We start from the raw sequence: 50,843 nt of genomic DNA, 5'->3' as shown, positions 1-50,843 counted from the left end.
ACTAGCATTGCGAACAGGCTTAATGCCCAATGACAAACCTCAGTCTTGTTCTTTACCCCTTTTCTTCTGCAATGATTCAATACCTAAATTATCTCTATTTACTTGCTATTGCAAACATAGGATGACACGCCTCTTTTTTGCTTGCTGTCATTGGATTATGGTTGTGGGGCAACCCGAATATGCCCTCGCTATGCCCCGCTTCTTTTTGCCTTTTGTGATATAGATAGAGTTTTCATTTTATAGTTAGTAATCGGGTTGGCGGGAGAGGCGGCCGATGGGGGTGATGGTGTAATCGGTGGAGATGGCGGAGCGTTCGCCGAGTAGCCAGATGGCGCCTTCTACGGCATCGGGGCCATCATCGTGGGCGTGGCTGCCGGCAGTTAGTGCGCGGAACTGCTCTTCGAGCCGGAGCATGTGGGGGTTATACCGTTCCTGCTCGGCAAGGTATAACCTGCCATTCCGGTTGAGTGGCTCGAGGAGTGTTTCGATGCGGGTAAATTTATCGGGTTTGGAGCGGGTGTCGCCCCGAACGTTGAGTGGTATCTTCCGGTTCATACATGCGTCGTTTAGTTCTTTACGGATAACATCCTGCAGAAAGACCTCTTCCATATAGAATGTGCAGCGGGAGGGCCTGGTAAGCTGGTGTATATTAAAATGCCAATCGATCATGGTGGCAGAGGTGCATTGCTCGAGGTAGCATTTTATGATATGGTATTCATTTTGCCACTTGCCTACCAATACAGTTGCCTTATAATCTGCTCCTGCTTTGTAGGAAGGATCGGTATAGCAAATGAGGTCGCTATACTGGGCAACAGGCAATGCGGGCTTGTAGGCCATTTCTTTGAAAACAGCTCCTTCGGTAACCGGGTTATTGAAATATTCTTTTTGCGTAGCCGCATAGCTTTTCTGGCTGAGTACCCTGTCGATATCAGTCTGGGTATTTTTGGCCGGCCATGATGATAGTCCCTCTTCATCGCGGATATTAATGAGACTTACCTCATCTGCAAAGCTGCGCGCCCGCTCTATGCAGCAGTCGACCGCTATACGATTGCCACAAAATAAAATAGTTGTGGGCTGCGATACTGACCGGGTGCCTATGGCCGCCTCCTCTATCCACCGCCATTTTTTAGCAACAATATCGGGGTTAAGGCAATCGGCATCTGTATCCACATCATCGAACAGGAGTATATCGGGCCGGACTTCCTCGTTGCGTGTGCCGCGCGGACTTTGCCCCACACCGAGTGCGCGGAAAGCGACACCTTGTGTGGTAACAAACTCTGATGCCTGCCACTTGCCCGGATTCTCCTGTATGCCATAGTCTTGTATAATGCGTTTGTTGAACTCGAAGTTGGCCTTGAAGGGCATGAGCAACCGTGTAGCATTATCGAGACTATTACTAATGAGGAGCACGTATCTTTTCTTCAGCCGATCTTTTATGTCTCCGTCATCGGGTGTGTGCCCGACCAGGGTGAGGTATAATACCTCCATCATGGTGCGGGTACTTTTGGCCAGCTCGCGGCTCCACATGCGGACTTCGTAATGTTCTTTGTTTTGGAGCATTCGTTGCGTGGCCTCGAGGTGAAAGGATGCCGGTGAGGCAGAATAATATTCGGGAAAGTAATACTGGAACCATTGCTCGGAATCGGCCTCAAGTTTTTTGATACGTTTTGCCCGGGTGAGTGCATGTTCTTTTTCGTCGATAGTGGTTGACGACATGATGGCTTTTTTGTGGGCTTCCCATGTGTCGAGTGATTGTTTGGCGGTCATGATAGAGTAGATAGTAGTTAGTAGATAGTTCGGGTGTGGTCGGGTTATAGACCCGTCAAACCTTTTGGTCTTGAGAGCGCCAGGTAACTCTCGTGACAGAGAGCAGCCAGTTGTGAACCTTTGTTTTCGGGAATCGGGAGATTCCCTACCGATAGGACGAAGTCGGGAGACTTCGCCCAGCGTAGGGCTTTGTGTTATGGTGGCTTCTGACGTAGGGCTAAAACGCCCTACGCTATTGAGGACGCTCTTTCAGAGCTAGTGCATTTGCTTCAGTCAATGGCATTGCCCTGACGGGGCAACGCCCACTTTTTGTTACGTTTTACTACAAACAGGTAGTCCCTACGGGCAATGTCATTAAGTTAAGAGAAATTCGCTTAATCAGACGTCCGATACCTTCGGCATCGTTTCAAAAATTACTATAAGATCTGCTATTGACATCTGATACCTTCGGCATCATTACATGCTATTATCACCTTAACTTAATGAGATTGCCCTACGGGACATATGACGAGCTGCTTTACTCTTTTCTAAAACTTATGGTCAGAGATCCGTTAAACTGGTCGTCACGAGTGTCCCGAAATAATTGGGACCAAGTCTTGCAACAGATGTTTTTTACGGGAATCAGAGATTCCCTGCCGACGGAACGAAGTCAGAGACTTTGCTCAGGAACCATTTATGTTATTCAATTCTATGAACTAAATGAGGGTGCGGAGCGCTCTTTGATGAATTTGTCGAAGTGCATGGTCATTGATTTTGCCAGCTCGCGGTTTTGGGGGTGTAGCCAGCCCGTAAAGGATTTTGCTACTTCTATTATTTGCTGGATACTGATCTCGGTATCGAGATTTTTGATGGCCGCCGTGAACTTTACAATGAGGTCGAGGTCTTTGGCATTTACCTCTTCTTCGCGCAGCAGTTTTTCGTTGGTCTTTTCTAAAAGCAGGTAGAGTTTTTCGATCTGGTATGCTTTGGAAGTGGGCATTGTTTTTTTGATATAGTCCCAGCTGCTTTCTGTAGCCCAGTGGCGTAGTTGCGACTCACTGATGTCCATATCTTCTGATAATTCGGCCAGGTTTTTTTCGCCCCGTGTGTAGAGATGTTTTGCCCATTCTCTTAATTGCTCGTTATGTAGTTCTTCTTTCATGACACAAAGGTGTAATAGTGCGGCCACATGGGAAGAAGAAAGATACATGGTGACACGCTTTTCGTACCATGATGGTACACTTTCCGTACCACCATAAAACTTTTTTATGTGGATAACTGATGTCAGATTTTTGAGTGTCAACCCTATTCGCATTAATTATTCGCAGTTATGAAAAAATGGATGCGTCCATGAGAAAATTTTATTTATGACGGCGGAATTATTGCTTTTGGTTAAAAACCATTAACGTGAATTGCCGTTGGTGAACAAAAACGACCGTTGGTGAAAAAAGTTAAATTAAGCAGACTGATGTAAGTACTTTTGTGGATAACTTGTTAAAACCGAAGACTATGAAGAAGATAATGATCTTTTGTGTGGCTATGCTTGCAATTTTTTCAGCTAAGCCACTAATGGCACAAGTGGGCACCGTTACTAAGGTAGCAGGCAGTCTTACAGCCGGATATAATGGAGAGGGAATACTAGATACCCTTGCAAAATTTAATTCAATAACTTGTTTTTGTAAAGACACCGCGGGCAATATATATATTGCGGACCGAGGCAATTACCGCATCAGGAAAATTGATGCGGCTACCCATCTTGTTACTACCATTGCCGGAAACGGATCGTATGGGTTTACGGGAGATGGCGGACCGGGGCCGCTAGCCAAAATATCGGGAGTAGTTTACGGAATTAGCGTTGACAATGCAGGGAACGTGATCTTTGGCGACGACAACAGAATAAGAAAAATAAACACCACAACAGGGGTCATCAGTACAATAGCAGGTGGCGGATCGAGCATCGCAGACGGTATACCCGCTCTTTCGGCACAGCTGTATATTGTAACGGCTTTATATAGAGATAGTGTTGATAATATTTATTTTGGCAACAGCAATTCGATAAGAAAAATTGATGCAGCTACAGGCAATATATATACTCTTGCGGGTACCGTAGGGACATCGGGTTTTACAGGTGATGGCGGGCCTGCAACAGCAGCATTGATATATAATGCATCGGGCATAACAATAGACAGAAACGGGAATCTTTATTTTGTAGACCAGTTCAATTATAGGATCCGTAAGATTGATGCAAGCGGAGTCATATCAACAATTGCCGGCAACGGAGCTATGGAATACGGCGGTAGTGGGGGATTGGCTATAAATTCCCAAATTAATGTTTATCCTTATTCAGGATTTCAGGCAAGTATTTGTACCGACCCGGCAGGCAATATCTATTTCCCAGACCGATTCATTTATTCCGGCGAGGTGCTTCGCGAAATAAACCGCAGTACGGGTATAATCAATAAAGTTGGAGAGGGTTCTGGTTTTTGGGCAATTGCAGGAGGATACTATCGCATTTTGCATTTTCTAAGGAACGCAGGCGGAGATATTTTGTTTACCGATGGCACCCAGTTGCTGAAATTAAGCAACACCTATACTGCAATCAAAAGAATGTCATTCACCGATACGATGCTGACACCACCATGTACCATGCGCGCTACCAAATCGGTAGGTGTGTGGGGTACTGTCAATATGGTTCCCGGACCAACAGACTCTGTAGTGCTGGAAACAGATTTCGGGGATGGGACAACCATCAATACACATCTGCCCTATTGGGCTACTACCGACACAAGCGGCACAGTGTATGGGTTTGGGTATAATAACAGCTGGATAACGCATACCTATGTGCTCCCCGGAAATTATCAGCCCCGAACCATTGTGCGTATAGGAGATTACAAAGACGCGGTATTTCATGCCCCTGTTCATGCTGCAAGCGTGTGTGACAGCGGAATAGAGATTGTGGGTGGCTCTGCTTTTGACAGTATAACAACCAGTCCATGTGTACTGCCGGCAAACGTAAGAACAATCATTTCCGGCTTGGCTACAGGGATCATAACGCCATTGGACTCAGCTTATCTGAAAATCTATAATGGCGATGGAACGATTGATATAGTAGTAGTTCCAATTGACTCATCGGGTGGGTTTACGTACGTGCAAAATCACCCATATGGCGTGCTGTATAATGATCCATGGCTGGGCTTTTTGGGTTCACCCTATAATCACACTTACTTTGACGCATTCTCAAATAACGGTCTAAGTAGTTGGTCTCTTAATGCAGATGGAATGAATCCCATTTTTGTAGACGATTGTACTTACAATTGGGGTGGTTTAGCGGTGCAAGTAATTCCTGTTGCAGGATCGTCATGTGCAGCAACTGTTCCCTATGCTACAGTGATGTCTTTTGTTGTCAACGAACTACATGGGAGTGCAGCGGGTCTGTCTTCGGTGCCTATCCGTATTGATTTTGGGGATGGTATGGATACTTCGCTTACCGTGTCAACTTCCACGAACGGTACGGGCGGATTTACGATGAATATACCTCCAATATACCATACATATACTATACCTGGTGTGTATACCGCTTCTGCACATTTTGACACAACGGTTGTGCAATATAACCAAGCAGAAATTTTCGGGATGGTAGATTTCGTAGATCTTCCGACCAGCTGTTCACCACTTACAGGTACATTTTACATTGATGCAAATAGTAACTGTACGCCAGACGCGGGCGAAACAAGACTGGCGCACTGGCCGTTTCTTGTGGTGAATAACACAACGGGTGACACAACTAATGCATGGGCTGACTATAATGGGAATTATCACATCAGCATGACCGATACCAATTCGTATACTATAATAGCGAACCATGCATCATATTATGACAGCGGCAGCACGGGTTATACACTTGCAGTGGCGTGCCCTATAACCGGGCTGTTTTCGGCCACAGCAAGCGCAGGGACCAGCTATACGCAGGACTTTGGATTTACCTGCACAGGAACAACCGGAACAGTAGATATGAGCGTATCGGGCTGGGGCTGGGGCTTTGTGCCGGGCGATACGGGTATTATCTCTATCTGGTCGAGCGATGCATGGGGTTATACCTGCAGCACATTGTCGTCGACCATAACATTAACGATAGACTCTAACCTGAGTTATATAGGCATGTGGAACGGACCTGCACCGACAACGGTGAGCGGGAATGTGCTGACATGGACGTTTGCAACGGCGTCTAATCTGTTTGACTTTAGCGCCAATGTAAAAGTATTATGCGATACCACGGCAATGATGGGAGATACCGCGAGGAATGTATTGTACGTGTCACCGACCTCACTGGCAGACACTAACCTTACGAATAATACCTATGCATGGAGCGAACCGATCAGATCGTCATGGGACCCAAATGAGAAAGAAGTGTCTCCAAAAGGTTTTGGTGCAGAGGGCTATATACCCAATGGAACGCCACTGAGCTATATAGTTCATTTCCAGAACTCGGGAACCGCATCTGCAACGACGATAAAAGTATTTGATACGATAAGCGCAAATCTGGATCTGTCGACACTGCAGATCATTAGTTCGAGCGCTCCGGTACTTACCTACCAAATGGGCTCTAATGCTGTTCAGTTCAGGTTCAACAATATAAACCTGCCTGATAGTACAAGTGATCCTGAAGGTAGTAAGGGTTATGTGGCATTTAATATCTTGCCTAAGGATAACCTTGCGGCGGGTACAGTAATAGAAAACAAGGCGGGAATATACTTTGACTATAACCCGGCAATATTTACCAATACAACGATCAATACCATAGAGGATAGTACAAGAATGATAACCGGTGCAGACCATGTGTGCGCGGGTAGTAGCATAACCCTTGCTAATGGACTGGCCGGTGGTGTGTGGGCTGCAACTAATGCTAATGCTACAGTCGCGAATGGCATGGTGACCGGCGTAATAGCGGGCATAGATACGATAGTATATACTGTGTACGGCGACAAGTCGACATATAAGATAGTCAACGTATTGCCAGGCTCTGCAAGTGGTACTTTAACCGGCTTAAGGGGTGTATGTGTTGCAGCAACTACGACATTGACTGCTGCAACACCCGCAGGCACATGGAGTAGCAGTTCTGTAAATGCTACAGTAACAGACGGTGTGGTGACAGGTGTATCTGCCGGTGGCGTAGTGATCTCTTATTCATTTACGGGAAGCTGCGGATCATCTGTAGACACATTTGAAATGATGGTCAATGCATTACCAGATGCAGGAAGTATTATTGCCGCTGCGACGGTGTGCGCAGGTGCGACTACAACTTTAAGCAATACAATAACTGGTGGTACATGGAGCAGTAGTTCTGCTGATGCTACTGTGAGTGGTGGTGTGGTGAGCGGAGTTGCCGCTGGATCTGCAACAATTTCTTATTCTGTAACTAATGGATGCGGAGTTGCAGTTGCCACTATGCCGATGACAGTTAATCCGTTGCCTGATGCAGGAAGTATTATTGGTGCTGCGACCGTGTGTGCAGGGGCGACTACAACTTTAAGCAATACGATTACAGGTGGTACATGGAGCAGTGGTAGTACCAGTGCTACAGTAACAGGTGGTGTGGTGAGTGGTGTTACTGCAGGATCTTCAATTATATCTTATTCAGTAACTAATGGTTGTGGTGTTGCTGTGGCTACGATGCCTGTAACGGTGAATCCGTTGCCTGATGCAGGAAGTATTATTGGTGCTGCGACCGTGTGTGCAGGGGCGACTACAACTTTAAGCAATATAGTGACCGGTGGTGTGTGGAGCAGTAGTTCTGCCGATGCTACTGTGAGTGGTGGTGTGGTGAGCGGAGTTGCCGCTGGATCTGCAACGATATCTTATTCAGTAATTAATGGATGTGGTGTTGCTGTGGCTACAATGCCGGTGACAATTAATCTGCTGCCTGATGCGGGAAGTATTACAGGTACTGCGACGGTGTGTGCAGGTGCGACTACAACTTTAAGCAATACGATTACAGGTGGTACATGGAGCAGTAGTAGTACCAGTGCTACAGTAACAGGTGGTTTGGTGAGCGGTTTAACAGCAGGTGCTGTAACGATTTCATATACTGTAACCAATAGTTGTGGTACTGCAACAGACACCATGATGGTGACGGTGAATCCGTTACCAAATGCGGGGACAATAACCGGAGCGGCACTGGTGTGCGCGGCCGGCACGACAACATTGAGCAGCACAGTAAGTGGTGGTGTATGGAGTACCGGTAGTTCGTCGGCAACAGTGAGCGGTGGTGTAGTGAGCGGTATATCCGCAGGGACAGCACTTATATCGTACGGTGTAACAAATGGTTGCGGCACAGCAACAGATACTATATTGGTGACTGTGGCTACAATACCTGATGCTGGCTCGATCGTTGGCGTTGGACCATTGTGCGTGTCCGGTAGTTTACCCCTGACATCAACGAGTCCGGGAGGTGTATGGAGTACGAGCGGCGGAATAATAAGTGTATCGGGTACAGGCGTAGTAACGCCGGTATCAGCAGGAACAGGAACCGTGATCTATACTTTAACGAACGCTTGTGGTGCGGATACTGTGATGAGTGCAATAACTGTCACAGGGCTTCCCACTGCTGGAACAATATCGGGCGATGACAGTGTTTGTGAAGGCGCATTAATAACATTGACAGGAAGTGTAAGTGGTGGCATGTGGAGCAGTACTAATAGTTCAGTTGCTTCGATATCATCATCGGGTAATATTACAGGATTGGTTGCGGGAACTGTTGTTATAAGTTATGCTGTTACCAATAGCTGCGGATCAGCTTCGGTAGGGCAAACAGTAACAGTACTATCAACAGCTGATTGTAATACGGGAGTAGTAACTACAGCACCCGGGCAATCGATGATCAGTATTTATCCTAATCCTACAAATGGATCATTTATAGTGGAAATACCACAACCGGGTAATGATGCAGTGATAACGATCACAGACATATCGGGTAAGGTGGTAGAGATAATTAAGTCGAACAATCATGAACTGCAGATACCGGTTTATCTTACTAACCTGGCCAGCGGCACTTACCTGATAAAGGTGGAAGCTGATGGTAAGGTGTACAGGGATAAGGTGGTGCTGTGGTAAGTTAATTAGTTAAAAAGGAAACTGGTCAATAAGGGGTTCTTTATTGACCAGTTGCTTTGGGTTAAGTGTTGTACATGTGCGTTGCCGTTGGTAAACAAAAGCGACCGTTGGTGGAAATTTTTAATTCAATAAGATCGTAATGAGTACTTTTATAAAACATTCTAAACTACATAGCTATGAAAAAAACGCTACTGTTTCTTGCCGTTTTTTCTTTTTTCTTTTCATTGGGTGCCCGTGCGCAATGTGATATGGGGATCATTGAAGGTGTGGAGCGGCACGTACACGATACCACTTTTAAGCGACTGACGATCGATACTACCTGGTATGGCAGCGCGGGGTATAGCTGCGTGTGGATGTTTCCTGACGGCAGTTCCCATCCGGGTCTGTCGATAGAGTATCCGTTTACTGTAGCGCAGGAGTCGATTGAGCTCACATTTGTTGTTACCGGCCCGGGTTGCACGTCTACACAAACGATCTACCCGAGCGTACCCGTTGTTTTTAACTGTGCCCAATTGTTTAACTCGAATTGGGGTGATTACTTTGGTACACCAAGGCAGGCAGGGCCAAATGCCAATGATGTGGCGGTATCTGTTTTAGCGCCATCATTTGGTGATAGTAGTTTCAAAATTAACCTGTCTTTAGATTGGGGTAATGGCCATACTATTTTTCTTACACAATCAACCGACCTCTTGTGGAGTATAGGCGGTGTTGACGACACGCTTAATGCCTCTCATTACCAATACGCCGGAGAATATACATTGCATGCTAGCTACCACTATTCTTACGATACACTTACCTGCCCGGTGAGAAGCATGGACACTGTAGCTATACATGCGGGCGGCCTGCCGGCTGTTCCGGAACTTTATGGTGGCACAACCTATTGCGCGGGGGATACAGTGAAGCTATATGCAAGAGATACCACAATACAGTTTCATAATATGCTTCATCATCCTGTAGTAGCGGGTTATATGGATTATTGGCCGGATTACTATGACCCATTTGCGCCCGGAGGATATGATTCGCACTCGTCTATATATTTTCAATGGTACGATAAAAACTATAATTTTTTATCACAGGATACCGTTCTGGTAGCACCTAATTTACGTGTACAAGATAGTGGTATGTATATACTGCGTGCTATTGATGGTATAACAGGGCGTGACACACAAGCAGTGATACATATTGTTGTAACGGGGAGCAGACTGACTCTTGATAGCTTTGCAGCCCCTGGCTGTACCGCAACGGGCACTCTATATCTTAACTGCCACAGAGCCAATGATTCTGTAGCTATTTCCTATATAAAAGACAGCATTCAGGTAACCTTTACCGGCCGCACAAACGCAAGCGGCCATATCCATGTGCCGGGATTAACAGAGGGTGATTATTCTAATATTCGAGCGCGCTTCTGGGGAGATGCCTGCAGTTCGAACAGTATCAGCGGGCCCTATTCTTTTCATTCTTTGCCTTCGCCTGTTACGGTAAGTTATTTGCGTATGTGCGCCAGCGGCTCGTTGACACTTACCGCCAGTTCTTCTGTAAGCGGTGCAAGCTATTTATGGCAGGGCCCGGGTGGCTTTACTTCAACACAGCAAAACCCGGTTATAACTACCGGTTCTACTGCTACGCTACAGCAGTATTCTGTATCTATAACGTCAGGTATCTGTGCCCCCTCTTATATTTCCGTTACCAATGTAGTTGTGAGTTCGGCACCGCCTAACGTAAGTGGCGCGCATTTTAATGACAGTGTGTGTGCCGGAACTAATTTTAATCTTAGCGGCATGGTATATGACTATAGTTATTTAAGCAATTCTATTACCAGCAGTGACACTACTGTAGTTAATGGCTTAAGGGCGGTAAGACAGGGCTCTTCGGCACTTACATATACTGTTTCAAACATGTGCGGCACATCTTCTTTTACACAGACCGTGTATGTAAGACCGACTCCTGTTTTGCCAAATATTACAGGGCCAACAACTGCATGCATTGGCAGTATGGTAACTTATAATATCGCAACTACCGGTGGAACATGGACTACCATAGGAGCAACAGCGCCTACCGATATAATAACAGATCATAGCTTCCGATTTAAAGTAGGCTCTTCTTCTGCAATAAACCCGCTTACTTACACCAAAGACTCGGGGAGTTGTCGCAGCGTTGCCAGGATTTCTTTAACTACACTTGATTCGGCACGTCTTATTTATTTGCCTCCTGTAGGTTTATATCCGGGAGATACCGTTACTCCGGTTGCGCGCACGTACGCATCGTATTACTGGGGGCACGGAGGATCAACTACATTATCATCGCCAATATGGACACCTGTGTCGGGGCCTATTGCTACCGTAAACAGCGCGGGCCTGATAAGTGCAGGGACGCAGCCTGGCTCTATATTGCTGAATGTGGGATATGCTAACACATGCGGCTCTGGATCAGACAGCTCAGAAGCCTATGTGAGCGATTGGATAGACAGCCGCGTAGCCCGCGGAATGGTGCAAGATATGGTGAGGGACACAGCGGGTAATCTCTACGTGCTGGGTGATAGAATAATACGTAAAATAGACAGAAACAGAAACGAGAGCATTATAGCCGGATTGGGGATTTCAGAAAATTGGGCCGGTGATAATAATAACGCGGGCTACTCTGGTGATGGCGGCAATGCACTGGAAGCAGACCTGGGTCTTGCCAAAAATATAGCCCGTGATAATACCGGTAATATATACCTCAGTTATCCGGGTGAAGGCGTTATCCGCAAAATTGATACAAGTGGTATCATCACCAGATTTGCAGGGATACTGGGAAATGCTGATTGGTGGCCATCACATGGTTACTCAGGCGATGGAGGACCAGCTACTGCTGCACATATTACCGCATCGTATATGGTAACAGATAATGCGGGCAACCTATATTTTTCTGAGAATAACAATCATAGGATAAGGAAGGTAGATGCCGGCGGGATCATTACCACCATAGCAGGAGATGGTACAGTAGGTATAACAGGAGACGGGGGAGCAGCAACGAGTGCCAAAGTTGGATGGCCGATGGGGCTTGCTATTGACACCTCGGGAAATATTATAGTGAGTACGATGGGGAGATTAAGAAAAATAGACCCTTCGGGTAACATAACGACCACAGCAGGAAGAGATAGCGGCTATGTAAGGGGTGGCCAGCAGGCTACAGCAACACAGCCGATATTTGGCGGCAGTGTTGTCTGTGATAAACTAGGTAATATTTTTTGTGTTTCCGTTTATTCCGATAATCATAGCGGGTATTATCCCTATTCTCCTTACTCCCCTTACTACTATTATTATTATGGCAATGGTTATAGTGGTTATACGGGTATCTATAATGTTTGGCGGAATAGCACTAAGCGAATAGACAAAGATGGTATTGTAAGCATAGTAGGTGCCAACCAGCAACCGTATCAGGAGCTAATAGATGCTGGGCCTTCTGTGCATACCAGCGCGTATAATGCAGTCTGTGTTGATGATTCTGGGGGTATTTACATAGCAGGTAATAGCCAAACGATAAGACACAGCGGTAAACCGACGCTGGAGATACTTGCATCGCAAGACACAATATGTCATGGACCAGCACCTGTAACATTTACCGCGCGAAGCCACTATACAGGTAGCTCGGCATCTTATCAATGGCAGAAAAATGGCATCAATGTAGGGACAGATAATATCGTTTATGCAGACCCTTCTTTTGCGGTAGGAGATAGCATTTCGTGTAAGGTATATATGACGTCGGGAGGACTGTATCTGGCATCGGCGAAGAGGAGTGTAGCCATTGCTGAAAATATGCCCGTGATAAGTCCGATAGCAGGCATGAATGTGGTGTGTGTAGCAGACAGTATAACACTTACAGACACAGCAAGTGGCGGTGTGTGGAGTAGCAGCAATAGTGGAGTTACTGTAGTGAATGGAAATGTTGTTGGCGTTACCGCAGGTACTTCTATAATTACCTATACGCTCACCAATGCGTGTGGTACCGCAACAGATACTATGTTGGTGACGGTTAATCCTCTACCAAATGCAGGTATGCTTACGGGCGTCCCCGTGGTATGTGAAGGGTCGTCTATCACGCTTTCAAATACTGCAATTGGTGGTGCATGGAGCAGTAGTACTGCAAGTGCTACCGTTGCAAGCGGTGTAGTAGCCGGGGTGAGTGCAGGTACTTCAATTATTTCTTACTCATCAACCAATACATGCGGCACCGCGATAGACACAATGGAAATAACTGTTAATCCGATGCCGGCAGCAATAAGTATAGCCGGACCAACAACAGCCTGTGTAGGTGCCAACATTACGCTTACAGGCGGTGCATTGGGTGCCAGCTGGATAAGTAGTAACGGAAGCGCCAGTGTGGCCGGAGGACTTGTATATGGCATTTATGCCGGAACAACGGTGATAGAATGCAGTATGTCTAATAGCTGTGGTACAGCATCTGACACGATGGTGATAACTGTTGTTGCTCAGCCGGGTGCAGGGCTTACCAGCGGCGTGAATGTGATGTGCGCCGGAGCAATAGCTACGCTGACAAATTCGGGTGGATTGCCTGGTGGAACATGGAGCAGTAGTAACGATGCTGTAGCAACTGTAACAAATGGCGTGGTATCAGGCATTGCAACCGGTACGTCCTTCATCTCTTATAGCTTTACCAACTACTGCGGAACAGCAACAGATACCCTGGAGATGACGGTGAATGGTCTGCCAGCACCCGGGACAATATCGGGGGCGGACAGTATTTGCGAGGGATCATCAGTAACGCTTACAGAGAGTGTGACAGGTGGTATATGGAGTAGTTCGACGTCGGCAGTAGGCACTGTAACGAGCGCGGGTATGTTTACAGCGGTTCATGAAGGTGATGTAGAAGTGACGTATTCTGTAACCGGCATTTGCGGCACATCTGTAGCCTTCAGAACACTTCATGTGATCGCTTCAGCAGCGTGTGATGGCGGCACAGGTGTACGAACATCCTTCAACATATATCCTGATCCGAACAATGGTTCGTTCACCGTAGAGATACCACAACCGGGTAACAATGCAGAGATCACGGTAATGGATGTAACGGGCAGAAAGATACAAACAATAGCCCCACAAGCAGGGCAAGTACTGGTGCCAGTAGAGCTGGCCAATATGCCAACCGGCACGTATATGGTGAAGCTGATAGCTGATGGCAAGGTGTATAGTGGTAAGGTGGTGATAAGGTAGTGTGAAGTAAGTCATTATTAAGTTGATCGGGCTATCTCAGGATCTGAGATAGCCCGATTTTTTGTATGAGGAGTACCAATTTGACTTTAAAATTACACCAGATGCAGTAACCACCTCCCCCTAAGTTTCGGCAGAAAAAGCTGAAACTTAGGGTACAGAGCTACGCTCGTGCCGTTACCGGCACCTTCAAAACCTGCCTGCCGGTAGGCAGGGGAGGAGAGTGGTTGACGTATTCAAAAAGTGTGACATTGATGTCCATTTGGTATAATAAACGACATTTTATGAAGGGTTTCCCATAAAGTAATGTCGTAATATGGGCCGTTTTTTTAGTGTTTTTTACTAGTGCCCGAGCATTTTTTCATAAATGCATTTTTGCTATGCATAGATGGCTTGCCGACAACAAAGTGATGTGAGTTATCCACAAAAATATTTTTTATGGTGGTACACTTTTCGTACCACCATGGTACGAAAAGCGTACCACCATAACTTTCCGATTTGCCAAAAATAGAAATCCGATACACCTTTGTGTCACAAAACAACGGTATCCCTATCATGACAGAAAAAGTAAAGAAAATAGAGCGGCAATATGTGCTCTCAGACAGTTCGGTAAACGTGTATGGTTTTCGTTTACTTACCTCTGGCTATCAGCTGGATGACTACAGAAAAAACCCAATTGGCTACTACATGCACCGCCGCGAAGATGGTATAGCACTGAAATGGGAAGACCTGCGTATAGAGGACGATAAAGTGATTGGTACGCCGGTGATAAACCTGAGTAATGCACGCGGCACACAGATGTGCGATGAGGCTGAAAACGGGTTTCTCAATGCGGCATCGGTAGGGCACATAGTAGTGCTGGAATATAGCACCGATCCTGAAATGATGCTGCCAGGCCAAACAGGACCAACGATTACCAAATGGTATAATAAGGAGTGTAGCCTGGTGGATATACCCGGCAACAACAATGAGCTGACCACGCTGTATGACGCACAGGAGAACGAGATCAATCTTGTGGATATAGGTGCCGGACTACAGGCAATTAAAACAGCAGATAATTTGTGGCTGGCCGACCTGAAAAGTGCGTTGGCGATGGATAGCAATGCGGGTGTTGATACATTAGTCAACAAGATAAAAGATCTTGTGCTGAAGGCGGAAACGCTTACGATAGAAAACACAACGCTACTGAACGACAAGCAAGTTCTTGTGCAGCAAATAGATGAGCTGAAGAAGAACAATGCAACTGCTGAGATCATAGCCGTTCTGGACCGCGCATTAGAAGACAGAAAGATAACTGTGAGCCTGAAAGACCGGCTGGCTGTAGATTACGCGGATAATGCTGAAGGGTTAAAGGCACTAATTGCTGCTATGTCGGCTTACAGAACAATAGCGGAAAGCCTGAGAGCAGGCAATGATACTACAGAAACGCAATGGGCCTGGGATGACTATGAGAAGAATGACCCCGCAGGTAAAAAATTAAAGGCGTTGAGGGCTAATGATCCTGCCCGTTACAAGGACCTTTTTGATAAGAAGTTTGCAGCGTAGGCTGTTCAATATTGATTTAGTTATCCTACCACAGTTGCAAGGCGGCAGCTACCTAATGGGCTATCTTGACCAGGGGAAAGTTGCTTACACAGACATCTGATACCTTCGGCATCATAACGGGTATAGTTGTCCCTGTCAATAGCAAGAAAGTGTTATAAATAATTTAAGGAGTCGGGCAAGAGGTTTTTGCTTGGTTGTTTCATGGGTTTTGCTTTAGTAAAAAACAGTGCTGTTTTTCCTCGCCCGCTATCCTTCTTCTTTTTTCGATTCTATAGTGCAATACAAAACGAATACGCCCCGATGGCTGTTGGCCAGAAGACACAACAGTGGCAGTTGCTTACACAGACGTCCGATACCTTCGGCATCGTCATCAAATGAAACACTATTGCTATAGACATCTGATACTTTCGGCATCATAACGGGTATAGTTGTCCCGGTCAATAGCAAGGAAGGTTTATAAATAATTTAAGGAGTCGGGCAAGAGGCTTTTGCTTGGTTGTTTCATGGGTTTGCTTTAGTAAAAAACAGTGATGTTTTTCCTCGCCCGCTATCCTTCTTCTTTTAATCTCGTCTGGCATCGATGTCATTGCGATCTATACAATCAGCATGCACAATTATGTCGTCCCCGCCTACGGGCAGTCAGGCTTACAGAGCCGTTACCCTCCCACACGTTTACAATTTTAAATCCAATACCATTATGGCAATTCAAAAAGAGATCTGGCAAGATCACATTGAAGGGAACCTGTTCAAGAACAATGAGTTCCTCCTGGCATCTACTGATGCAGGACAGTTTGTACTACAAGGAAAGGTAGTGCACATACCACAGGCCGGCGCACTACCGAATGTTGTAAAGAACAGATCTTCTTTACCCGGTACAATTGTGCAGCGTGCTGATAGTGATGTTACGTACTCACTTGACGAATACACTTCAGACCCTATACTGATACCGTATGCTGAAACGTTTGAACTTAGCTATGGCAAGAGAGAAAGTGTATTGTCTGAACACGAGTCTTCACTAAAACAAACGATAGCGGATAACATTCTTGTTTCCTGGTCGCCATCTGTTGCCGCTAGTTTGATACGTACGTCTGGTGGTGCTGCAGCCAGTCACATTGATACTACATCGGGTAATCGCAAGAAGCTAACAGTAAAGGATATTAAAGCAGCACAGCTTGCATTGAATAAGCAGAATGTGCCTATGGAGGGCCGCTATGCATTGCTAAGTGCAGACATGTTCCAACAGTTGACTGATGAGCTCTCAGTTACAGATTACCGCGACTTCAGTGCAGCATATAACATCAAGCATGGCGTATTGGGCCGTTTGTTCGGGTTCAACATTATGATGCGTAGCGCTGTTGTGACCTACACTAACGACACAGTACCTGTTGTAAACCCATATGGTAGTGCTGTACATGCCGACGATAATGATACAGTGCTCTGCTGGCAGACCGACGCCCTGGAAAGAGCAATAGGCGCGGTAAAGTTTTTTGAGCGTATTGACGACCCTACCTACTATGGCAATGTATATAGCATGAGTGTGCGCATGGGTGGCCGTAAGCGCCGTGCAGATGGAAAGGGTGTCGTAGCCATAGTGCAGGCAGCATCTGCGTAGTTGCTGAATTTAATTGCTCGATGGCTCAAATACTGAATGGCTCAATTTGGATAATGAGCACTATCTCTTTATCTCGAAACTATAAACACGACAGGAGGCTACTCTGCAAATTATCACGACACTCATTGAGCTATTGAGGCATTAAGCCATTGAGCCATTTTTTATAACTATGATCAACGAAATAAAGACCTGGATATTAATAGCGGTGGCCGGAGCAATGGCAACGATACTGGGGTATATAATAAAGGTAGTAACGGCACAGGTAATTCACCGTCTTGATGAGATCGTGACCGAGCTAAAACAATTGACACATACTACCACCATACAGAATGAGCAGATAAAAGGCCTGCAAGAGCAGGATGCCATCATCCGCCGCCGCTTATATAAACAGAGTATGCGCATACGTGCGCTGGAATTCCGGTCTGTAAATAATACGGACCATCAATAACCAATCATCACTTAAATCATAACACCATGTTTTGTACAAAAATGAAAAAACAGATACGCTTGTTGCTACAGCAATTTGATAGTTATCTGGAGAAGAATGTTGATACCGCATTGCAAATAACAACGGCTATCAAGCAGTTTCTGGAATCGCCGGTGGCAGATATACTTACGGCAATTATTCCAGGCAGTGTAGATGACATTATCAGAAGGCAGTTGATCTACGCATTAGACAAATCGGTAGAAGCACTGGCCATTGCTGAGCATTGCAAGCAATACACCGATATCGAAGAAAAGCTGAAGTGCTTTGTGAGCCAATTGCAGCAGAGAGGACCAGACATGCAAGATGCGCTGCTACAGAAGCTTGCCAGCCTGTTAGCAGGAACACTTGATGGCAACAGGCTGAAGCAGAGCGTTTATGACTTGTTTACACAGGTAAAATACACTACAGCGAAGGGGTAGAGAGCGCCCTGCCGGAATAGATAACTATTTCAACTCCCCAACTATGTATAATAAAAATAACGGGCCTGCTACAACTACGCTTTCCTCCCTTGCGCTATTGATGGCGCAGCAACAAATAGGCCAGCGGGAGCTGCCATTGGGAAGTAACAGCGGACCTATGGTAGATAAGTACCTGCTTTCTGTAGGGTTGAACCCGGGGTATGCGTGGTGCCAGGCATTTGTATACTGGTGTTTTTCAAATGCCGCGGGGCGGCTAAATTACCGCTGTCCTGTAATACGCACCGCAGGTGTACTTGACTGCTGGAATAAGACATCGACCAGCCAGAAAACAACCAAAGCGGCAGTTTTGAAAGATCCTTCATTAGTCTTACCCGGACATCAACTTATCTTATTGTATGGTGGTGGTAAGGGCCACACCGGTATAGTAGAAAAGGCGGAAGGACAGGTGATATACACCATTGAAGGGAATAGCAATGATACAGGCGGCCGAGAGGGTTATGAGGTAGTGAGACATAAGCGACTGATAACGGACAAGGCGCTGTGCGGATTCATTAAATACAATTAAACAAACAACAATAAACCGTATTGCTATGAAAAATGCAAAACACTACTTCAAAAAATACCCCAGGGTGGAGGTGCTATACTTTACCGCAGACGACCTGGCATTTACCGAATTGACCGCGGCAACAGATCATGCATCGGAACTTGATGACGACTTTGTAATACCTATAACAAGGAAAGAAGCAATGGCTGCCATTAAAGATATGATGGTTGATGGCTGGCGAACGATGAGTGCCGAAGGAGAACAATACTAACGATAAAAACTATAGAAATGGGAACAGTAAATTTAACCCTGGCCAATGGCCGGCTAGGATCGACCTTGCAAACAGATGACGGTGTAGCCGGTATGGTTTTAACCGGAACATCTGTTGGCAGTACGTATAGCATAGAAACACCAATACTTATAAAGAGTCTTGAAGACCTGACGGAGTATGGGATCACGATGGCCAATAATGCATTCGCATACAGGCAAGTAGCAGATTTTTATACAGAAGCCGGTGCCGGTGCATCGCTTTACCTTATGTTGACGAGAGCAGAAATGTCGAGCGTGGACATTGTGGAACCCCACAACACAGATGGTGTAAGAAAGTTGTTGGATTATGCGAGAGGACGCATAAAGCTGCTTGGTGTGATGACCAACGACACAGCCTATTCGCTTGCAACAACATTGACGATAGACACAACGAACACAATAAATGCCGACGAATATGCTGCCGCCCAGAAAATGGATGTACTGGCAAGAGAATATTTTGAGGGCCAACAGCCTTTCAGGGCAGTACTGGGCGGAACATCATATAACGGACATGCCGCCACTCTGGTAAACTTGACAGGTGAAACAACAAACAACAGAACAGCCATTCTTGTTGGGGATACAACATCGGGAGACTGTGCGTGTATAGGATTATTACTTGGGAGACTTTCGGTAATACCTGTGATGCGAAAAGTGAGCAGGGTAAGAACCGGTGCGCTCAGTAACAGGGCCGCATATATTGGATCGGCAACATTAGAAAGTGTTCATAATGATATTCCCGAGATAGCAGGAAAGGGATACATCACTTTCATCACCTACCCAAATGTGTCCGGTTACTTTTTCTCGGGCGATGATACCTGCAGTGCATTTACTGATGATTACCATTTCCTGGCCAGAGGCCGAGTAATTGATAAGGTACACACACTGGCCTACTCCATATTTGTGCAAGAGGTAGATGATGAAGTGCCTGTGAATGCTGATGGTACGCTTGATGCGGGATTTTGCAAATGGCTGAGTCAGCAAATAGAGAATCAGGTGAATAATACCATGACTGTAAACAGGGAGATAAGCAGCGTATCGTGCCTTATAGACCCCGCGCAGAATATACTGAGTACTAATCAGCTGAACGTGATACTGCGCATAGTACCTGTAGGGTATGCTACAAACGTAGAGATCAACCTTGGCTTTGATAATCCTGCGCTTTAGTGAATAGTGGTTAGTAGATAGAAGATAGTGCCGGAGGAGCCGGGTGCAATTGTTGAGCCACAAGTACAATCAATTTAATCGGTTTTAAACAACAAAATTTTATGGCAAGTATAACTTTTTTTGATAGCAAGGAATGTGAATGGGCAGATATGTCTGTGCTATTTGCAGGAGCGCCGCTGGTGAAGATACGTGGGCTGAAGTATAAGGCAGTAAAAGACAAGCAACTGCTGCATGGTGCCGGTGATCAGCCTATAAGCATACAGAGTGGCAATCGAACCTATGAAGGGCAGATCAAAGTGCTTAAGGGCGCATTAGACAGCATGAATGCCGCAGCGGTAGATTTTGGTGGGAATGACGTATTAGATATGCAGTTCGATATCATAGTCACTTACAAACCTCAGACAGGAAGGCCGTTACAGACAGATACCCTTAAGGGGGTACAAATAAAGGACTTTGAGAAAGGCTGGGAGCCAAGAATATGGACATAGCGCTGCCAATCATTTTTATGGGCTTAGTGTCTGCCTGATAGCATCTACAAATAAGATTTACAAGACAATTCAATTAACAGATCATGCAACAAAAATATTACGCCCCGCAGGGTGAATCAACAGGTGGTAAGCCGAGCATAGTGCTAACCGGTGAAGTAAGTGAACAGCAAGTAGCGGAATGGAAAGCCAAGTATAAATATGGCATTTATGCACTGGAGGTAGATGGACACATTGGGTACTTCAAAAATCCGGGTCGCAATGAGCTGAACTGCGCCATGAGTAAAGCAGATAGGGATAAGGCATTGGATGTATTTGAAGAACTGGCTACGCTAACCTTTATTGGTGGTAGTGAAGAACTATTAAAAGATGACCAGATGTTTATAGGCATAAGCCAGGAGCTTAAAGTAAAACTGGAAGGCAAAAAAGCTAGACTGGTAAACTTATAGAGGAGTCGCGTGGCGGCCCGGCACACGATTCCTTTGGCTACCTCGAAACAATGCTTGAATATTATCTTCCGGGCCTGGACCACCGCTCTCTGAGCGATGAAGCATTTGCACAAAAAATAGCACATCTGAATTATCTGCGTAGCGCATGCCAGACATAAAATGCACACATTTCAGCTCCTGTAAATCCTATCTACACTTATGTCTCTTTTAACGACATATTGTTGCAGTCCCACCCCTCAGTCTTGTTAAGCGCATACAACAAAAATATAGAAGTTGCCGTTGGGAACATATTGTGGTTGAATAGCGCAATAGTTACGTTGGCAAACAATATAGACAGACCCAATGCTTTGCAAAATATGCTGGCAGGCAGAAGTAACAATGAGCTTAATCGAGATAAGGACAACTTCAGCAGTTTTATTCACAATGGCATACAACAAGCAGATGAAAGCGCGGGGCAGACAGCCGGAAGGATAAAGAAGTACACAGAGGTAATTAAAACCGCCAGCGAAGGCGTAAAGACCATTTCAGAAGCGGGTAGTTCGATAGAGGGATTGGCGGGCTATATGGCGAAGTTAAAAGGCGTTGCCGGAACTATTGGTAGTATTGCAGGTGTGCTGGATGGAGTAGAAAAACTCGATGCGTCGAAGGATAATATCTCTAAGATAAAGTCAATAATAGAGATATTAGGGAGCGCAGCCACAGCGGGAGAAAATGCGAGTGTGATGGGACCCGCGGCAGCTGTTTTTGCTACAGGCACTTCACTGGCAGTGGGTTTATATGACTGGCAAAGACGCCAGATAAAAGACCCTTATGATGTGCCGCAGACAAACTTTGTGGATAAGGGTCTAAAATACGGTAATAATAGTTTAGCCGCCGTACACGCAACAAGAGACCATGCCAGCTATATCGCTTCATTAGCAAAGCAGAAAAGCCCAGAACAAATACAGAATGAAGCCATAAAACTTGCAGATGTATGGCTGGCTAAGGGAGGAGATATTCTCTTTAATGACGACATGGCTGCGAACAACCCTGCCTATAGTATAGGCCTGGCAATGGCACTCAATAGGAACAATGCTATGAGTAAGCCTGCGATAAATAAGGTTCTTTTTGATGATCCAGGAGAAGAGAAAGCCTTTAAAAAGAATTTCGATAGCATGGGCTTGTTCAGGACAGAATCGCTTCCATTGGTGCTAGATAAGTGGAGAGATCCGTATGGTATCGCGAATTTTAAAAAAGAGCGGTACGTATCCCGCAAGCAAATGAGGGAGCGATACGCCCCACGGAAGACCATGGGCAATATTACTCTTGATGACATACAGAATAAATACCTGACTGACCTGATACAAGGATATGAGCAATATGGCAATACCTATGTTACCAACGCAATAGCCATGATGGATAAACAGCACAGAAAAGATCCTTATTACCAAAAGAGTAAAGTAACTGTTCTTGAGCAATTTGACCGCGCCAAAAAAATCATTAACGAGGAATCGAAGCAGGCCCCGGGCGGGACATCTAATAACTATCAACAACGCGGCAATACAGGCAACACCATCAACTTCAATAAGGCCCTAATTGTGCACTTTACTATCAATGTAAAAGATAGCAAAGAAGGGATGAATGACTTTAAGCGAAAGGTGGAAGAGGTGCTGATAGAAATTTTACACAGCGTTAATACAATACACTAATTATGTCAGAATTATCTTTTGATCTGTCTCTGTTGTTTCAGCAGACATTTGGTTACAGATCGCAGGCATTCGAGCCGCAGTTTAGAGAGGTTAGCGGGAACAACCAGAAACTGCCAAGCACAACCCGGCATGGTGCACATGGTTCTGACTATTATGCTAATGATCTTATGGCAAACGAATACTATCTGCCGGTAAAGATATCTTTTAGCGATAGTGCCACAGAAAACGGTGATGCGCATGAATGGCAATTACCACACCCTGTTATTTCCATTACCAGTAAGAAGACTATAATAGAGACGCCGCTTACAGAAAGACGCGGGACCGTAAAGGAGCTGATCAATATTCAAGATTATGAAATCATCATTAAAGGGTTCATTATTGGGAGCAAGAATGAGTTCCCGGAACAAGAAGTGACAATGCTGCGCACGGTCTATGAACAAAATGCGGCACTATCAATAAAATGCCCTTTGACGGATATATTCTTGCTGAGACCAGATCGTAAGGGTAGTGACCAGGTAGATCAGAGAGTTGAAATTTCTTCCGGTTACGGGAGTAAAGAATGTGCGGCCATATGAACTACACATGATCAGCGATGAACCGTTTAACCTTATATTTATAACCTGATGTTTGTACTGAATAGCGATATTACTATTGATGGTTTTCACTTCAGAGGAGTGAATGAGGTTGTTATCAGCAGCAGCATGCATAGCATTACCGGCGCCGCGACCATAAAGATACCGGCACTGGCCAGGATCACGAAAGATGATAAGCGCAATACCGAGTCTGTTGTAACCGGGGAACAATTTAAAGATGGAGACGCTGTAATAATAAAGCTTGGCTATAACGGCACAATGACTACTGAGTTCAAGGGGTTTGTGAAGCGCAGGGATATGAACATGCCGCTGGAGATAGCCTGCGAAGGATACAGCTGGTTGCTTAGGAGAAACAAAGTGAACATCTCGAAAGCATCCGTATCAGCTAAAGATCTTTTAAGTGCTGCCATTGCAGGTATAGACAGTAAATATCCGATAGCGATACAATGCGAACTGGATTGCGAATTCAATAATGTACAAGTGAATGGAACCGGCCTTGATGTGATCAATAAGATAATTGAATATACTGATGGTGCCGCTACGTGTTTCTTTATAGAGCCTGATGTGCTTTGGTGCGGACTTGTAAAGACCCCTTACTCTAAGGGTACTGATAAGTTGAAAAGAGGGAAGGTACAGTACAGACTTGGGTACAATGTGTTTAAAAACAACACGCTGAAAAAGCGCACGACAGAAGACGATCCGGTTCAGGTTAAGTATAGCAAGAAGACAGCCACAGGAACGCAACAATCTCAGACATCGGATGTCTTTAAAAAGTTTGCCCGGAGTCATAGCAAAATACTCAACCAGATAAAAGAATCACCTGCGCTGAAGGAACTTGCGAACGAAAAAGCATATAGCATGAACTATGCCGGGTATGAAGGTGCTGTACAAACATTTTTAGTTCCTTTTGTTTCGCCAGGATTTGTAGCCGAGCTAACAGACAACACCCAGCCGGATAGAAATGGGCAATACCTGGTAGAGAGTGTGGAAACACACTTTGGTGTTGCAGGTGCAAGGCGAAAAGTAGAACTGGGTGTATTGGTAGGATTTGCAAACAAATAATGATGAACAAAAACACAGCTAAGATAAACGCAGGCATAAGGGCACTGACACACAAACCTTTTGAGATCATTAGTGGTAAAGTTGTGAGTGTGGATGCAGGGGCCGGCACAATGACTGTAAGACCCTCGGATGATGGAGAGCCCATAGAAGGCGTGCGGCTGATTGATATATCCGGTAGTACAGATGGCCTGATCGTTTATCCCGACACCGACAGCGATGTTGTTATTGGCAGCATAGATGGGCCAGGTGAATGGGCTTTGCTCTGCGCGAGTAAGATCACTAAGGCGTCGATAAAGATTGGCTCGGTGAATTATGAAATGACTGATGATAAGGTGACCATACAAAACAGCAATGTGGCGCTGGAAGTAACTAACACGGTATTTAAAATGAAGACCGCAAGTGAGAGTTTGTTTGACATATTGAAAGACCTGCTTACACACATTAGTGTACTTACCGTGCCCACCCCTTCAGGTCCAAGCAGCGTGCCTACAAACGTTGCTGATTTCACTGCATTGATCACAAGGTTAAGTAATCTACTTGCACACTAATTACATTCTATAAACCCTGTCAATTTTTTACAGCATGGCCAGGCAAATGATAGACATATGTCTTGACGATAGTGAAGACGTAACAATACAACATGGCGACTTTGTGGTTGATGAAAGTACCGCACAACATCAGCGCCAGTTGATACTCAATAACAAAGGCGACTTTAAACAGAACCCAACTATTGGTGTAGGGGTTTTCGAATACTATGACGATGAACACATGCGTGATCTGATACGCGCAGTGAGTATTGAATTCTCTCGTGATGGTATGGACGTACAAAGCATCAGGCTTGATGCAGATGGAGTTCTGAAGAGTAATGCCTTTTATAAATAATACTAACAACAGATCTATGCAGACAGCAATTGTAAAACCCAATCAATCATCACTGGATGTGGTATTGATGCATGCCGGAACCATGGAAGCGGCAATGGAAGTAATGGCAGCGAACGAAAGAAGCATTACTGCACCGTTGATTACGGGCGTTCAGTACCTGGTACCTGACACTAATACTTCAGACGCTGTCACACTGAATTATCTGCAACAGAATAAGATAGTGATCGGTACAAGAGGATAACAGTTCCGACAGAATTTCACCTTTAATATTTCTAAATTATGGCTCGCACCATAGCGCAAATACAACAATCGATAATTACCGCTAAGCTGATGGATCCAACACTAAGTGGGCTGACCAGTACAAGCAATACTGCTATATGGCTACTGTGGACCTATGTAGTAGCTGTTTGTCAGTGGGTGCTGGAGAACTACTTTGATGCACACAAAGCCGAGGTGGATCAGATCATTGCCACCCAGCGCGCACATACACTACAATGGTATGTAACTAAAGCAAGACAATTTCAATACGGTGTATTGCTGCCTTATGAAAGCGATAGTTATGTAACACCAACTATTGACCCTACTGTTGCCATTATCAGCTACGCTGCGGCGGTTGAATTGCCCAGCCTGGTGAGACTAAAGGTAGCTACGCTTAGTGGCGGGTCGCTGGCACCTTTGAGCGTGACTCAACTAACCGCTTTTACAGCATACATCCAACTCATAAAAGATGCCGGAGTGCGTATGCAGATAACCAGTGGTAACCCGGATGTGCTGAGGCTACAGCTGACCATTTACTATGATCCGCTTGTGCTGGATGCTACGGGAGCGCGCATAGATGGATCTAGCACATATCCGGTGAAAGATGCAGTGAAGCAATTTCTTAAGGCACTGCCATTTAACGGATTGTTTGTTATAAATAACCTTATTGCCGCATTGCAGGGAATTGAGGGAGTGGTGATAGGTGTTGTAGTATATGCAGCTGCTACCTATGCCGCGTTGCCCTACACACCGGTAACCGTGGAGTATGCACCTGATGCCGGCTACATGGTAGCTGACGAATCTTATCTGTTGGCCAATGCAACCTATATTTCTCACAGCCCTATCTGATAATATTAAGCACTATAACTATGTCCTACTTTGAAGTTGACTTCCCGGAACTGATCAGGCTATTGTTGCCTGTACGGTTGAGAAAGCCCATAATGATGCATTGGCTCAGGTGCCTGGTAACGCCGGTGCGTGAGTTGTATTACAAATTCACACAAAACCGCAATGCGAATATCTACACATTAACGCACAATGGGCAGGTAGTCTTTTTACAGGCGGTGCTCAACGACGTGTTTGACCCGGTAAACAGGGGTATACAGGTGGTAGATGACGTTATATTCGACCCACAGTATGTATTCCTTCCTTCAGAGCTGCATCCGCTTTATTTAGGCAAAATCGGAGAGCCGGTAACTGTTGCATATGCCAACCCATCCTGGTTGTATACCAGAACGGAAGTAAACTATAGCGGTTACCACTTTATTGTAAAGGTGCCTGTAGCTGTAGTATGGGATACTGATCGTATGAATGCGCTGATAGACAAGTATAGATTGCCATCGCGTAACAGGTATAATGTAGTAACATATTAAACGCACTTCATAATAATTCCAACAACCAATAAAAGAAATTTATGCGATCAATAAACTTCACGCATTCGGGTGGATTCCCGCTTACACAGGATGAGCTGGACCATATGCAAAAGGCATATACGGAGTGTATCAATATACTGGGCACACTGGGTGCAGGTTCTTCAACGCCAACCATCATTAGTGGTATGGCTATGACTACGGCCGGTAGTGCTGTAACTATTACCGATGGTTGGTTTTTCTACAACGGCACGATGATCAAATTTACCGGCAGCACCGTTACGCCCACCGGCACCAATGTACCGCTAGTCATTATAGCCAACAACACTACATCTTTAACTTATAATGATGGCAGTTCTTTTCCTGCAGTAAGTAATGTTACGGCCATGCTTAGTTCGGGCCCGGCTGTTACGTCTTCATCCCAATTTCCTTACAGTGTTGCGGTACCCTATCATACACAGTTTGGATTGAACGGAAGAGAAACAACATGGAATACGCTGCCGGTGGGTACGCTGGCTTCGCTTGGCGGCGTGTCGGGCACTATTTACTATAAGAAAAACTGGTTAACTAACACATTGACCATACAGGCACAGCTTACTGCTAATAATGCACAGAATTTTGCTGCGTCGCCGGCGAATTCATTGCTAGGGACTTTGCCAGCCGAATATGCACCCAACACGACAAACTATTTTCTCACCCATTATTATGCCTCAGCAATGTTTAAAGACGACCTAGGTGTTGCCTGGGTAAAACATATGTCTAGCGTGATAAATAATGTTGGTCAGATTTATGTAAATTTCATTAGGCCTGAAGCTACAGTTCCTGCTTATACTGTTGTGTTCAACGCAATCATTCCTCTTGACTAGGCCCTTGAAACATTCTGGCGGGTGAAGAGCAGGATGTATACAATGATGAACAACATAGAGGTGACAAATGATGCACCTACCTTCAGCATGAGGGAGCCAAAGCTCACGAACGACCAGGATTCAATGGTGAAGAATACCAGGTGATGAAGGATGATCAGGAATCCGCTGTATACCAGGAATGGCATCCAACCCATATTTTTAATTGATGGTTGCTGATTAATGTATTCAGAAAGATTACGTGGCATCAAGGCGTTCAGTACATTGGTACGCAGGTAAGCTATAAGCACCGTGGCGCAAGCATGCATGCCCGCAGTGGTCATAAATGAATCCACAGTAACGCCCAGAATGAAGCCAAGAATCAATAGCAGCCATACCGGGGTTTCAAAGGGCAGCAATAAAATGAAGAGGGGGTAGATGAACGGAATAAATAAAGCACCTGCCGGTTCTGTAAACCAATGCAGGGTAATACGCTGCAGTATGAATACCTGTAGTATTACAATAATGCAAAAGCGTAAGATGTTTTTTATGTAAACGTTCATTTTGTTCTGTTACTTTTTTACCGGTACTTCTTCCAGTTGTTTTCGCTCTGCATCCATAAGGTTCTCCAGTACATACACATACTGCAGGCTTCTGAAATTGGTAGCCGGCTTCAGGTATAATTGCTGCTTGCCGTTCTTTTTGTTGATCTCTATTACATTTACCGTTCCTATCAATACATCAGGTGGGAATGTGTTGCCAAAAGATGTTGTGAACACAGAATCGCCCTTTTTGATCTTTGCTTCAGGTGGCATATCCTTCATCAGGAAAACCTCAGGCCTTTCATTGTCCCATACTGTTGACTTAAATGTACCATCCTTCAGCTTGGCACTTACCTGCTGCTTGTTGCTGAGTATAGATAATATGCTGGCGAAATGCGCAGTGACGTATTCTACACGCCCTACAAGACCTGTACCGGAAATAACGCTCATGCCTTTCACAATGCCGTCTTTGGTTCCGCGGTTAATGGTAATGTAGTTGTTTACTCCGTCTACCGAGTTATTTATTACCCTGGCCGTGCGATATACATAGTCAGCATACTTCACTACATGGGTTGTGGTGTCTGATGTGGCTAGTTCTCTGCGCACCGGCATATCCTTAAGGGTATCTACCGTGCGGTATTGGTCTACTATTTTGCGCAGCCTCATGTTCTCGTTCAGCAGGCTATCATTCATTCTGCCAAGGCCAAAGTACTTGTCCATATCACTCTTCTTCTCATAGAGAATACCAACAGCCGTGTTAGCAGAACTCACTATCTCATCGCCCTGCAGATTGTGGGCATGCGAGATCAACACCAGGCACAATATCTCCAACCCTGCAAAGAGTATCAGGTTGAAGAAACGCCGTATGATGAGTATGAAATTGCGCACTTAAAAACTAAAAAAGTTAAAACTAAAAACTAAAAAGCGGTGTCGTCGTACAGGTTAGCTTAACAAACTGCTATAACAGCAGATGCCAGAACCTGAACTATTATAAAACAGCTCCGTAAAGGAGCTGTTCGTTTATTTCATCAGGAAAGGCATTCTCGCAATATTTTTCAGTGCCATGCCCGTTCCGCGAACTACAGCACGCAGCGGATCTTCTGCTACATGTACCGGCAACTTTATTTTATGCGAGATACGCTTGTCTAGTCCGCGCAGCAATGCACCGCCACCTGTAAGATACAGACCGCGACGATATATGTCTGCAGCAAGCTCAGGAGGCGTACTTTCCAATGCTTTTAATATCGCTTCTTCAACCTTGAATATTGACTTGTCCAAAGCTTCAGCTACTTCCTGGTAAGAAACCATTATTTGCTTAGGAATACCGGTAACCAAGTCACGTCCGTTCACCGCAATATCATCGGGCGGGTTGTCCAGTTCTTTCAATGCAGAGCCTACATGTATCTTTATCTGTTCTGCTGTGCGCTCTCCAATCATTAAACTATGATAGCGGCGCATAGCCTCCATAATATCTCCTGTAAACTCATCTCCCGCAATACGTATAGACTGATCGCAAACAATACCTGCCAATGCTATAACAGAGATACCTGTAGTACCACCACCAATATCAATGATCATGTTGCCGGTAGGCTCTTCTACATCTATCCCTATACCCAGTGCCGCTGCCATTGGCTCATGTATCATATACACTTCCTTAGCGCCTGCCTGTTCTGCAGAGTCACGTACAGCGCGTTTCTCCACTTCAGTAATGCTTGATGGTATGCAGATAACCATTCTCCAACTTGGTGGGAACATTGGTTTCTTAGGGTATACCATTTTGATCATTTCACGCAGCATACCTTCAGCCGCATTAAAGTCTGCAATTACACCGTCTTTTAACGGGCGAATGGTTTTAAGATTTTCGTGCGTCTTTTCATGCATCATCATTGCCTTCTTACCTACGGCAACAATTTTATTTGTTGTGCGGTCTATGGCTACTATAGATGGTTCGTCTACTACTACCTGATCGTTATGTATTATTAGTGTATTGGCTGTGCCAAGATCTATCGCAATTTCCTGAGTAAGAAATTTAAAGAAGCCCAAAAAGCTCATTATGTGTATTTTTATAATAATCGCAAAAGTGCGAAAAAGTATGTTTCCTGCGGCTAAATTTAGCCGATCGCAGCAAAATTATGCAAATAATACCACCTGAAAGGGAATTTATTAGGTATCTGCATAAAAATGCAATTATTTTTTTTAATGACACAGATTTAATTTTCTAATAAAAACAAATTGCCATTCGAATGGGCGCTTTTGCATGGCTATAAAACAGCCGGAGCATAAAACATGTTGCATTTTACCAATATGCAATTTGTTGTAAAAAGTCTGTTCGTATTCGCCTCATGTCGGTATTTTGTATGCCAACTGCTCTAATTGCATTTTTTGAGCGGTCGAATGCCCTGTTTTCCGCAAAAATCGATTACTTTTGCCGCCGGGGCGGATAGCCCTGTTTTTGTATGCGCACCAATTATAGATTCAAAATTCAAAATTTCGTATACCTCACCTTAAGCTGAGGTCAATGTCGATTTTGGATGGCGATGATAGGATTTGTGTTTTTATCAGTTTTCCGAAATTTTGAATTTTTTATATGCCTCGCGACCTCTCCATTAAAAGTGTATTAATTATCGGTTCTGGTCCTATTATTATAGGACAAGCTTGTGAATTTGACTATTCAGGTTCTCAGGCCGCCCGCAGTCTTCGGGAAGAAGGGATAAAAGTTATCCTTATCAATTCCAATCCGGCTACTATCATGACCGACCCTATAATGGCGGACAAGGTTTATTTACTACCTCTTACTGTAGAAAGCCTGGAGCAGATACTGGAAGAGAACCAGATAGATGCCGTATTACCAACTATGGGTGGACAAACAGCGCTTAACCTGGCTAAGGAAGGTGAAGAACTGGGTATATGGGAGAAGCATAATGTGCGGTTGATAGGTGTAGATATTAAAGCGATAGATAAAGCAGAAGACCGGGAATTATTCAGAAAATGGATGATACAGCTGGGTGTACCTGTGGCAGAAGCAAGAACTGCCAATTCACTGCTGGAAGGTAAAGAATTTGCACAACAGATAGGTTTACCAATAGTTATCAGGCCATCATTTACGCTTGGCGGCTCAGGTGGAGGTATCGTATATCATAAAGAAGAGCTGGATGGTGCGCTGGACAGGGGATTGACCGCATCGCCGATGCATGAGGTATTGGTGGAAAGGGCTATGATGGGCTGGAAAGAATTCGAGCTGGAGTTACTAAGGGATATGAATGATAACGTAGTGATCATTTGTACTGTTGAGAACTTTGACCCTATGGGTATTCACACTGGCGATAGTATTACCGTAGCACCCGCAATGACGCTAAGCGACACCGCTTACCAGCTGATGCGCAATACCGCCATTATGATGATGCGCGACCTGGGTAATTTTGCCGGTGGGTGTAATGTTCAGTTCGCATTGAATCCTGAGACTGAAGAAATAATTGCCATTGAAATTAATCCGAGGGTAAGTCGTTCATCAGCGCTTGCATCAAAGGCTACAGGCTACCCTATTGCCAAGATAGCGGCTAAGCTGTCTATAGGTTACAACCTGGATGAACTGAAGAACCAGATCACCCAAACCACATCGGCTTACTTTGAACCTGCACTCGACTACGTGATCGTAAAAATGCCCCGTTGGAATTTTGATAAATTCAAGGGAGCTGATGATACCCTAGGCCTGCAGATGAAATCGGTTGGAGAAGTAATGGCCATTGGCCGTACATTCCCCGAGGCATTGCAGAAGGCCTGCCAGAGCCTTGAGAATAATGCTACCGGTCTGTCTTATATAAGTCAGCAGCGCCTGAGGCCGGAAGAAATAATAGATACATTAAAGCGCCCTACGTGGGATCGCATTTTCAGAATCAAAGAAGCAATTGCAGCCGGCGTATCTATAAAGACGATTAGAGAGCTTACACAGATAGATCGTTGGTTCCTCTACCAGATCCAGGATCTGGTAAATTTTGAAGTAAAAATTAAAGCTGTAAAGCACATTGAAAAGCTGACCTACGAATTACTGTTTGAAGCCAAGAAGCTGGGCTTCAGCGATGACCAGATAGCTGAGCTACTGAAAGACAGCACGGGTGAAGAGGTATACGAGTACAGGAAGACAATGGGTATAAGAAGGGTATACAAAATGGTAGATACCTGCAGCGCGGAGTTTGAAGCAAAAACCCCGTACTTCTACAGCACATTTGAACACAACCCAATTGCCGGCACTGTAAAAAGTAACGAAAGCAACCTTACTGATAAGAAGAAGATCATCGTTCTGGGTTCTGGTCCTAATCGAATAGGTCAGGGTATAGAATTTGACTATTGCTGTACACACGGACTGTTGGCAATAAAGGATTGTGGATTTGAAGCCATAATGGTGAATTGCAACCCTGAAACAGTATCAACTGATTTCGATATTGCAGATAAGCTATACTTTGAGCCTGTGTATTGGGAGCACTTGTGGGAGATAATAGAGCATGAACAACCAGATGGTGTGATAGTACAGCTGGGTGGACAAACAGCATTGAAGCTGGCCCGCCGACTGAGTGAAAAGGGTGTGAAAATAATAGGCACCTCTTTTGACGACATGGACATTGCAGAAGATCGTGGCCGATTCAGCGATATGCTGAAAGAGTTGGGTATTCCTTATCCAAATTATGGTACGGCTTACACTACCGATGAGGCTATTGAAGTGGCCAAAGAAGTAGGTTACCCTGTGTTGGTTCGCCCGAGTTATGTACTGGGTGGACAGAGAATGCGTATAGTTATTAATGATGAAGAACTGGAGCGCGGTGTAGTAAGCCTGTTGAAGCACTTGCCCGGCAATAAGATATTGATCGACCATTTCCTTGATCGTTGCCAGGAAGCGGAAGTAGATGCCATATGCGATGGTGAAGACGTGCACATTATGGGAATGATGGAGCACATAGAACCGGCAGGTATTCATAGTGGAGATAGCCATGCATTGTTGCCGGTGTTTAACCTCGGCCCATTGATCGTAGATGAGATGGCAGACATTGCTAAGAAAATAGCACTGAAGCTGAATATAAAAGGACTGATCAATATACAGTATGCCATAAAAGATGGTAAAGTGTTTGTGATAGAGGCTAATCCGCGTGCCAGCCGTACGACTCCATTTATAGCTAAGGCATATAACATACCTTACCTTAATGTGGCCACCAAGGTAATGATGGGAGAAGCTAAATTGAAAGACTTTACATTTGAGCATAATCTTGAGGGTTTTGCAGTAAAAGAGCCGGTATTCAGCTTTAATAAGTTCCCTAATGTGAACAAGGAGCTGGGCCCGGAAATGAAGAGCACGGGAGAAGCAATAAGATTTATAAAAAACCTGCGTGACCCATGGTTCAGGCAGTTATACAAAGAGCGCAGTATGCACTTGAGTAAGTAATTACTGTTTTGTAGAAAAAGGTGGGAAGATATTGATATAGCTATATGGGTAGCTGTACTAACAATACGTTTGTGCTTATGAGGAAATTACTTGTATACCTGATCTTGTTGCTGAGCATAAATGCATCGGCACAGATCGTTATCAAGGAAAACCAATATCCTGGTAGTGTTGTGGGTACAGATACGATCAAAACAACAGTCGTGACTTCCACATTTCCATCTCTTACACCCGCAGTTGGTGGAACATGGGATATGACTATTTTGTCTGATTCCGCGGTATCGCTTTATGATTACAGGGTATCCACTACAGGCTATGATTATGCAGATAGTAATGAGTATGCATTATGGCGATATCCTTATATCGGGAATGTACAATCATCGATAATAGCCGCAGGTGTTTTAGATTATGGAGTGACTGTTTTGGATACTTCATTTAGTCTAAGTACGTTGACAATTAGTGCAACTGACAGCCTCTTTATTCCCGCACAAAACATAGTTTATTCATCTCCGAATGTGATCATTCCTTTTAATACCTCCTATGGTGCTACATGGTCCTCTGCATTTACAAAAGATCTCAGTTTTGAGTTGTCTGTGACTATCCCGGTGATGAACCATGCACCCGGCATTGTGAGATCTTATGTATCGGTAACCAACAATGTTGTGGGTTGGGGACAGGTAAGAATGAATGATATTGGTGGATTTCCCACACCCTATTTTGAGGTATTACAGATTCAAACCAGGACCATAACACGCGACAGTTTCTATTTGAATGGCGGCCTCATGCCAGGCGCATTACTGACACTATTTAGCGTATACCAGGGCAAAACAGATACTGTGTTTGAACAGCACTATCAGCGGCAGGGTGAAGTGACACCGCTGGTGAGTATACAATTCAGAGATGGCAACTATACACAGCCAATACGTGCAAGGCGGCATGTGCAGCGGCTTTATCCTTTTGTAGATGGTGTTGGTGATTTGCAAACATCAGCCTCACTTGTGTACCCTAATCCGGTTACCGGTAACCAACTAAAACTGCTGTTGCCTACCGGCATTTACGGGTATCGTTTAACTGATGTTTTGGGCAGGCAATTTGTATCCGGCACAATGAATGTTGCTGCGAAGGTAGGCGAGATAGCGTTGCCTGTCAACATTGTAAATGGTTGTTACTACCTTCATGTTTATGGTAGTGGAGATAGCCGAACAATACCAGTGCAGATTTGCCGTTAATCCCAAGTAAATGAACAATTCAGAAAGAACACTAAAGCACCTTTCCCTTGTAGCACTTGCTGCATTAGCAGCGTGGTTGGTAGGTGGTATTGTGTTCTATAAGGAGCGCTTGTTCTTTGCAGACTCGTCTTTTATTGTCTTTAACATCATAAAGAAACAAGGACTGGCGATACAGGAGCATAGGTATGGTTCGTTTATTACACAAATGGTTCCATTGCTGGCAGTGAAGCTGCACCTGCCAATAAAGATGGTATTAAAGGCATACACATTCAGTTTCGGTTTCTTTTTCCTGGCTGCAGGATTTGTTGTGCATAGGTGCCGACAATATGCACTGGTTGTTATCATGGCGCTCTACTATTACCTGCTTGTAAGTGACACGTGGTTCTGGACCAATAATGAGATACACCAGGCTGTAGCGTGGATGTTTATCTGTATAGCTGTAACACTCCGGATGGGGGAACTGAAAGTGAAGCCTGTTGTGCTATTGCCGGTGTTTTTGCTACTTGCGTTTCTTGCCATTTACACTCACTTTATTGTGTTGATCCCATTTGCGTTCTTATGGGGTTTTCTATGGATCAGGCAGGAAGGTTGGCCATTCAGTCGGGGCATGAGTGTGTTACTTAGTTCTTGTATTGTACTTATAGTGGCCTGTAAATTCCTGGTGGTGCAAAGTAAGTCGTACGATGATGAACATCTCCATAATCTTACGCACCTATCACTAAAGGATATCTTTCTTGCGTTCAATTCCGGTGGGGTAAGAAAGTTTGTAATGCGCTGCCTGGGGAACTACTGGTTGGTCTTCTTTATTTTTCCGGCGGGGCTTATAACTGCGTGGAAAGCCAATAAAAAACCACTTGCCTTTTGGTGCGCAGCGGCGTTTACAGGTTATGTGTGTGTCATGGGGATCACCTACCCACAGGGCGATATTCTGAAGTTTCACATAGAAAGTGAATGGCAGAGTATGGCTATTATTATGTCGGCCCTATTTGTATTTTATTTCATGCCACGTGTAGAAGTAAGGAAAGCAATACTGTTATTGTCTGTAATATTTATCGTTCGTATAGGCTATATAGCTGCCGCAAGAGATAAGTTTACCTGGCGCACCGCCTTCACCAAAGAGGTAATGGTGCAAATGAAAAAGAAAGGCATAACCAAGCTGGCCATAGCTAATGAGGCGGCACTAAAGGAAAAATACATACTGGATTGGGCCGTGGCTAACGAGTGTATGCTGATGAGCGCCATGCAAAAGGATGAGCCTCAGATGACATTCACGTTTATAGATACAAATTATGCTACGCTGTTAACACAGTTGAAAGACCCTAAAGTTGTTGCCGCCAGCTTTGATTTGGTGCATCCTAACGACTGGAACTATGATTATTACAAGCCTGATACCACGCATGCTTATGCCATAATGACCTATAGTGAACTGTTTAAGTAAGTATAGTCATATCCATAGACACGAATAAGATTTCTCAATCGGGCAAGAGTTAAAAAATCAATTACTTTGCTCACGAAATAAGACCATATGCAAATAAAGAAACCGCAGGACACACTGATCATCATGTCGGAACTGGTGCTGCCCAATGATACCAATACCCTTGGCAATCTGATGGGTGGCCGCCTGATGCACTGGATGGATATTGCAGCAGCTATAGCATCTCAGAAACATTGCAATTGCCCTGTAGTAACAGCGTCGGTAGACAATGTATCTTTTGCCAACCCAATAAAGCTGGGTAACCTGCTGACCATTGAAGCCAAGCTCACAAGAGCATTCAATACTTCTATGGAAGTATATCTGCGTGTATGGGGTGAAGATCTTACCGCACAGTACAAATACTTATCTAATGAGGCTTACATGACCTTTGTGGCACTAGACCCTAACAGCCGCCCACGCAAGGTGCCGGAACTTGTGCCGGAAACAGACAGCGAAAGAAAGATGTTTGACGGTGCACTGCGCCGCAGGCAGCTGAGGTTGATACTAGGAGGCAAGATGAAACCTGAAGATGCAGGGGAGCTGAAGGCGTTATTTACTCACGAATAATCAGATCGATAAAAATGGGGCAGAAAGACCCGGTTGCTATATTCTGGTTCCGCCGGGACCTGAGGTTGCATGATAATGCAGGATTGTACCATGCGCTAAAGTCGGGTGTGCCGGTGTTGCCTATTTTTATATTCGACACGGATATTCTGGATGACCTTAAAAATAAAGAAGACAAGCGGGTAGAGTTTATCTACAATGTTATTGCAGATATGCATGCTCAGCTGGCGGCTCGCGGATCTTCACTAAAGGTAATGCACGGCACACCTATGTCGTGTTTTAAGCAACTTGCAGAAGAGTATGCTATTACCTCTGTTTATACAAGTCATGACTATGAGCCGTATGCCCATACGCGCGATAAAGCAATAGCTGATTTTCTTAAAACAGATAGAATTGAATTGCATACGTTCAAAGACCAGGTGATATTTGAGCGTAGTGAAGTAGTGAAAGACAATGGCGAGCCATATACGGTCTATACCCCTTTTAGCAAGAAATGGAAAGAGAAGTTGAATGACTTTTACCTGAGCTCCTATCCGGTAAAAAAGTATGCTCACAACTATCTTAAAACGTCACCCATACCTATGCCTTCACTTGCATCTATGGGCTTTACGGCTACAGGCGTAGCTTTCCCAAAGAACGAGCTCAATGAAGGTATTGCTGTGGATTATGATAAAACCCGCGACTACCCTGCCATACATGGTACAACCCGCATGAGCCTGCACCTGCGATTTGGTACGGTGAGTATTAGAGAGTTGGCAAGAGAAACAAAAGAACTGAATGGCACTTTGCTGAATGAGCTGATATGGCGCGAGTTTTACATGATGATACTGTGGCATTTTCCGCATGTAGTGGGAGGTTCATTTAAGAGAGAGTATGACAACATACAATGGCGTAATAATGAGCAGGAATTTGCCGCGTGGTGCGAGGGCAAAACAGGCGTGGCGATAGTTGATGCGGGCATGCGGGAGCTCAATGAAACCGGCTTTATGCACAACCGTGTACGAATGATAGTGGCCAGCTTTCTGACCAAAAATCTGTTGATAGACTGGCGCTGGGGTGAGGCATACTTTGCTGAGAAACTACTGGACTATGATCTCTCTGCCAACAATGGTGGCTGGCAATGGGCCGCAGGTAGCGGCTGTGATGCCGCACCATACTTCAGAATATTCAGTCCGCAGTTACAGACCGAAAAGTTCGATCCGCAACTGAAGTATGTGCGTAAGTGGGTGCCGGAGTTCGAGAGCTTTAATTACAGACCGATCATAGATATCAAAGCATCGAGAGACAGATGTTTGAAAGAATATAAAAGAGCGCTGGGAAGAGAATAATAGATAAAGGCTACACTTTGATGTAGCCTTTATCTATTCTTTAGGTGGTTTTAATGCTCGATCAGTATTTTCTTTGTGCAGTATTCATCACCAGCCACATACTTGAGCATATACATGCCCGAAGGAAGGAGCAGATTGATGTATGTGTCTGATGTAGTGATAGATCGTCTGTGTACTTCCCGGCCACTAAGGTCATATACTACTACAGATGCGTTAGATGCAGATCGATTGGCGTGTATGTAGATGTTGCCCTTTGAGGGATTTGGGTAAAGGGAAATGAGGTTGGCATTTTGTACTTGAACGACCCCTCCTTCAAACCAGTAATAGATAAACATATTGTCGATCATCCAACCGTCATGCGGGGCTGTGCTGGTGCCTGAGATAAAGGTGAATCTGAAAAGGGCGGTATCGCTAGCCAATGGACCAAAATTGCGGTAGACATTGAAGTTTCTCCATGAGCCTGAAGTTGTTGCAATAGTATCTATCGTGCTGGTAGCCCAGGAATAGGTGCTAGTAAGGCTGTCGTTTACATCATGCCAATGCCCCCCGGAGTCTTCAGATATTTCCAGTCGGGCTATGCTTTGAGTGTCAATGTCTAATTGGTAATCAAAACTGATATTATACAACGGGCCATAATGGGTGCTACCCGGCCATGCAGGTATGCTTTTCGCCATTTTTAGAATGAAGACAGAGGTGTCGTTGGGGGCATAGGGATTAAGCGTATCGGTCACAAAAACATTTGGCGCCGAAAAAGCTGCCGAAAATGTGGTTTTGTGAGGGCTGCCTACCTGCCACTGGTTGTGGTGGTAATTAATAGTATCAACCACTATGAAGCGGTTGAAAAATGTGTCGGTGCCATCGAAACCGAGATAGTACTGGGCTTGCACCGAAAGAGAAAACAGCACTGCGATAAGAGTAAATAGCTTTTTCATAAATACAGTATTTAATTGCCGACTTATACAAAGACGACTTGTTAAAGATAGATGTTAGTAATTATCAATTAATAATTTGGTACTATAAGCGATGATTAAATAAAGTCCGATAATATAAATAGCTCTTTTCCATTTCTGTTTTGTTGCAAAAGTTTTTAGATAGGGTTCTATTCGCAGATTTTGCGCCGCACATAAAAGAAAAATAGCCATCTAACTTAATGAACTTTATTTGATCAACGTTCCCAATTTCCCACCCAAACAATCTTCTTGATATTCCCACCTCAGGGCCCGATGCACAAGCATCGGGCCCTGGTTATTTTAAGGGATTGAAAAACGGCATCTGTGGTTTAGTAAGTAGCAGATAGGCGCACATTAGCATGATAACGATATGAAATAAAAGCTAATATAACAAAAAATTAACACATGCAATAAATTTTTTTCTATCTTGCTATTCTATTATCATCGTATAATGAAAACAACCTTTCACTTTCTTCTTTTGTTGTTGCTATGCCATACCGGGCAAGCACAGATAATTACCACAGTAGCCGGAAGCGGCGATACTACGCTTGGCGATGGCGGACCTGCATTACATGCATCTTTGTATGGGCCTTTTGGCGTTGCGCTGGATGGTCATGGAAACATGTATGTAACTGATGGCTACCATAATCGAATACGCAAAATAGATGCAACAGGCAACATCTCCACTATTGCCGGTACAGGTGTACAGGGATATAATGGCGATGATATACCCGCGGCAGCAGCACAGATATACAGACCATGTGGCATAATATTCGATGCGAATGGCAATTTAATTTTCTGTGATGCATATAACAACCGTGTTCGTAAAATAGACGCGGCGGGCATTATCACTACTATAGCAGGCAATAGTACCACGGTATATAACGGTGATAACATTGCTGCTACAGCCGCTTCCATATATACTCCTCATTGCGTTGCCTTGGATGTTGGCGGCAATTTGTACATAACAGATAATGGCAATCACCGGGTGCGTAAGGTAAGTGCAGCGGGCGTCATAACGACAATAGCCGGCACAGGTGTAATGGGATATAGCGGAGATGATAGCCTGGCAACCGGTGCGATGATCAACTTTCCATATGGTATAGCCGTAGATACTGGCGGCAATATTTATTTTGCCGATACCTACGAAAATGTGATCCGTAAAATAGATGGCTCCGGCATTATTACAACGTTTGCCGGTACCGGCGCAATATTGCCATTGGGGGATGGTGGCCCGGCAACGGCAGCTGCGTTGAATAATCCTATGGGTATTGTAATAGACGGCACTAATGCCATGTTTATAACAGTTGCAAACGAAGAGCGCATACGAAAAGTTGTAGCAGGAGTAATTACTACAGTAGCGGGAGTGGGGACATTAGGCTTTAGCGGAGACAATGGCCCAGCTACAGCTGCAGAGTTGGCCCAGCCGGTTGGTATTTGTATAGACCATACGCTGGGGGTTATTTACTTTGCTGATTTTGCGAATAGCCGGGTGCGGCGTATAGGCTGGCCGGTTGGGGTAAGTGATTTAACTCAAGGGCGGGCAAGCCTGAATATTTATCCTAATCCTTCTAACGGAACGTTTACCTGTGCCATTTCATCAGCGACAAATGAACTGTTTACTATATCGATAACAGATTTGTTGGGCAGAATTGTAAAAGAGTTCGCTATTGAACCGGGAACACTGCAACAATTAGAGCTGGCGCAGCCGGGAGTATATCTGTTAACTGCAAGAAACAAAACAAATGCTGTAGCAAAAACGGTAGTTATCACTAAATAATTTTTACCCTTAAAATAAAAAACCATGAAAAAAATCAGATCTGGCCTTAACAGGCTATTGGGCCTTGCTATGCTTGCAGGCACCACCTTAATGCACTATGATGCAGCAGCCCAGGCCGACTATTGGTCGATATTCGGCAATTCGGGTTGTACGGGCGGCAGTTATTCAATGGCTAACACAGGTGGCTTGCCCAGTGCGTCCTCTTTTTCTGCGATTAGTCCGGTCATTAATCCATACATAACTTCCGGCACTTATAGTTTGTTCGCTCATACTGTTTATAACAAAACAGGTCAGCCATTGTTCTCTGTAGATTACAACGGCATTTACGGGCCCAACGGTATTATAGCATTTAACTTTGGTGTCCCTTACACCACCACTATTGGTGGCACTATCATTGATGCATCGAGTGCTTTTTCCGAGATATGTACCGTTCCCTGCAGGGTTGCCGAAGATAACCATAGCTACTATGCCATATTTTGGGCATTTAGTGGAATGTCATTTACGTACGTGCTAAGGGTGGTTACCATAAATATATCGCCATCAGGCGCACTTTCTTTTAGCAATAATATCCTGTACGATGCTACTTCTCCCTATGGAATGATAACGAGCTACGGTTTAGGGCCGAGCTATACCATAGCGGCAGATGCACAGCAATGTAACGCACCTTATAGTATATATACGACCGAACCCGATGACCTGAATGCCAATACGATACTTAGAAAATGGACATTTGGAGCAGATGGCAGCCTGCCATCTGCATCTGTACCATCGTTTAGAGATAAGCAACATGTTGTGCCGGGCATGCGTACTGCCAAGATATTTAATCTTGGTACCACCCCTGCGAAAGTAAAATATTATGTTTTTACCATGTTTGACGAATCCGCTATTGGCGGAGACGTAACAGACGGTCAGCTTGCCTGTTGGGATATAACAAATACGCCATTGCCTTTTTCAACAGGTGGAGGAAGGGCAAATGTGGCTATCTATGATGCAGATGCAGGAGGGAATAATACCAACATCGCCGGTTTTGACAGATTCGTTGATGATGCCGATGCCGTAGTTGTAAGTCGTTCTACTAAAACAAGCGGCGGCAGTTTAGACCTTACCAACTCCGGGCTGGCGTTCTTCCTTCCGATAACACGCGGCAATGTCACGTCTACGTTACACGCATTGGCTAATACCAGCGACTATTCCAACACCGACCTTGAAAGAAGCACTGCCAATAATTTATTTATGGTAAAAGGGGCGACTACCGGTAGCCCGGGAGATGGCCAGCTCGGTTATCTGACGGAGACAATAATGACCTCGTTATCACCTATGCCGGTATTGATCACCAGTTCTTGCGGCTCCCTGGTTTCAGTTTCCAACATTAATTATGGGCCAGCAGGCATACCCTATCCTTTCTATCTAGGGAAACAATTCGAAAATGAGAACATTTCATTCCCCAAAATAACGGATATAACAATCAGCAACCGATGTGCACCAGGCTCGCCGGGTGCCACTGCGGCCAACCCGCAATATAGTACTGCGATGGGCGGAGGACTGCCTGCTTATAACTACCTGTGGACACCGAGGCCACCGGTTTACATAATTCCTCCCATAGGGTTCCCGATACCTTTTTACCCGAATAATGCACACCTTGATAATTACGCAATATCAAACCCCACAATTACATCTGTATCAGATTATACGTCTCATGGCGGTGTGCCATCAATTACATCTGATTTTACACTCACTGTAACCGATGTCAATGGTTGTGTAGCCACCAAAGAAGTAAAAACAGATTTGATAACATCTGGTTTCGATCTTACATCGCGGGATTCTCACTTTGATCTTTTCAATGAGGCCAACACACAGGACATTAATCCGGAAGACGGGAATGATATATGGAACAGCCCGGATATCTTTAATCGCTATCACAGCGATGGGGCTGCAAACATGTTCCATCATCTGTCGCCAGCCTATGCTACATCCGGCTCTACAACGAACTATCTGTATGTTAATGTGCACAACGTAGGTTGTATAGACTACGATCCAACTGCGGTAGCCACTCCAGCAAAAGTCCATGCCTACTGGACAATGGGCGGTTTTTCAGCAGAAACATGGCCTAATGCGTGGAATGGAACAGGACAGACCTCCGCAGGCGCTATTTGTGATGTTTCCACGCACCATGAGCCTCTTGGCGCAGAACTTATACCTGCGGCAGTTGGTGTTCCGACTATTGCCACAGGCAGCAGCAAGATAGTGGAATTGCCCTGGACACCCCCTAACCCAGATCATTATCATCCACCATCATGTACCCCAGCTAATACTTACATGGACTTTTGTTTTTTGTCGCGCATTGTAGATTATCACAATATTTCGGGGTCATCTGCCTGCGCTCCTGATGGAATGACTATTTGTGAAGTAACAACAGGAACAGAACGTGCTAACGTTGTTAATAATAACAACATAGCTACGATCAACACCAATATAATAAAGCTGACCTCGCTTCCCCGCAGGCACGTTATCGTTGCCGGCAATGGCGGGCTTACCGATGCCGCGTTCAATATTAAATTTGTAAATAGTCACTTGCTGTACAACACAGGAATAAGCACTATTTCTAACTACGCAAGCATTAAAGTTTTTCTGGGCGATCTGTTCGATAACTGGAAACTGGCTGGTTCAGCGGGTACCTTTGGAACAATAGACCCTGTAGAGCGATCAGTTGTTTTTGACGGCAGCAATACAGTAAGCCTGAACAATATAATGATGACCGCAGGGAAGACATACCCGATCGACTTAGAGTTTAGAATGAAACCAGGTGTTGATGGCAAACAAATTCCTGATGAAATGGTTTATTTCAGGCAGATAGCACTAAACAGGAGCATTGATACACTTGTAGACACTTTTACAGCCTGCAGGGTAGATACTTTATACGATAGTGTAATGACGCCACACTATGACACAACCTGCTATAGCAGGTACGATACAGTATATCATACAGAAGATAGCGTTTATGGCAGTTTTTCTTACAGGTTAATGTATGAGGCACCAGAAAAAGGAGTACTCGCTGTTACAGAAATGTCTAACGGGGCATCCGGAGATTGTGAATATGCAGAAATGATAGTAGCCAACTGCGGAACAGAGAATGGTGAAGATGTGGATATAAGAGGTTGGATAATTGACGATAATGCCGGTAATTTTAATACAAGTGGTTGCACAACAGGTGTGGGTACAGCGGCAGGGCATTACCGTCTGGCGTTTGATAATATATGGTCTACAGTACCGGTAGGCAGTATGCTGGTAATGTATAATCACGATGCTAACTGCTATAACCTGAGCGACACATTCAGGGTAGACACAACGGCTAACGGCCTGGTTTACTGGATTCCGGTTGGCGGCACTGTTTCCGCTCCTTACGGCACGCCGCATGTAGATCGATTTGGATCGCGCCCTAACACAAGCATCTGCAGCTATTGCAGCGATACAGGCACTACAGTTTATGCCACAGCAAGCGCATGGAGTAATACAATAGGCCTGAATAATACAGGAGATGCCATACAGGTAAGATGTCCCGGCTGCAATTTCACCTATAGTCGTGCACCTGAATTTTACCATGGAATAGGTTATGGTCCAGCCACAGGTGCCGGTGCTTTTGTCAGCATTGCACCGGGCAGTTCTGATCTTGGGGGACCAGTGATCAATGGTTCCGGAACAGGTAACAAGTATGTATTTACAGGCAGCACAAGGTCTGATCTAGGCAACCCGGCATCATGGTCTAAAACAAGTGCAGGTGCAGCAGGAACAATACCGGCTACGTTGGGCAATGTAAGTAGTCCAATGATGGCATCAGTAAAGGCGCATTCATTGGATCTGCCTTGTTGCGGTCAAACAGCTGCAAGATCGGCGCAAACACCAACAACAGACAGTAAGCTGGTAAGCGATAAGCTGAAAGTGTATCCTAATCCGACAAACTCTGTATTATACTTTGAACTGTCGACAGTGACAGATGCCACCATTAAAATAATGGATATTACCGGCCGCATAGTTGGAGAAACCCACATAAATAATGGTACAACGGCAACCGTCGATGTGAGCAATTATGTTACTGGTGTCTACATCTACCAAGTAATAACAAACGGCAAAATAGAGTCAGGAAAAGTAGTTGTAAGAAAATAAGAGAGCAAGACAAAATAAAGTGGAAAGACATCCCGGTTGCTTGATGCAGGCGGGATGTTCTTATATAGATGGCAGCAATAGTAGTTCATTTAATACAGCTCTCCTCGCTTTCTTTCCCGCTCACCATCCCCCCATTAACGTGAAATCCCCCAACTCGGCCACCACTCCCTCCCTCCGCACTCATTTTTTACTTACCTTGCCCGTATAAAATAAATAATATGAAATTATTGTCCTCATTATCCGTGGCCGGTGCGCTTTTTGTGCTGGCATCTTGCGGCAGCAATGACAAACCAAAAGAAAGCACAACTATGTCTCCCGACAATCCATTTTCTGCGCCCAGTGCATTGCCATTTCAGGCGGCTGATTTCAGCAAGATCAAGAACAGCGACTTCAAGCCGGCTCTTGAAGCCGGTATGAAGCAGGAACTGGAAGAGATAGAAAAGATAGCTAACAATACCGAGGCGCCGACTTTTGAAAATACATTGGTAGCAATGGAAAAAAGTGGTCAGTTGCTAAGAAGGGTTAGCTGTGTATTTGGCCTGCTTTCTGGTGCCAACACCAACCCTGAGCTGCAGAAACTACAGGAAGAAGTAGCACCTAAAATGGCGGCTACTACAGATGCTATTTACCTGAACTCTAAACTATACAAACGAGTAGAGGCGATTTATAATCAGCGTGCTCAGCTAAAGCTCGATCCGGAATCTATGCGGTTGATAGATTTCTACTACAAGAAATTTGAGATGGCAGGCGCTAAGCTCAATGATGCCGATAAAGAAACGCTAAAAAAACTGAATGGTGAAGAAGCATCACTCAGTGCTAAATTCAACAATCAACTAATGGCGGCAGCAAAGGCCGGCGCCCTGGTTGTAAGCGACAAAGCAGAGCTGGCAGGTATGTCTGACGGTGAAATAGCCGCAGCCGCAGTTGATGCCAAAACCGCAAAGCTTGAAGGCAAATGGATGCTGCCATTACAGAATACAACCCAGCAGCCTGCGCTACAGTCATTGTCGGTACGCGCTACCCGCCAGAAATTATTTGATGCATCGTGGAACCGTGCTGAGCGCAATGACAGCAATGATACACGGCCTACAATTGCCCGCATAGCACAGATACGTGCAGAGAAAGCAAAGCTGATGGGTTTGCCCAATTTTGCATCTTTACAATTGCAGGATCAGATGGCCCAGAAGCCGGAAGCCGTGCAACACTTTTTGGAGCAATTGATACCTGCAGCTACAGCCAAGGCGCGTAACGAAGCAAAGGATATTCAGGAGTTAATAGACAAGCAAAAAGGTGGCTTTAAGCTGGAAGCGAGCGACTGGAATTTTTATTCAGAGCAGGTGCGCAAAGCTAAGTATGATATTGACGAAAGCCAGGTAAAACCATACTTTGAGCTGAACAATGTTTTGCAGAACGGTGTATTCTTTGCAGCCACACAATTGTATGGGATTACCTTTAAAGAACGCACAGACCTGCCTGTATACCAGAAAGACGTAAAGGTGTTTGAAGTGTTTGACAAAGACGGTGCATCAATGGCGCTATTCTATTGCGACTACTACAAACGCGACAATAAGAACGGCGGTGCATGGATGGACAATATGGTTATCCAATCAAAGATGCTGGGTACAAAACCGGTTATTTTCAATGTCTGCAACTTCACCAAGCCTGCCGATGGTCAGCCTGCACTTATCAGTTTCAGCGATGTAACTACCATGTTCCACGAGTTTGGTCATGGCCTGCACGGTTTATTTGCCAGCCAGCAATACCCAAGCCTGTCGGGCACGGCTACCGCGCGAGATTTCGTAGAGTTCCCGTCTCAGTTCAACGAGCATTGGGCTACCGATCCTGCTGTATTTAAGAACTATGCCAAACACTACAAGACTGGTGAGCTGATGCCACAGGCATTGGTAGACAAGATAAAGAAAGCAGCTACATTCAACGAAGGGTATGCACTTACAGAAATACTGGCAGCTGCCGATCTGGACATGCAATGGCACACATTGGCGCCGGGCCTACCGCTACAGGATGTAGATAAGTTTGAAGCAGAAGCTTTGAAAAAGACACACCTGGACCTGCCTGAAGTGCCTACCCGCTACCGCAGTAGCTACTTCCTGCATATATGGAGCAATGGCTACTCGGCAGGCTACTACGCCTACCTGTGGACAGAAATGCTGGATGACGATGCCTTCCAGTGGTTCAAAGAACATGGCGGCCTTACCCACGAGAACGGTCAGCGCTTCCGCGATATGATTCTTTCAAGAGGTAATACAGAAGATCTTGCCACCATGTTCCGCAACTTCCGTGGCAGCGAACCAAACATACAGCCCATGTTAGAAAACAGGGGATTGGTTCCGGAAAAGAAAAAATAATGATCATATAATATAACAAAACAGGCACCCATCGGGTGCCTGTTTTGTTACAGTTAACCGGACATGTGCCGCGCTATTATAATAGCAAGCGGCAGTCTTTTATGACATGGAACTACTGAATGCCTAATTGAAAACGTAGCGCAATTAGTATCTCGTTTTGTTTTTCTTCGCTTTTTATTTCCCCGAGTTGTAAAGAAAGCCTTCGCTTATCAAGTGTTCATATTTGGTAGCACAAAACTACTGAGTCATTTGGGAGCCCTCCATCCGCTACTTCAAGTAGTGCTTCATTGGGGTAGATATTTCTGCCATCTTTACGTGTTGTAAGGGGCAATACATTTACCACATTCAGCAGGTCGTTTATGTGATCATCGCTGATAACTATTACAGGTCTTGATTTTCCCTGCTCAGAGCCTACTACAGGGTCAAGATTGGCTCTATAGATATTCCAGCGCTTAAAACTCATAGTGTCTCATGCTCTACGCCTTCGAAATCATCATTAACTTCTTTCATGTCAGAAAGAAATAAAGGATCTTTAACAGCAAGTTTCATCAATGCAATTTTATCATTTTCCACCAGCTTATCATCAATGGTCACTCGCACCTGCTTGTTTTTAAATGCCGGTGGTATTGTAATGGTAAGTTGTGTATCGGTAACCTTATATAGCAGGCTATGAGTCATAATTTTATTATTACTATAAAGATAGCTAATTCCCCTGACATGAATTGAGTCGGGGTATTGGAGCAGGGTAAATTAGCATTTTCACTACGCCATACCTACCTACGTCTATTTTATTTAATTTTACAATACAAAACCACTCTTTACCAACCACAATGAATATTTATAAACCCGGGTTGCATATCGTCTCTACATTCAACTGCAGCGAGGAGAAGCTTACTGACGCTGCCCTTTGCAAGATTATATTCGACAAGATCATTACCGAGCTGTCTTTACAGAAAGTAGGAGAAGTGTATCACACATTTCCCGGTTCAGGATACACAGCGGTTGTTTGCCTTACTGAATCGCATGTGTCTATACATACCTGGCCGGAGCATCAGTTGGCAACGTTCGACGTATTCCTATCCAGCTTTGAACGCGATAATGCAGACAGAGTAAAACACTTTTTCGACCAGGTGATATTGATGTTTGAGGCAACGGTAACCGATAAACAGGAAATAACCCGGTAATATGGCAGACACTAATATCACTTCGACCACGTGGCATCAGAAGACGGTAACATGTCCTACCTGTGCAAGTGCTATAACCTACTACGATCTTGCAAAGAGTAAAGTATTTGCCTGCCCGCAGTGTGCTACACTTTTCGAAATATGGCCCGATAGTGAACCATTTATAAGAAGAATATTCAGCCCGGACAATAAGGAGATCTATACCCTGCCGATGGGGTTGGAAACCACCTTCTATGACAAGCCGTATAAGCTGGTGGGGCACATGTTCAAGAAGCAGGCCAATACTGCTGTTTACTGGAATGAATACCTGTTTTTTTCAGCAGGCGATAATGAATACATCACCATGTCTGAGTATGACGGGCATTGGTTATTTATAACAAGGATAAAAGACAAGGAACGTGTTTACAGCAGCGAGATGAAGCACGATAGGCTTACCTATAGCAAGGATCTGTCTTATAAATACGATATAGTTTATGCTACCGGTGAGTTTGACTGGAATATACTTGATGATGAACAACTCACTGCAGTAGAGTTTGTACATAAACCCATGATATTGATCTGGGAGAATGACGATGAAAGGTCGGAATGGTATAAGGCCATTTACAGATCACCTAATGATGTTTTGAGGTTATTGCCCAACCTGAAGAAAGAGCAACTGGCGCCGCGCGGAGGAACGATCACGTTTAACCCCGCTACTTTTTATCCCCGGTTTAAACCACTGATGATATTTACCGGAATATTGTTGGCGGCTTTTATCATGTTTCACTTATTTCTTAGCGGTACCCACACAGAGAAGGAAGTATACAAGGAGTTTCATACCTGCACTGCAGATACCGGTGCATGGACCAGCTGCAAGCCAATTATCACAGCACCATTCAAAATAGAAGGACCTGTGCCGGTGGGCATAAGGCTTGATGGTTTAAATATTGATAATGACTGGCTGGAGTTGCAGATAGAATTGATCAACGACAAAACGGGCAAAGTATTTGAAGTAGATAAAACGATAGAGTTTTATCATGGCTACGAAGGTGGTGAGAACTGGTCGGAAGGAGACAACAGGCAGGAAGCCATTATCTCGGGTGTACCTACCGGAACCTACCATCTCAATATTTACCCGTTCAATGAAAAGATCACCAATGGGGCAACACCATCATTTTCAATTGCTGTGTTTCAGAATGTTTTTCTGACCTCCAATTTCTTTACCATGCTGATGTTGATCATCACTTACCCTTTGATACAGCTCATCAGGAAATTATCATTCGAGGGCAGCAGATGGTTTACAGGCGCTGATTATAACACTAATAACGATACTGAATAATGGGCATACTACAAGGATTGAACAAGATAAAGTACTACTTCATGTGCATGCTGGCCGCAGGCGGATTTTATTCGTATTCGGGTATGAATGGACAGCGTATTTATGGCGATGACAACATAAATAAAGAGAAAGAAAACCAGCAGCAGGGTGCAAGGCACAGCGGTGGCCACGGACTTTATTATCACAAGTAACCAGTTACTTCAAACATACAAATGAGTAAAGCACAAGCGCAGCAACGCGATGGCAATCATAAAGGAGCGCAATTACTTCTGTTATTATCGGTCTTCGTTATTGCTACATGCGGGTTAATATATGAGTTGATAGCAGGCACATTGGCCAGCTATCTCCTTGGCGATTCCATTACACAGTTCTCCACCATCATAGGCACCTATTTGTTTGCCATGGGGATAGGTTCGTGGTTGTCTAAATACCCTACCTGGGTCTCATCCGCACATCATTATTTTTCGGTTTCCTCAACATACTGGTGGCTTTTCTGTTGCTATATAAATTCAAAGAAACGAAGAACTACCGCACAAGGTTTGTAGTAATAATGATGCTCACAACGCTTGGCTTCATAGCCGGTTTTGTGTACGCCGAAAAGATCATGAGTTATTCAGAAGGCATGACCTTTCAGGATAAGGTAATCTACAGCAAGACTACGCAGTACCAGCGCATAGTGCTCACTAAAAACAGCAGGGAGTTGAGATTGTTCCTCAATGGCAACCTGCAGTTTAGCAGTGCTGATGA

General features: G+C 44.8%; 42 protein-coding genes (1 of these 42 only partly in view). 33 read left to right on the top strand and 9 right to left on the bottom strand.

The window, feature by feature from the left end:
- Positions 1–243: 243 nt before the first annotated feature.
- Positions 244–1,767 carry a hypothetical protein gene (locus tag CJD36_RS10155; protein WP_105039018.1) on the bottom strand — a complete coding sequence of 508 codons (1,524 nt, stop codon included), beginning with the start codon at positions 1,765–1,767 and terminating at the stop codon, positions 244–246.
- Between the two features lie 688 nt (positions 1,768–2,455).
- Complete coding sequence (locus CJD36_RS10150; protein ID WP_105039017.1) at positions 2,456–2,908, bottom strand: hypothetical protein; 453 nt, start codon at positions 2,906–2,908, stop codon at positions 2,456–2,458.
- Between the two features lie 347 nt (positions 2,909–3,255).
- Between CJD36_RS10150 and CJD36_RS10145 the strand changes: the two genes are divergently transcribed.
- The 3 genes from CJD36_RS10145 (at position 3,256) to CJD36_RS10130 (ending at position 15,608) form a co-directional block, all read left to right on the top strand.
- Positions 3,256–8,856: a DUF7619 domain-containing protein gene (locus tag CJD36_RS10145; protein ID WP_105039016.1), complete on the top strand. Its 5,601-nt coding sequence runs from the start codon at positions 3,256–3,258 to the stop codon at positions 8,854–8,856.
- Between the two features lie 176 nt (positions 8,857–9,032).
- On the top strand, positions 9,033–14,066 hold the full coding sequence (locus tag CJD36_RS10140; protein WP_105039015.1) for a T9SS type A sorting domain-containing protein: 5,034 nt from the start codon (positions 9,033–9,035) through the stop codon (positions 14,064–14,066).
- Between the two features lie 552 nt (positions 14,067–14,618).
- On the top strand, positions 14,619–15,608 hold the full coding sequence (locus tag CJD36_RS10130) for a phage protease (RefSeq protein WP_105039013.1): 990 nt from the start codon (positions 14,619–14,621) through the stop codon (positions 15,606–15,608).
- Positions 15,609–15,854: 246 nt separating this feature from the next.
- Here CJD36_RS10130 and CJD36_RS23240 read toward each other — a convergent pair whose 3' ends face one another.
- Positions 15,855–16,025, bottom strand: a complete 171-nt coding sequence (locus CJD36_RS23240) for a hypothetical protein (RefSeq protein ID WP_161499267.1) — start codon at positions 16,023–16,025, stop codon at positions 15,855–15,857.
- Between the two features lie 280 nt (positions 16,026–16,305).
- Between CJD36_RS23240 and CJD36_RS10125 the strand changes: the two genes are divergently transcribed.
- The 17 genes from CJD36_RS10125 (at position 16,306) to CJD36_RS10045 (ending at position 27,796) form a co-directional block, all read left to right on the top strand.
- On the top strand, positions 16,306–17,220 hold the full coding sequence (locus CJD36_RS10125) for a phage capsid protein (protein WP_161499266.1): 915 nt from the start codon (positions 16,306–16,308) through the stop codon (positions 17,218–17,220).
- A gap of 169 nt (positions 17,221–17,389) precedes the next feature.
- Positions 17,390–17,668 (top strand): hypothetical protein, encoded by a 279-nt coding sequence (locus CJD36_RS10120; protein WP_105039011.1) that lies wholly within the window; start codon positions 17,390–17,392, stop codon positions 17,666–17,668.
- 41 nt (positions 17,669–17,709) lie between these two features.
- A complete protein-coding gene (locus tag CJD36_RS10115) occupies positions 17,710–18,126 on the top strand; it encodes a hypothetical protein (RefSeq protein ID WP_105039010.1) in 417 nt (138 codons plus the stop codon).
- A 43-nt stretch (positions 18,127–18,169) separates the two neighbouring features.
- A complete protein-coding gene (locus CJD36_RS10110) occupies positions 18,170–18,691 on the top strand; it encodes a CHAP domain-containing protein (RefSeq protein WP_105039009.1) in 522 nt (173 codons plus the stop codon).
- 25 nt (positions 18,692–18,716) lie between these two features.
- A complete protein-coding gene (locus tag CJD36_RS10105; protein WP_105039008.1) occupies positions 18,717–18,941 on the top strand; it encodes a hypothetical protein in 225 nt (74 codons plus the stop codon).
- Positions 18,942–18,958: 17 nt separating this feature from the next.
- Complete coding sequence (locus CJD36_RS10100; protein WP_133162588.1) at positions 18,959–20,143, top strand: DUF2586 family protein; 1,185 nt, start codon at positions 18,959–18,961, stop codon at positions 20,141–20,143.
- A gap of 101 nt (positions 20,144–20,244) precedes the next feature.
- The gene (locus CJD36_RS10095) at positions 20,245–20,631 is read left to right on the top strand and encodes a hypothetical protein (protein WP_105039006.1); all 387 of its coding nucleotides are present in this window, start codon (positions 20,245–20,247) and stop codon (positions 20,629–20,631) included.
- Between the two features lie 83 nt (positions 20,632–20,714).
- A complete protein-coding gene (locus CJD36_RS10090) occupies positions 20,715–21,077 on the top strand; it encodes a hypothetical protein (protein WP_105039005.1) in 363 nt (120 codons plus the stop codon).
- A 296-nt stretch (positions 21,078–21,373) separates the two neighbouring features.
- Positions 21,374–22,765 carry a hypothetical protein gene (locus CJD36_RS10085; RefSeq protein WP_133162587.1) on the top strand — a complete coding sequence of 464 codons (1,392 nt, stop codon included), beginning with the start codon at positions 21,374–21,376 and terminating at the stop codon, positions 22,763–22,765.
- A gap of 2 nt (positions 22,766–22,767) precedes the next feature.
- On the top strand, positions 22,768–23,340 hold the full coding sequence (locus CJD36_RS10080; RefSeq protein WP_105039003.1) for a DUF6046 domain-containing protein: 573 nt from the start codon (positions 22,768–22,770) through the stop codon (positions 23,338–23,340).
- A 48-nt stretch (positions 23,341–23,388) separates the two neighbouring features.
- Positions 23,389–24,420: a hypothetical protein gene (locus CJD36_RS10075; RefSeq protein WP_105039002.1), complete on the top strand. Its 1,032-nt coding sequence runs from the start codon at positions 23,389–23,391 to the stop codon at positions 24,418–24,420.
- On the top strand, positions 24,420–24,968 hold the full coding sequence (locus CJD36_RS10070) for a hypothetical protein (RefSeq protein ID WP_105039001.1): 549 nt from the start codon (positions 24,420–24,422) through the stop codon (positions 24,966–24,968). The genes CJD36_RS10075 and CJD36_RS10070 overlap by 1 nt, the downstream gene beginning before the upstream one ends.
- A gap of 34 nt (positions 24,969–25,002) precedes the next feature.
- Positions 25,003–25,302 (top strand): hypothetical protein, encoded by a 300-nt coding sequence (locus tag CJD36_RS10065; protein WP_105039000.1) that lies wholly within the window; start codon positions 25,003–25,005, stop codon positions 25,300–25,302.
- A gap of 16 nt (positions 25,303–25,318) precedes the next feature.
- Complete coding sequence (locus tag CJD36_RS10060; protein ID WP_105038999.1) at positions 25,319–25,543, top strand: hypothetical protein; 225 nt, start codon at positions 25,319–25,321, stop codon at positions 25,541–25,543.
- Between the two features lie 38 nt (positions 25,544–25,581).
- Positions 25,582–26,409, top strand: a complete 828-nt coding sequence (locus tag CJD36_RS10055) for a nucleotidyltransferase (RefSeq protein WP_105038998.1) — start codon at positions 25,582–25,584, stop codon at positions 26,407–26,409.
- A 20-nt stretch (positions 26,410–26,429) separates the two neighbouring features.
- Entirely contained in the window at positions 26,430–26,933 is a 504-nt protein-coding gene (locus CJD36_RS10050) for a hypothetical protein (protein ID WP_133162585.1), read from the top strand.
- A gap of 41 nt (positions 26,934–26,974) precedes the next feature.
- On the top strand, positions 26,975–27,796 hold the full coding sequence (locus tag CJD36_RS10045) for a hypothetical protein (RefSeq protein WP_105038996.1): 822 nt from the start codon (positions 26,975–26,977) through the stop codon (positions 27,794–27,796).
- Here the strand turns inward: CJD36_RS10045 and CJD36_RS10040 are convergent.
- From CJD36_RS10040 to CJD36_RS10030, 3 genes are all read right to left on the bottom strand, one after another.
- Complete coding sequence (locus tag CJD36_RS10040) at positions 27,793–28,335, bottom strand: rod shape-determining protein MreD (protein WP_105038995.1); 543 nt, start codon at positions 28,333–28,335, stop codon at positions 27,793–27,795. The two genes, CJD36_RS10045 and CJD36_RS10040, sit on opposite strands and share 4 nt — an antisense overlap.
- Before the next feature lie 9 nt (positions 28,336–28,344).
- Positions 28,345–29,202 carry a rod shape-determining protein MreC gene (gene mreC, locus CJD36_RS10035; RefSeq protein ID WP_105038994.1) on the bottom strand — a complete coding sequence of 286 codons (858 nt, stop codon included), beginning with the start codon at positions 29,200–29,202 and terminating at the stop codon, positions 28,345–28,347.
- A 132-nt stretch (positions 29,203–29,334) separates the two neighbouring features.
- Positions 29,335–30,366 (bottom strand): rod shape-determining protein, encoded by a 1,032-nt coding sequence (locus CJD36_RS10030; RefSeq protein ID WP_205685585.1) that lies wholly within the window; start codon positions 30,364–30,366, stop codon positions 29,335–29,337.
- A 535-nt stretch (positions 30,367–30,901) separates the two neighbouring features.
- On the opposite strand from CJD36_RS10030, the gene carB reads away from it, so the two are divergent.
- The 5 genes from carB to CJD36_RS10005 all read left to right on the top strand — a co-directional run bounded on the left by carB (position 30,902) and on the right by CJD36_RS10005 (position 38,337).
- Positions 30,902–33,745, top strand: coding sequence for a carbamoyl-phosphate synthase large subunit (gene carB / locus CJD36_RS10025; RefSeq protein ID WP_105038993.1), 2,844 nt, complete (start codon positions 30,902–30,904; stop codon positions 33,743–33,745).
- Between the two features lie 77 nt (positions 33,746–33,822).
- Positions 33,823–34,971, top strand: coding sequence for a T9SS type A sorting domain-containing protein (locus tag CJD36_RS10020; protein ID WP_133162584.1), 1,149 nt, complete (start codon positions 33,823–33,825; stop codon positions 34,969–34,971).
- 10 nt (positions 34,972–34,981) lie between these two features.
- Positions 34,982–36,409, top strand: coding sequence for a hypothetical protein (locus CJD36_RS10015; RefSeq protein ID WP_105038991.1), 1,428 nt, complete (start codon positions 34,982–34,984; stop codon positions 36,407–36,409).
- 87 nt (positions 36,410–36,496) lie between these two features.
- Complete coding sequence (locus tag CJD36_RS10010; protein WP_105038990.1) at positions 36,497–37,012, top strand: acyl-CoA thioesterase; 516 nt, start codon at positions 36,497–36,499, stop codon at positions 37,010–37,012.
- 14 nt (positions 37,013–37,026) lie between these two features.
- Positions 37,027–38,337: a cryptochrome/photolyase family protein gene (locus CJD36_RS10005; RefSeq protein ID WP_105038989.1), complete on the top strand. Its 1,311-nt coding sequence runs from the start codon at positions 37,027–37,029 to the stop codon at positions 38,335–38,337.
- 50 nt (positions 38,338–38,387) lie between these two features.
- On the opposite strand, the gene CJD36_RS10000 is transcribed toward CJD36_RS10005, so the two are convergent.
- The gene (locus tag CJD36_RS10000) at positions 38,388–39,269 is read right to left on the bottom strand and encodes a T9SS type A sorting domain-containing protein (RefSeq protein ID WP_105038988.1); all 882 of its coding nucleotides are present in this window, start codon (positions 39,267–39,269) and stop codon (positions 38,388–38,390) included.
- 469 nt (positions 39,270–39,738) lie between these two features.
- Between CJD36_RS10000 and CJD36_RS09995 the strand changes: the two genes are divergently transcribed.
- The 3 genes from CJD36_RS09995 to dcp all read left to right on the top strand — a co-directional run bounded on the left by CJD36_RS09995 (position 39,739) and on the right by dcp (position 47,594).
- A complete protein-coding gene (locus CJD36_RS09995; protein WP_105038987.1) occupies positions 39,739–41,067 on the top strand; it encodes an NHL domain-containing protein in 1,329 nt (442 codons plus the stop codon).
- A 24-nt stretch (positions 41,068–41,091) separates the two neighbouring features.
- Positions 41,092–45,228, top strand: a complete 4,137-nt coding sequence (locus CJD36_RS09990; RefSeq protein ID WP_105038986.1) for a T9SS type A sorting domain-containing protein — start codon at positions 41,092–41,094, stop codon at positions 45,226–45,228.
- A 218-nt stretch (positions 45,229–45,446) separates the two neighbouring features.
- The gene (gene dcp, locus CJD36_RS09985; protein ID WP_105038985.1) at positions 45,447–47,594 is read left to right on the top strand and encodes a peptidyl-dipeptidase Dcp; all 2,148 of its coding nucleotides are present in this window, start codon (positions 45,447–45,449) and stop codon (positions 47,592–47,594) included.
- 217 nt (positions 47,595–47,811) lie between these two features.
- Here dcp and CJD36_RS09980 read toward each other — a convergent pair whose 3' ends face one another.
- Both CJD36_RS09980 and CJD36_RS09975 read right to left on the bottom strand, forming a co-directional pair.
- Positions 47,812–48,057, bottom strand: coding sequence for a type II toxin-antitoxin system PemK/MazF family toxin (locus CJD36_RS09980; protein ID WP_205685584.1), 246 nt, complete (start codon positions 48,055–48,057; stop codon positions 47,812–47,814).
- Positions 48,054–48,272: a hypothetical protein gene (locus CJD36_RS09975; protein ID WP_105038984.1), complete on the bottom strand. Its 219-nt coding sequence runs from the start codon at positions 48,270–48,272 to the stop codon at positions 48,054–48,056. The genes CJD36_RS09980 and CJD36_RS09975 overlap by 4 nt, the downstream gene beginning before the upstream one ends.
- 152 nt (positions 48,273–48,424) lie before the next feature.
- Between CJD36_RS09975 and CJD36_RS09970 the strand changes: the two genes are divergently transcribed.
- The 5 genes in view from CJD36_RS09970 to CJD36_RS09955 are tightly spaced (at most 21 nt apart) and all read left to right on the top strand, a layout consistent with a single transcriptional unit that may run on beyond the window.
- Positions 48,425–48,778: an S-adenosylmethionine decarboxylase family protein gene (locus tag CJD36_RS09970; RefSeq protein WP_105038983.1), complete on the top strand. Its 354-nt coding sequence runs from the start codon at positions 48,425–48,427 to the stop codon at positions 48,776–48,778.
- A gap of 1 nt (position 48,779) precedes the next feature.
- The gene (locus CJD36_RS09965; protein WP_105038982.1) at positions 48,780–50,096 is read left to right on the top strand and encodes a DUF4178 domain-containing protein; all 1,317 of its coding nucleotides are present in this window, start codon (positions 48,780–48,782) and stop codon (positions 50,094–50,096) included.
- Positions 50,096–50,287, top strand: a complete 192-nt coding sequence (locus tag CJD36_RS09960) for a hypothetical protein (protein ID WP_105038981.1) — start codon at positions 50,096–50,098, stop codon at positions 50,285–50,287. The genes CJD36_RS09965 and CJD36_RS09960 overlap by 1 nt, the downstream gene beginning before the upstream one ends.
- A gap of 21 nt (positions 50,288–50,308) precedes the next feature.
- The gene (locus CJD36_RS23475) at positions 50,309–50,641 is read left to right on the top strand and encodes a hypothetical protein (RefSeq protein WP_205685583.1); all 333 of its coding nucleotides are present in this window, start codon (positions 50,309–50,311) and stop codon (positions 50,639–50,641) included.
- Positions 50,581–50,843, top strand: the 5' end (the start) of a protein-coding gene (locus tag CJD36_RS09955) for a spermine/spermidine synthase domain-containing protein (RefSeq protein WP_205685582.1). 721 nt of this gene lie beyond the right edge of the window; the window shows 263 of its 984 coding nt (coding positions 1–263); it begins with the start codon at positions 50,581–50,583; the stop codon falls past the right edge of the window. Before CJD36_RS23475 ends, CJD36_RS09955 begins: the two co-directional genes overlap by 61 nt.

Origin of the sequence: Flavipsychrobacter stenotrophus (assembly GCF_002954265.1) — a bacterium.
In the GTDB taxonomy this organism is placed as follows: Bacteria; Bacteroidota; Bacteroidia; order Chitinophagales; family Chitinophagaceae; genus Flavipsychrobacter; species Flavipsychrobacter stenotrophus.
This window is presented reverse-complemented; position numbering and strand designations above follow the sequence as displayed.

What these genes read in the sequence shown, in the direction of transcription:
- CJD36_RS10155 (WP_105039018.1), bottom strand. Translation starts at nt 1,767, where the DNA reads ATGACCGCCAAACAATCACTCGACACATGGGAAGCCCACAAAAAAGCC.
- CJD36_RS10150 (WP_105039017.1), bottom strand. Translation starts at nt 2,908, where the DNA reads ATGAAAGAAGAACTACATAACGAGCAATTAAGAGAATGGGCAAAACAT.
- CJD36_RS10145 (WP_105039016.1), top strand. Translation starts at nt 3,256, where the DNA reads ATGAAGAAGATAATGATCTTTTGTGTGGCTATGCTTGCAATTTTTTCA.
- CJD36_RS10140 (WP_105039015.1), top strand. Translation starts at nt 9,033, where the DNA reads ATGAAAAAAACGCTACTGTTTCTTGCCGTTTTTTCTTTTTTCTTTTCA.
- CJD36_RS10130 (WP_105039013.1), top strand. Translation starts at nt 14,619, where the DNA reads ATGACAGAAAAAGTAAAGAAAATAGAGCGGCAATATGTGCTCTCAGAC.
- CJD36_RS23240 (WP_161499267.1), bottom strand. Translation starts at nt 16,025, where the DNA reads ATGATGCCGAAAGTATCAGATGTCTATAGCAATAGTGTTTCATTTGAT.
- CJD36_RS10125 (WP_161499266.1), top strand. Translation starts at nt 16,306, where the DNA reads ATGGCAATTCAAAAAGAGATCTGGCAAGATCACATTGAAGGGAACCTG.
- CJD36_RS10120 (WP_105039011.1), top strand. Translation starts at nt 17,390, where the DNA reads ATGATCAACGAAATAAAGACCTGGATATTAATAGCGGTGGCCGGAGCA.
- CJD36_RS10115 (WP_105039010.1), top strand. Translation starts at nt 17,710, where the DNA reads ATGAAAAAACAGATACGCTTGTTGCTACAGCAATTTGATAGTTATCTG.
- CJD36_RS10110 (WP_105039009.1), top strand. Translation starts at nt 18,170, where the DNA reads ATGTATAATAAAAATAACGGGCCTGCTACAACTACGCTTTCCTCCCTT.
- CJD36_RS10105 (WP_105039008.1), top strand. Translation starts at nt 18,717, where the DNA reads ATGAAAAATGCAAAACACTACTTCAAAAAATACCCCAGGGTGGAGGTG.
- CJD36_RS10100 (WP_133162588.1), top strand. Translation starts at nt 18,959, where the DNA reads ATGGGAACAGTAAATTTAACCCTGGCCAATGGCCGGCTAGGATCGACC.
- CJD36_RS10095 (WP_105039006.1), top strand. Translation starts at nt 20,245, where the DNA reads ATGGCAAGTATAACTTTTTTTGATAGCAAGGAATGTGAATGGGCAGAT.
- CJD36_RS10090 (WP_105039005.1), top strand. Translation starts at nt 20,715, where the DNA reads ATGCAACAAAAATATTACGCCCCGCAGGGTGAATCAACAGGTGGTAAG.
- CJD36_RS10080 (WP_105039003.1), top strand. Translation starts at nt 22,768, where the DNA reads ATGTCAGAATTATCTTTTGATCTGTCTCTGTTGTTTCAGCAGACATTT.
- CJD36_RS10075 (WP_105039002.1), top strand. Translation starts at nt 23,389, where the DNA reads ATGTTTGTACTGAATAGCGATATTACTATTGATGGTTTTCACTTCAGA.
- CJD36_RS10070 (WP_105039001.1), top strand. Translation starts at nt 24,420, where the DNA reads ATGATGAACAAAAACACAGCTAAGATAAACGCAGGCATAAGGGCACTG.
- CJD36_RS10065 (WP_105039000.1), top strand. Translation starts at nt 25,003, where the DNA reads ATGGCCAGGCAAATGATAGACATATGTCTTGACGATAGTGAAGACGTA.
- CJD36_RS10060 (WP_105038999.1), top strand. Translation starts at nt 25,319, where the DNA reads ATGCAGACAGCAATTGTAAAACCCAATCAATCATCACTGGATGTGGTA.
- CJD36_RS10055 (WP_105038998.1), top strand. Translation starts at nt 25,582, where the DNA reads ATGGCTCGCACCATAGCGCAAATACAACAATCGATAATTACCGCTAAG.
- CJD36_RS10050 (WP_133162585.1), top strand. Translation starts at nt 26,430, where the DNA reads ATGTCCTACTTTGAAGTTGACTTCCCGGAACTGATCAGGCTATTGTTG.
- CJD36_RS10045 (WP_105038996.1), top strand. Translation starts at nt 26,975, where the DNA reads ATGCGATCAATAAACTTCACGCATTCGGGTGGATTCCCGCTTACACAG.
- CJD36_RS10040 (WP_105038995.1), bottom strand. Translation starts at nt 28,335, where the DNA reads ATGAACGTTTACATAAAAAACATCTTACGCTTTTGCATTATTGTAATA.
- CJD36_RS10030 (WP_205685585.1), bottom strand. Translation starts at nt 30,366, where the DNA reads ATGAGCTTTTTGGGCTTCTTTAAATTTCTTACTCAGGAAATTGCGATA.
- carB (WP_105038993.1), top strand. Translation starts at nt 30,902, where the DNA reads ATGCCTCGCGACCTCTCCATTAAAAGTGTATTAATTATCGGTTCTGGT.
- CJD36_RS10020 (WP_133162584.1), top strand. Translation starts at nt 33,823, where the DNA reads ATGAGGAAATTACTTGTATACCTGATCTTGTTGCTGAGCATAAATGCA.
- CJD36_RS10015 (WP_105038991.1), top strand. Translation starts at nt 34,982, where the DNA reads ATGAACAATTCAGAAAGAACACTAAAGCACCTTTCCCTTGTAGCACTT.
- CJD36_RS10010 (WP_105038990.1), top strand. Translation starts at nt 36,497, where the DNA reads ATGCAAATAAAGAAACCGCAGGACACACTGATCATCATGTCGGAACTG.
- CJD36_RS10005 (WP_105038989.1), top strand. Translation starts at nt 37,027, where the DNA reads ATGGGGCAGAAAGACCCGGTTGCTATATTCTGGTTCCGCCGGGACCTG.
- CJD36_RS10000 (WP_105038988.1), bottom strand. Translation starts at nt 39,269, where the DNA reads ATGAAAAAGCTATTTACTCTTATCGCAGTGCTGTTTTCTCTTTCGGTG.
- CJD36_RS09995 (WP_105038987.1), top strand. Translation starts at nt 39,739, where the DNA reads ATGAAAACAACCTTTCACTTTCTTCTTTTGTTGTTGCTATGCCATACC.
- CJD36_RS09990 (WP_105038986.1), top strand. Translation starts at nt 41,092, where the DNA reads ATGAAAAAAATCAGATCTGGCCTTAACAGGCTATTGGGCCTTGCTATG.
- dcp (WP_105038985.1), top strand. Translation starts at nt 45,447, where the DNA reads ATGAAATTATTGTCCTCATTATCCGTGGCCGGTGCGCTTTTTGTGCTG.
- CJD36_RS09980 (WP_205685584.1), bottom strand. Translation starts at nt 48,057, where the DNA reads ATGAGTTTTAAGCGCTGGAATATCTATAGAGCCAATCTTGACCCTGTA.
- CJD36_RS09975 (WP_105038984.1), bottom strand. Translation starts at nt 48,272, where the DNA reads ATGACTCATAGCCTGCTATATAAGGTTACCGATACACAACTTACCATT.
- CJD36_RS09970 (WP_105038983.1), top strand. Translation starts at nt 48,425, where the DNA reads ATGAATATTTATAAACCCGGGTTGCATATCGTCTCTACATTCAACTGC.
- CJD36_RS09965 (WP_105038982.1), top strand. Translation starts at nt 48,780, where the DNA reads ATGGCAGACACTAATATCACTTCGACCACGTGGCATCAGAAGACGGTA.
- CJD36_RS09960 (WP_105038981.1), top strand. Translation starts at nt 50,096, where the DNA reads ATGGGCATACTACAAGGATTGAACAAGATAAAGTACTACTTCATGTGC.
- CJD36_RS23475 (WP_205685583.1), top strand. Translation starts at nt 50,309, where the DNA reads ATGAGTAAAGCACAAGCGCAGCAACGCGATGGCAATCATAAAGGAGCG.